Here is a 57,671-nt window from a genome sequence, read left to right on the forward strand (position 1 = left end):
TTTCAATTAAGAAATGGTATTAGAAGTTGAAAACGATATTTCAGAAACTCACTCAATATTTAATAACAATGTTATAAGATATTTGATTTCTAAATCTAAAAATATAACATATTATGAAAAAAAATACATTTTTTCACGAACACATAATCTATAAATGCATTGTGAGTAAAACAAATTTACTTTACTTATTTATATTTACCATAAGTTTATCTTATGCACAAATACCAACAGCAAATCTAGTTGCCAGATATGATTTTAGTGGTGGGTCACTTAATGATGCTACTGCTAACCCAGCGCATTTTGTACCAACGGGAAGTGCTAGAACAAATATTAATGACAGATTTGGCAATGCCAATGGAGCTATTTCCTTAAATGGTGATGATTTAAGGAGGGGAGATATAGAGTTTAATACGACATCTTCTAGTCCATATTTACCACGAACCATTAGTTTTTGGCTAAATACCACTACTAATGATAGTAATGTTAGAATTCTTTATAATGATAACAATCAAACTAGTATGGGTGATACAGACTTTATTGGGTTAACAGCTTATTTACAAAATGGAAAAATAAATGCAGCAAACAGAGTCGGAACAAACGGTAATATATTTACGCATCCAATAGATATATCTGATGGTAATTGGCACCATATAGTAATCCAAGGATTTACAACAATAACAGGGTCAACAACATCTGGTCAAAAATCTTTTTCCACATTTATACATGTAGATGGTGTAAAACATGGAGCTTCTGGTTACAATGTTACTGGTGGAAATATTAGTCCAATAGTTAATAGACATTCTGGTAATATCTCTTTTTCACGTTTAAAAACCACCTCACTTCCTGCTAATAATAAATACCTAGATGGCATAGATGAAGTATTGTTTTATTCACGAGTATTAACGGATTTAGAAATTGTAACAATGGCTGCGGATAATGGAGGTGGTTCTGGTAATAGTACTGTCTATTATGTTAACTCTAACGCAACAGGAAATAACGATGGTACGAGCTGGACAGATGCGTATACAGATTTACAAGATGCTCTAATTAACGTTACATCTAATGGTCATCAAATATGGGTTACCTCAGGGACTTATAAACCAGATGTTTCAGATAGAGATGCTAGTTTTAAAGTCTACACTAATGTGTATGGAGGTTTTGATGGTACAGAAACTAATTTGTCTGATAGAGATATGAGTCTTATACATACAACTAATGCCACTATTTTAAGTGGAGATTTATTAAACGATGACGACACTACTGTAGATTTTAACGATTCAACTAGAGATGACAACAGTAAACATGTGGTTGAAATCTACTCAAACAATATTGAAATTAACGGTTTAACAATTAAAGATGGCTATGCTGATGATACAGGTGGTGATGATAGATTTGGTGCAGGTATTTTTAAAAGTACATCGGTACACTCTACGACAATAAAAAACTGTATAATAAAAAACAATGTAGCCTTTACAGGCGCAGGTTTATCATTGACAACCTTAACCACTTCAAATATTATTATAGACGCTTCTATTATAGAAAATAATTTAGCAAATACAGCCTCTGGTTTAGATTTTCATTTGTCTGGAACAAACGCTAGTATGAATATTTCTATAACTAATTCATTATTTAGTAATAATCAAACAGATGATGATTCCTCAAAGGGCAGAAAAGGTTCAGGAGCATCTGCGGGAAGGTTACGCGCATTTTTTAGCAATGTAGTTTTAAATGCAACACTAGTAAATAATACATTTGCTAACAATAGTAGTTTAGGAACATCAAATAGTCCTACAGATTATCCTACTCTAGATATTACACGAGCCTCGGGCGATTTTGGTGACATAATTGTTTCAAATAATATTTTTTGGGGCAACACAGAAAATGGAGGTGTAACAGCAAAGGCAATCGGAAGATCTAGTAGTAATTCTTTGATTACAACAAATGCTAATCAAGGCTACATTCATAATATATTTAATAATATAGATGAAGATGATTTTTCTCTTATTACAGGAACAACTGGTACTATTAATGCAAATCCAAATTTTAATTCAAGTTTTGAGTTAACTTCTAGTTCACCAGCAATAGATTCTGGTGATAATACTTTTATAACAACAACTTCAGATTTATTAGGTAACCAACGTATTTTTAATACTACTGTAGATAGAGGTGCTTACGAGTTTGGATCTACACCTTTAGGAGTGTCAGATTTCGAAACAAGTTTAGACAAAATTCAATTGTATCCAAATCCAACTTCGGGTATTTTGAATATTCAAATGAAATCACCTTTAAAAAACGCGACCGTGTTTAATATTCAAGGTCAAAAAGTAATAGAAAGCTCTTCATTACAATTGGATGTTTCAAATCTATCATCTGGAATGTATGTAATTAAAATTGAAGATGAAAACGGTTTGGTTTCAACAAAACGATTTGTAAAAAATAATTAACCCTAATGGTTAGTAGTAAGAAGAGGCTGTGCTAGAAATAGTGCAGTCTTTTTTAAAAAACATGAAATATCTAAAACAATATAAATTAGAGTTCTTTCTGTTTGTATTCTATGCAATAATGGCACTTTTAATATATAAGATTTAGAAATAAATATAGTCAACCATTTTTAGAACATGAAATACCTAAGACAAAATAAATGAATAAAACTATTTTGCTAATTCTACTTTTAGCTTCATTAAAAAGTATCGGACAAAAACGGGAATTAAACATTACAATTGACGAAAGGATAGAGACCATCTATTCAATAGCATTTTTAGATAATTATTTTCTAGTCAGTAATCACGATAATCTTTACAAATCAAAGTTAAAAAATAATTTTAAAGATCTGAGGAATCATAAGGCAGTAGCTTTGTTTGATACATTATCTAAAAAACACGGTTTTAATTTTAATAATGTTACAGATTGGATGCTTCAGTTTGATAAATTTCCTGAACTGAATACAGTAAGAGAAGTCATAAATCCTGATTCTTTTGATGAAAGCAAAGGAGATTATCTAATAAAAAAATTCAAAAAAGAATTAATTTCCTTTAATCAAGATTCTTTATTTCAAGCCTATTTAATCGAAGTAAAAGAATTAAATGAGAAAGTAATTAATCAAGTTAAACAATCTAAATCTATTCAACATCTTCCAGCTTATTTAGAAAATTATTACGGAAGCGAATTGGGTTCTTATAATTTAATTCTTTCACCATTAGTTCATTCAGGAGGTTTTAATTCAAAATTTATAACAGCTGGAAAAAAAGAAGTTTATGCTATAATTGGACCCAATGGAGAAATTGAACACATCCCATATTTTGAAAAAGAATACCTTGAAATGGATATGATTTTACACGAATTTGGTCATTCTTTCGTAAATCCTTTAACAGATAAATTTCAAAATGAAATAGAAACGATTAAAGAAAAATATTATACTGAAAGTTTAAAAAAAGATGGCAAAGCCCAAGCTTATGGAGAATGGAAATATCTATATAACGAACTTGTAATAAGAGCAATAACAATAAGAATAGCAAATAAATATTTTGGTAAAGAAAAAGCTAAAGAACTTTTAAATTACGAAAAATCTATTGGATTTTCATTAGTAGGTAATATTGTAGAAATTTTAAAAGAATATGAGAACAACAGGGGAGAATATTTGAAATTAAGTGATTTTTATCCAATTTTAATTGAACGAATAAAATAAAAAACTTCTGTCTAGAACATCGTGTACAATTAATTGCTGTGTGGTTGCTTACTTACGAAAGTCCTCGCGACCTTTCTATTCAGTTTTAATTTGCTAACTTTAGTGTTTAGCCATGCAACTAAACATAAACAAGACGTTACCATACATACAAGTGAACATGGCTGTACTCAATATTTTAACGAAACAAATAAAATTGGGTATCGAATTAAACAAAACAAGTTCATAATAGTCAAAGAGATTAAAGGATACAGAAAATGAAATTATTTTTTTACACGACAGTTTTGGTAATGTTTATAAAACTGACCGCATTTGGTCAAACATACACAGGACCAATACCAAAACCTTCAAGTGGTTATGGTTCAGATGGTAGTTATTCTGTTGCAACTCAATCATTCGTAAACCCCAATTATCCAACAGAGAACGTTGTAATTTATTACCCATTAGGCATCACTTCACCTGTTCCTACAATATTTTATAGTCATGCTTTTGGTGGCAATGACCCAAATAATATTTCAGAATTTCTAAATTTTGTCGCTCAAAAAGGTTATGCCATTGTTTTTGTTCCTTATCAAACCATTGGAGTAACAATTACTGACAGATATGATAATCTGCTAAATGGATTTATTAAAGCAGCACAAGATTATCCAAGTATCATAGACACAACAAAAGTTGGTTTTGTTGGCCATTCCTTTGGTGGAGGAGCAGCTTTTGCTAATTCTTATCATTGCTTCAATACATTACAATGGGGACAATCTGGAAGGTTCATTTTTTCAATGGCGCAATGGTACACTTACAATATTTCGCAAACAGAGTTAAAGTCATTTCCTAATGATGTTAAACTTTTATCCATTGTATATGAGGATGATGTTACAAATGACCTAAGAATGACAAATGATATTTTCAACACAATTAATATTCCTACCTCAGAAAAAGACTATCTAAGAGTAAAGTCAAACACCATTGGTGAATATATTTATACAGCAAACCATGCTGTACCAAATAATGCTGCTTTTAACGCTTTAGATTATTATGCTTATTACAGATTGTTTGATGCCATGTGTGATTATACATTCAATGGTAACGAAACAGGTAAAGACGTTGCTTTGGGAAATGGAAGTATAAATCAAATTTCCATGCCTGGCGGACTAAGTAGTTTAATACAAAGTGATGCACCAACTTTTGCAAATGCAGAAAGCACTTACCTGTTTCAGTGTAATTCTACCCAAAATCCTAGATTAAGCCATTGTGATGAAATTCTTTCAGTTTCTGAAGAAGCAAAGCTTGAACAAATTGTAATCTTCCCCAATCCTACAAGTACTATACTTTATGTTGAATCGGAAAAACCTATTTCGAATATTGAAATATTCAATCAACAAGGACAACTTGTAACAACAGCATCAACAAAAAGTGTTTCAATTAATGAGTTACCTAGTGGCCTTTATATTGTAAAAATTAGATTGATAGACAAAAGTTATAGAATACAAAAATTAATAAAAAAATAACAGCAACTAATAATATTAATACTTAATTTCTTGGTAATAAATTAAATCAAGGACAAGAAGCTACAGAGTAAATACTTTTATTTGGTGCTAAAAAATTATGGCATTATTACTTATATTAAAGTAGTAATGCCATTTTTTATACATTCAAAATATTAAATTACAAAAGCACCCAAATACCTACTTGTTGCTGTAAGTGCTAAGTTGCTATTGGTAAAAGTTGCCCATACGTGTACAGTTTCTCCATAAAAAGAATCTTGAAAATCGAGTAAACAATTTTCGGTTTCACGCAAACTGTCCGTTATAAAATAAGCAAAATTATGTAATAGAGGCGCATACACCACCACCAAAAAGGTATCAGTAGAATAAGCTAGTCCTTGTGTACTATTATTTTTCCAAGTTATATTTAAATACCGAAAGTAAAAAAGATGCAAAAACACCTTTAAAAATAACCTTTACAAGAAACAGTAATATTTCTTTGCCTGTTTGGAACTTTTTAAAATAAGTTTCATCTTATTCTAAAATTATTGGGTCTCTTAACATCGCATTACATCTAAAAGAGATATAAAATAACAGTAAAAAGGTTCGGATTTATAATATAGAACTATTTATACTTTATACTGATATACATTTGTCAAATAATTGATAAACAAATGTTTTTTAATTTCTTTTTGGTCTATAAGATTTTAACTCTTTTATGGCAATAATTAAAAAGAACTTTTAATGATTTGTAACAATTTCAATTAAAAAAAGTCTATCAATACATACTAAAAAATATCATGAAAACCATTTTACAAAAAACACGCTACACATTTTTACTTTTAACATTGCTTGCCTTAACAGCTTGTAATAATAATTACTACGAATTATGCGAAACAGATGAAGCCTACATTCATATTCCAGATCAATATTTTGAAATAGAACTAATAGAACAAGGCATAGATTCTGATGGTATAATAAATCAACAAATACTAAAATCTGATGCAGAAAAAGTAACACGTTTAGATTTAAATCTTATTGCTAATTTTGGTGATATTAGTGATTTAACAGGCCTAGAGGGCTTTACAAATATTACTTATTTATCGGCTGCTAATCAAGAAATAGAAACTGTAGATCTAAGCTTTAACACCCAATTAGATACCATTTACTTGCTTGGTAATAAGTTAAAAAACATAGATTTAAGTAAAAACACCAATCTTATTTTTGCAGACCTACAAGCAAATAGATTTGAGGATAATAACTTAATTACAGGGCTATCTAATACAACCAATCTAAAAGATTTAGATTTGTCTTGGAACTACTTAACAGAGTTTAGTATCCATAACCAATCCTTAGAAGTTTTACACATTAGTCATAACGATTTGGTTACTATTAATACAGATGGTGCTACAAATTTAGCACATGTATTACTAAGCTCTAATCAATTAGAATCTGCAGATTTTACAACCAATATTTCTATAGAAACCTTACTAATTTCAGGCAATAAATTAGCAACCTTAAATTTAGAGAATAATACCAATTTAACCCATTTATATATTTCAAGTAATGCACTTACTAGTTTTGATGTTAGTAATAATAACAAATTAATAGATTTAAGAATAGATAGAAACCCGAATCTAACATGCATTAAGATTTATGATGGGCAATACATTCCTATAGTACAAAAGGCAGAAACTCAACAATTATCTGTAGAATGTAATTCATAATAAAACTTACTAAAAGTATATTATTTTAGTTTACATATACGAATACGTTGTTTTTATCATTTTGAGATGTTGGCTGTATGCAATAACTTTTTAGGCAGAAGTATATTAAACTACAACAAGCACATATTAATAATTTAAAATGAACAAAAAAAGTACTGCAATTTTAACTGGACTATCAATAATTATCATCGCTATTATTACAGCTTTTTCTATAGGATATGCTCTTACAGCCTTATATCAAAATAATCAAGACATATCCTTAAAAGTTCATATTAGAAATAATCACGAATTATATATACAGATGCTCTTTGGGTTATATATAATCCTTCTTTTAGATGTTGTAGTTTCATACAGTTTGTATAGGTATTTTAAAAATATCAATAAAAAAATAGCACTATGGGCTAGCTCAATACGATTAATTTATACGTTAACATTTGGGTTTTCAATTATATTTTTGATACAAAATGAACAAGTAAATGAATTGACAAACAGTAGTATTAACACAAACTATCATCAATTTATAAGCATCTGGAATGTAGGATTGATTATTTTTGGTGTACATATACTAATGATAGGTAAGCTAATGAAACAACACAAAAGTATTCCTAAAATATTAAGCTATATCACATTATTAGCAGGGCTATCCTATATTTTGGTACATGTTTTAAAATTAACGAATCCTACAGCAGAAATTGTTTTACATATAGAAATGGTATTAATAATACCCATGGCTTTAGGAGAACTTGGTTTGGCTATTTGGTTACTTTGTAAAGGAGCTTTAGAAACTACAAGAATAACATACCAAGAATAAACTAGTTAAATAACCCATTAACATTGGTCTTATACATTTTACCAATAGGCACAACAAAATCTTGAATATAAATACGATTGCCCTCAATACTACTAATATGTTTTTTTGCCACTGCAAATGATTTATGCACTTGCATAAAGTCATTTTTTGAAAGCAAAGCTAAAGTATCAGATATTTTTTCTCGAATAGAAATAGTATTTGTTTCTGTAAATACTTTGGTATAATTCCCAGAAGCCTCAATAAATAAAATTGAAGATAATTCCACTTGAATATAGCTATTGTTTTGTTTTAGAAAAATATGTTTTACAGTGGATTTACTAATGTCATTACTTTCTATAACTTGCTGTTTATTTTCAGTAGTTTTTATTTTATTTATCGCACTTAAAAAACGTTGGAAACTAAAGGGCTTTAATAAATAATCTAACACATTAAGTTCAAAACCTTGTATTGCAAACTCACTATAAGCAGTAGTTACTATCACTTTAGGCGGATTAGATAGTGTTTTTAAAAATTCAAAACCTTTTAATTTAGGCATGTTTAAGTCTAAAAATATAAGGTCTATTTCTTCAGTATTTAAAAAATTAATGGCTTCAATTGCATCATAGCAATCTCCTTTAAATTCTAAATTGGGTAGCATTTCACAATATCCTTTTATAATATCGTGAGCCATATGTTCATCATCAATAATTAGATATTTTATCATAATGTAATATTTAATTGGGCCTTATAAATATTGTCTTTTTTTGATGTAGATAATATATGCTTTTTAGGGTAAACAAGTTCTAATCTTCTTTTTAAATTATGCAATCCTATTCCTTTTTCTTCATTTTCTTCTGAATTGTCAAAATTATTTACAATTTCAAAATTTACCTTCTTATTTTTTTCAATTAAATTGATATGTAGAAAAGCATGATCTCTTAAATTTTCTACACCATGTTTAAAAGCATTTTCTAATAGAATAATAAAAAGCAGAGGCATTATTTCTATTTCATTATTATCTACATCAACCTTAAATTGAACATCAATATTTTTATGATAGCGCATTTTATGAAGCTCAATATAGTTTTCTAAATAGGATATTTCTTGAGACAGCAATACAGTTTCATTATCACCTTCATAAATACTATAACGCATCATATCAGAGAGTTTTAAAATAAGTTCTTGTGCTTTTTTAGCATCTTTAGCCACTAAACCATATAAATTATTGAGCATATTAAAAAAGAAATGAGGATTTACCTGACTTTTTAAATGCATTAATTCTGTTTTCTCCTTTTCACTTTTTAATTTTATAATAGATTTTATTTGTTTAAAAATCCAATAAAAAACTGTAATTATAACTACAATAAAATACAAGACAATAAACTCGACAAACCCTTCTTTTTTTCCAAAAAAATCATTAAATATTACAATAATCACCCCTATTAAAACAAGTAGTATTCTATAAGTTTTTAGGATTAATTTCTTATTCTGTTCTGATATTTTCAACTTCATAGGTCAATATTAATTAAATAAAAGACATCAAACAAATTAGTTGACAAACAGTCTTTGATTAGGGATAAACAATCTAAAAGATACTATTAATACCCTATATAACAGATATTAATACATATATCACTGATAAACCTACTTGTATCCCAACTATTTTTTAAAGGCTTAAAACACAGCTATGTTTGCCCTAATAAATCAAAAAACCAAGCATTATGGAACTTATAATAGACAATCTATCCAAGACTTATTCAAATGGCATTCAGGCATTACAAAACATCTCATTAGAAATACCAACAGGTATGTTCGGACTGTTAGGTCCAAATGGAGCAGGAAAATCTACACTAATGAGAACTATTGCAACATTACAAGATGCAGATTCAGGATCTGTCTTTTTGGGTGATATAGATGTATTAAAAGATAAAAACGAATTGCGTAAAACCTTAGGCTATTTGCCACAACAATTTGGTTTGTATCCTAAAATATCTGCAGAAGTATTGTTGAATCATTTTGCAGTTTTAAAAGGAATTTCTAATAAAGGGGAGCGAAATGATTTGGTAAAAGCATTGTTGCAAAAAACCAATTTATACGAAGTAAGAAAACAAAACTTAAAAGGTTTTTCTGGAGGGATGAAACAACGTTTTGGAATTGCTCAAGCTTTATTAAGCAACCCTAAACTTTTAATTGTAGATGAACCCACTGCAGGTTTAGATCCTTTAGAAAGAAACCGTTTTTATAATGTTTTAAGCGAATTAGGAGAACATACTGTGGTTATTTTATCTACTCATATTGTGGATGATGTAAAAGAACTTTGTACAGATATGGCAATCATAAATAAAGGCCAAGTTTGTTTAAAAGGAAATCCGATTCAGATACTAGAAAGTTTAAAAGACAGGGTTTATAAAAAAACAATTGAAAAATCAGAATTAAACGCTTATAAACAAAATTATAAAGTTATCAGTGAAAAACTGTTTTTAGGAAAACCAACCATTCATGTTTTAAGTGATGTGCATCCAGGTGATGGGTTTTCTCTTATAAATGCAGAACTAGAGGATGTTTATTTCTCTGAATTATTTAAAAACACAAACTTAAAAAGGAATTAATTATGTGGTATCAAATTTTTAAATTCGAAATACAATATCGTATCAAACGTCCTGATACTTATGTTTTCTTCCTGTTTTTATTCTTATTTTCTTTAGTTGGTGTCGATTTTATATTTCAAGGAACTGATTTTGGTATATTGAAAAAAAACTCACCAATTGTCATTGCAAAAACAATGGGAGCCATCACTGGGTTTTCTATGATTTTAGCGTCAATGATTATGGGTGTTTCTGTATTAAGAGACTTTGAGTATGAAATAGAATCATTGTTGTTTACAACTCCAATCAAAAAGAAAGATTATTTATTAGGACGTTTTTTAGGTTCTTTTACCATTCTCTTTTTCATTTTTTTAGGTGTTTTATTTGGGATGATTATAGGCGAATTTATGCCTTGGCACAATCCAGATAAACTATTAGATTTTAATGCTTTTGTGTATATAAAGACGTTTCTAATGATAACGTTACCCACCTTGTTTTTTGGAGCATCTTTGTTTTTTGTTACAGGTGCTTTAAGTAGAAACCTGGTAGTTGTTTACACACAAGGGATATTTATGTTTGTTATTTTTATGCTAACAAAAGCCATTACAAATGATTTTTGGCAAGCTATTCTAGATCCATTTTCATTAACAACCACATCTTTTGTTACAAATACGTGGACTCCTTTAGAAAAAAGCACACAGAGTATTCCATTTTTTGGAGCATTGTTCTTCAACAAATTATTTTGGATTGGTTTAGGGATTATAGCCTTGATCTATGGTTACAAAAAATTCGATTTTAATGTGGTTAAAGAAAAACGTACAAAAAGAAAACAAAAAAAGATAACAATTATCAACAAAGCCAATAATATTGGTGATATTATCATACCAAATGCAGTAAAACAATATGGTTTATTATCCAAATTTACACAACTAAAAGAGTTTTCTTGGTTTTATTTTATCAGCATTTGCAAACAAGCATCCTTTTGGGGAATTGTAATCTGTGGAATGCTAATTATATTAATTAACTCAGTAAACCTAGGTACAGTGTATGGCGTAGATAGTTATCCTGCAACCTATTTTATTGTTGAAGAATTGCAAGAAACTTCCATATTTTTCTTTATTGTGATTTTAGTATTCTATTCAGGTGAATTAATTTGGAAAGAAAGAGGAGCAAAGTTAGATCTCATCTATGATGCCTCTCCCATGTCTAGTTTTACAAAGTTGCTTGGTAAATTTATAGGATTGAACTTCATTTATATAGTATTAATGCTTTGTTTGATAGGTTCTGGTATTGTATTTCAAACAGTAAGTGGCTATTATAAATACGAATTTCAAGTATATTTTTATGGTTTCTTTCTTGAAATATTACCGTTTTTAGCTTTATATACTTTTATCGCATTTTTTATTCAATCTGTAGTAAATCATAAGTTTGTGGGTATTATGTTGGTGCTGGTATTTTTCATTATCAACATAACATTAGGTACCATTGGTTTTGAACATGATTTATTTGTTTTTGGTGGAAATTCTTTAGGAACGTACTCTGATATGAATGGATATGGGCATTTTATGAAGCGCTATCTATTTATTAAATGGTATTGGTTTTTATTTGGAATGCTACTTTTGGTTATTGGGTCTTTGGTGCATGTAAGAGGTACTGAAACCAATTTGATAAAACGAATTAAAGCTATGAAATATAGAGCAAGTAAGCCTCTTTTAAAATTTACAAGTTTGCTGTTGATCGTTTTTTTGGGTGTTGGAAGCTATATCTTTTACAATACTAATATTTTAAATGAATATTGGACCAATTCTGAAGCTACCGCTTTTAGAGTTGCTTACGAAAAAGAACTCAAACATTTTGAATACATACCACAACCAAAAATCGTAGATGTTAACTTACAATTAGAATTGTATCCAGCAGAAAGAAATTATACTGTAGAAGGATATTATATGCTCAAAAACACAAATACAACAGCTATACAAAACATTCACATTCAGAAGTTAATTGAAGAGAATGTAAAATTAGATAGCATTTCTTTTGATAAAAAATATGCAATTGATAATTCATATAAAAAGTTTGATTATTCAATCTTTACATTAAACAAAGCTTTAAAACCTGGAGATTCTATTAAAATGTACTTCAAGCAAAGTTTTACTACAAAAGGCTTTGAATTGGGTAATTCTAATGTAAAAATCAATAAAAACGGAACATTTTTTAACAACTCTGACTTACCAACAATAGGTTATAATAAAAAATACGAGCTTAGAGATCTTGAAGAGCGTAAGGAATTTGATTTACCAATTCGTACTGATAGAGCAGAACAAAAAGATAACAAAGAATTGGTAAATGCTAGAAATGGTAGTGATTCTGATGGTATTCGATTTGAAATGGTTATGGGTACTTCTGGAGATCAAACAGCTTTAGTTCCTGGAAAATTATTAAAAAAGTGGACTGAAAATAATCGGAACTATTTTCATTATAAAACAGAGAAACCAATCATTAACTTTTATGCTATAGTTTCTGCAACTTATGAAATTAAAAAAGAGCAATGGATATCTAGTTTAGATGGTATAAAAAAACCTGTGAATCTAGAAATTTATTATCACAAAGCACATACTTATAATATTGATAGAATGATGAATTCTATGAAGACTTCATTAGCGTATTATAGTCAAAATTTTAGTCCTTATCAATACAATCAATTACGTATTATGGAGTTTCCACGTTATCAAAAAATAGCACAATCCTTTCCAGGAACAATTCCTTTTTCAGAATCCATAGGTTTTATTTTAGATATTGATGATAAAAAAGATGTAGATATGGCATTTTATGTAACTGCTCATGAAATTGCACATCAATGGTTTGGTATGCAAGTAGAAGCAGCCAATGTAAAAGGACAATATTTTGTTTTAGAAACCTTGTCACAGTATGCAGCTGTAATGGTTCTTAAAGAAAAATATGGCGCTAAAAAAGTGCAACAATTCTTAGAACTACAAAAAGAAGAGTATAATACAGAACGTGTTAGAGCAACTTCTGAGCAATCATTGGCTTTGGTAGAAAATCAAGATTTTGTCTATTATGCCAAAGGAGCCATTGCCATGTATCAACTGCAAAAAGAAATAGGAGAGGAGCAAGTAAACAAAGCTTTAAGGCGTTTTCTAGAAGATTGGAATACAATAAATGGAAAACTAAAAACTAAAACAAAAAGATATGCAACTTCTCAAGATTTACTGAGCTATTTTAGAGCGGTTACACCAAAAGATAAACAATATTTAATTACGGATTTGTTTGAGAAAGTTACCCTTTTAGAATTAAAATAAAAACAACAAAAATGAAAACAATTGTATACAATTTTTTAAACAAACCCTATACAGTAATTCTAATAATGCTTATTGCGCCATTATTTGGATTTATTGACCGAAATTTCACTTTTTTCTTCCCTCTAGGTATTGTTTTTCTCCTTTTAAAAGGAAGTAAATTTGATTGGTCAAAATTTGGAATAGGACAGAAAATCACTAAAAAAACTGTTTTAAAGAGTCTACTATTTGCTAGTATTCTTTTTTCAATATTCACTTTTCTAATAGACCCAATACTAATAAATTGGTTTGGTAATTACGACCTTTCATCTATAAATGACATAAGAGGTGACTTCTTGGGGTATAGTATTTTATTATTGATTGTATGGGTGTTTGCCGCTTTTGGCGAAGAATTATTATTTCGTGGATACTATATGAAAGGATTAGCTAGGTTATTAGGAAATAACAATAAAGCATGGATATTCTCATCTTTTATAACTTCACTTTATTTTGGAATATCGCATGCATATCAAGGGTTAATAGGAGTTGTATCTGTGTTTCTATGGTCATTTGCAATTTCTTTACTCTTCAATAAAAACAGAAATAATTTATTGCTACTTGTATTAATTCATGGAATTTATGACACTATAGGAGTCACTTTTATTTATTTGAATATAGATCGTTTAATTTCTGAATGGGTAACACAGCTACTATTTTAAGTAAAATGCCATCAGCCCTAAAATATTGAAAGAAATTTAGGCTCTTATTAAAAAAAGAATTTAAAATACCCAAACAACATTGTATGAAACTTAACAGTATAAAAAGATTAAATTTAATTAAAAATGAAATAAATATGAGAAAGTTTACATTATCACGGAATAGATTATTTGTTTTATTTATTGCGATTACATTATTTAATTGCTCCTCTAATAATAACGATATTATAGAACATAATAATGACTCCAATAAAATTGAATTTGATGGTTTAACGTATCAAATAAGTAATGGCCTTATAGAGAAAACTGGTAGTAATAATGAATACTCTATAGCTAGAGATATACCTTTTTCTGTTTATTGTTTATTATAAAGTTCCTCTTACAGAAATTAACTAAAAACACAACTTCTCAAGATTTTCTACGTTATTTTAAATAGGTTACTCCAACTAACAAACAGTCAATGATTTTAGATCTGTTTGAAAAAGTCACCTCTTTAGAATTGTAAATGTTTACTTGGTTTTTAGAACATTAGTAGAAGTTTAGGTTTAGAATTTTAAAATAATAACTATTTAAAAATCTTCCTAAATTATTTCAATTCAACTCATAAATTAAGTTATTTATTGGCTAACTGTGTATTAACTGCCCATTTATGAGTTGAATTATATAATAGTAAACGATTCAAATAAGCTGATAAACAAAAGAAAAATGATGTTTATCTCTGTTTTAAATTAAAGACTAAAATCAGAATATTGCTTTAAAGGGTTATTAAATACAATTTTCAAACTTTATTAAGCATTCATTTTAGCCCAAGAATAATCTGCTAAATCTCTTAATTCTTCAGGTTTTTTAACCCATTGTCTTTTTGCATCAATAATTCCAAAAAACATTCTTGTAAAAAAGTAAAGTTTACCATCTCTAACTTCCCATGATTTAGGATTAGGGTTTGCTTCAGCACCTTCAGACATTGCAATAGCACAATATCCTCCATATTGTGGAGCGAATTTTTCTGGAGATTTTTCAAATTTTGATTTATTTGCTTCAGACGCAAAGTAAAAAGTACCATTTTCAAAACTTGCTGTTATTGATGCATTTCCTTTTTGTGGTTTTCCATCAAAAAATGATACAACATCATATTCTTGTGCTGCAATTCCTTCTTTTAAATTATGTTTCATTTTAATTTGTATTAGTTTTAATTGTTTTAAAGTTGTTTCTTAATGATTATTCTTATTTTAATCTACTTGCTTTTTTTTCTCCCCAATTGATTAACTTTCTGTAGGTATTGCTAAGTTTTAGAAGTTTCTTTTCCAAGCACTTCCATAACTTTATAGCGTTTACTTCGTAATTTTTTTTGTAAATTGATCTTGCCTAATACTTACTGCTTTGTATGAATATTTTATTAAAGAAAAAATTCCTGAAAGCATCATTATAATACCTATAACAGCTATATAAACAAGACTATTTTTTATAGAAGCTATTTGTAAACCAGCAAGCACCCCTGTTATTGCTAAAAAGGCTACAGCTATATAAAAGAATACCATTGCTCTATTTAAGGTTTTTAACTGTACTAATTTTCTAGAAATAATAGATTCTGGCATTTCTTGTTCTTTAATTAAAGAAGCTACCTCATTACTCAAGGTAATCATTAAGTTTGATGTTGATAGAATTAATAAACCTATACCAGGTAATATTGTCATAGGTAAATACCAATTGTCCATACGTATTAATTGAAGTTAATATTTTAAAAATCTAGTTTTTATTATAAAAATTGTAAATAAAACCAATGGTAATAAATTCATCATTTAGATTACCAGCTATTCCTTTAAACTCAGAAAAAATAAACAGATCTTTTAGTTTATAATGGATTCCAATACCATAATTAATACCAAAATCATTTTCTTTTTTATGTTCGTCGTTTTCTTCAACAAACCTTTCATTTTCTATGGTATAATTAATTCCTGATAAAGGGTAAACTCCTAAACTTTCATTTAACTCAAATATATAGTGTGCATTAATATTTAAATCAATAATCGATTTTTCGTATCCCTTATCAGTATTTTGATAAGGGAAATATGAAATTTCAGGACCAAAACAAAAAGATTCATTAACTCCGTAATAAAATCGGCCATTTATACCTGCCAAACTATGGCTTAATTCGAGTGTTGGTCCAAAACCAACAATAAAACTTTGCTCACTTTCATTATGTTCTGTTTCTTGAGAAACTGTTATTAGAGAAGATAAACCAAAGCCTATTATAAGCAAGTATTTATATACCTGCATAATTAATACCAGATAAGAGATTCATTTCTCTATTATATGTAGAAAGATCATCATGATTAAACTTAGTAATATCATCATAACCACAAGAACGTGCAACCACTCTAATTAAATCGTTTGTTGCTTCAAAATAATTTTGCAGTTGTTTGGCAGAAGAATCTATCATAATTCTACTACGCAATGACTCTTTTTGAGTAGCAATTCCTACAGGGCAGTTATTACTTCCACAAGCACGCATACCTAAACAACCAATAGCTTGTAATGCAGAGTTTGATACTGCTATAGCATCAGCGCCCAACATCATTGCTTTTGCAAAATCTTCGGCAACACGCAAACCACCAGTAATTATTAAAGTAACATCTGTAGCACCAACTTTGTCTAAATATTTTCTTGCTCTTGCTAATGCAGGAATGGTTGGTACATTAATATGATCTCTTAAAATAGTAGGAGCAGAGCCTGTTCCTCCACCACGACCATCTAGAATAATATAATCTACACCCACATCTAAAGCAAACTGAATGTCTTTTTCTATATGACTAGCTGCTAATTTAAAACCAATAGGAATTCCTCCTGTATGTTTACGTACTTTATCAGCAAATATTTTAAAATCTTCTACAGTATGAAAATTAGGGTTTGCTGCAGGTGAAATCGCTGTTTCTCCTTCTTTTAAACCTCTAACATCAGCAATTTCTTTACTTACTTTATTACCTGGTAAATGTCCTCCAGTACCTGTTTTTGCTCCTTGACCTGCTTTAAAATGGAATGCTTGTACATTATCTAATTTATCCCAAGTAAACCCAAATTGTGCAGAAGCTAATTCATAAAAGTATTTAGAATTATTTGCTTGTTCTTCTGGCAACATACCACCTTCACCAGAACAGATTCCTGTACCTGCTAATTGTGCACCTTTAGATAAAGCTATTTTTGCTTCTCTAGATAGAGCTCCAAAACTCATATCACTCACAAACAAAGGTATATCTAATTCTAATGGTTTTTTTGCTTTTGGTCCAATCGTAATTTTAGTTGCAACAGCTTCATGATCTAATAATGGTCTAGATGCTAATTGTGCTGGCAAAAACTGGATATCATTCCATTGTGGAAGCGTAGTTCTGTCAACACCCATAGAAGCAGAAAAACCATGATGCCCAATATTTTTTAATCCGTTTTGAGCTAACTCTTTTATATAACCTGTATAAGGTTCTGTTTCTTCTGGATGTGTATCTGCATAAGCTCCTAAATACTGATCACGATTAAATGGTTGTGGGTAATTTGTTAAATAGGAATCAATTTCAAACTCATCAACAAATAAATTATCTCCTTCAATTTCAGTAGAAAATTTATGAAGTACTTCTTTGTTATTGTATTCAGAAACACCAGAATCTACACGATAATCCCAACCATGAACACCACAAATAAGATTATCTCCATCTACATAACCATCAGACATTAAGGCTCCTCTATGCAAGCATCTTCCGTAAAGTACAGAAATTGCATCATCAAATTTAACGATTACTAAATCTAAGCCATTTATAAGTGCGTGCTTAGGTTCTTTATTAATTAACTCACTTAGTTTTGCAATAATTACTGGTTTTTTCATAAAATATTGGTTGTTTATTAGTTTAATAGTCTTGATGTTGTCGATAACGTTTTTAATTACTTACAATATACATTTCACTTACTAACATGTATTTAAACAAACTGGTCGTTTATCAACTATAATAACATCTCTAAACCAAGATACCCCATGCAAACACAAAATTTGGCTATTTAGTAGATTTTGCTCAGTATAGATTCAAGATTTACCCAGTAAGTGCAAGTTATTATTTTCTAAAAATGGGCTTTTTAGAGGTTAACACGAGGAAGACTTATAGAAATAGAGTAGTAGGTTGTAATTTCTATAAACCGATTAATTTCTGGGTTTCAATTAAAAGAGTATTTCATTTTATCTACTTGTAATGATAAGTGTAAAAAAGTCTCGGAATGATTTTATAGTATGTTCTAGCATACATTTAAAAAAAAATAAAATATTTATTAGGATTTATTTGAAAACTTAGTATATTCGCGCACCTTTAATAGAAAAGGTAGTTATTTATAACAAAAGCCGATGTAGCTCAGCTGGCTAGAGCAGCTGATTTGTAATCAGCAGGTCGTGGGTTCGAGTCCCTCCATTGGCTCAAATAACAATTACATTTTATATGTAATTGTTATTTTATTTAAAACAGTAAATAACTAGGGGAGATACTCAAGCGGCCAACGAGGACGGACTGTAACTCCGTTGACTACGTCTTCGCAGGTTCGAATCCTGCTCTCCCCACACTTTTTTCTTTTCTTTACTATAGATTTAATATTCAAGGTTTTTTATTTAATGTTCAAGGTTTTGGATTTTAGGTTTTGGATTCAAGATTCATGAGCCAAGATTGGTTTGGTGTTAGAAGTGACCAAATGAAAGCGCTTAAAGTACATTGAGTAAGTATTGTAATTTAGAATTAAGTTGTTAACTGATCTTATTATTAAAACCAAACGTCATTGCGAACGAAATGATAGTGCAGTAAAGCAATCTTTAAATTAAAACTAACAAATAAATTACAATTAACATTCAATTACTGTCATTCCTGCGAAGGCAGGAATCTCCTCATTAACTAAATCCAAATCACACTGTCAGTTCGAGTGATTTTGAGGTACGAAAAATTGTATCGAGAACTCATAGTTTACATTAAAAAAAGCTACTTACATAATATAATACTAAATTCTATCCTCACTGTCAGTACGAATGATTTTGAGGTACGAAAAATTGTATCAAGTACACATAAAGTTAGCATAAAAAACCTACAACACATGTTGCCACCATTTGACCATTTGTGAACCTTTCTGACACTAAATGACACTCTCTGACATTGAATGACCCACTTTTCTAGATTTTAAGGGGTTTTGTTCGAGTCTTGTTCGGGTTTTGTTCGGGTGAGCTAGGGGTGTATTTTTTAAAAATTGACGTTTTAGGGAAGAGACCCGAAGCAAACTCGAAGGAAGCCCTAGAAAGGACACAAAAATGCTGGTATTTTGAGGTAGAGAGCCCGTTTTTAGTGTTTTGTTCATTTAAAATAAATGTCATTTCGACTGTAATGGAGAAACCTTTTTCTAAATACTAGATTTCTCAACTAAACTGCGTTTACTTCGAAATGATAGTATAAAGCTACAGTATTTATATAAATGTTTATAAAATGGTTGAAAAACAATAATATAAATAAGCTAATACAATCGTCCTATAATGTTCTGCGTTATGTTATGTTATGTTATGTTATGTTATGTTACTTTGCTTTGGGTTAAAGCGAGATTAAATCTTCAATTTTTCTTTTATTTTTTTCTTCTCAAATCTTTCTTTAAAAATGTAATGGAATGCGCTTTTTACGAAACGAAGATAGGAGTGTAGTGAAATGTGTATGGAATGGCATAATATTAACGAAAAATATATCAATAAGTCATTAAATCCTCATAAATATTATCAATTTGTTATAATATTGAAGTTTGTCCTGACAATATTCTATTGGCATAAAATTTGACTTTAAATTAACTTAAATAATTAAAATGTTATAATATGAATGATTTAAAAGTTGGAGATGTAGTTGTATTAAAATCTGGCGGACCAAGTATGTCAATATATCAAATTGGTAATGATGTTAGCTGTAAATGGTTTGATGGTAATGAACTAAAATACGGTGGTTTTGTAAAAGAAGAATTAGAACTAGAACAATAAATTCTACTTTTTAAAAAAAATTATGCGGAGATTTTCCCTCTACATTTCCGAAAAGAATAATAATCTTTTCGGAGTTGGCAGAGCGGTCTAATGCAGCTGATTTATAACCAGTCGAACTCTCACAGGTTCCATGGGTTCGAATCCCATACTCTCCGCAAGAAAGACTCTCGAAAGGGAGTCTTTCCCATTTATAATAGTTCTTTAAAGTATTAATGTTAATAAACACTATCATTTTGTTAATAGTTTATATCTCATTAAATGAGATACTAAAACACTATTGTTTAATTTTGTATCTGTAAATCAATACTTTATAATGAATCGTATAAAAGAAGTTTTAGAAAGTAAAGGTATTAAGCAAACTTGGTTAGCTGAAAAATTAGATAAGAGCTACAATATGGTTAACTCATATGTGCAAAATAGGAGACAACCGAGTCTTGAAGATTTATTCAAGATTGCAAAAATATTAGATGTTGCAGTTGCTGAATTACTAGAAACTCATACTTCTAAAAAAACTTATAATTCTATACAATCAGCAAATTTTAATGTTGCTGAAGGTGAAGAAGAGTATGAAAAAATGATAAGTATACCAATATTAGGAAATGTTGCATGTGGATATCCGCTTTTTGCTGAAGAAAATATTGAAACAGAAATTTCTATTTCAACAAAGCTCATTAAAAATGATAAAAAGTATTTTATTCTTCGTGCATCTGGTGACTCAATGAACAAAGCTAATATTGATGATGGAGATTTAGTTTTAATAAGAAAAGAACAAACCGCTGAAGATGGAGATAGAGTAGTGGCTTTAATTGATGATGAAGCTACAATTAAGGAGTTTAAAAATAATACAGACCATATTGTTTTGTTGCCAAAATCAACATCTAAAGAGCATCAGCCAATTATATTAACAAGAGATTTTAAAATACAAGGCATTGTAGAAAGTATAATAAAAATATAAAATGTAAATAATGAAAAAGAATCAACACGTAGTTCCACATAATAGTGGTTGGGCAGTTAAAGGAGCAGGGAATCAAAAGGCAACAAAAGTCACTTCTACTCAAAAAGAGGCAATTAATGTAGCTAGAAATATTGCGAAAAATCAAAAATCTGAACTTTTAGTTCATAACCAAAAAGGACAAATTCGACAGAAAGATAGTTTTGGTAACGATAATTTTCCACCAAAAGGTTAATACTAAATATATATGATGAGATTCATTTTAAAAATATTAGTTGCATTAATTCTAATTATCATTGGTTATAATATAGATGAATCGCTTCGTCCCGAATTCATTGGAGGCGGCTATATTTTACTTATCACTGTTTTGACAATTGATAGTTTTAATTTCTTTTACAAAAACAGAAAAAGGTTAAAATTAACCTTGCATTGTTATTGGATTAGCCTATTTGGAAAATACATAAGATTTTCCATGTCATATCAGTATGTAATTAAGGTTAATGATAAATACCTATTAGTACAAAATGCAAATCCAAATTGGAATTGGTATCAACACGTAGGAGGGAAGTATAAAAGATTGCCTGAAACACAAAGTGTTTTGAAGGAAATGAATGCAACTGATGATTTAAAAATGAAAACAGCTGGATTAAAAAAAGGTGATTTAGCGGTTTTTGTCCCTGCTAGAAATGCAATGAAGTTTCTTGATTGGTTTAATAGTGAAAAGAACCGTGAAATTTCTCATTGGAGAGAATTTTACGAAGAATTATTGGGTGGAAAAGCAGATAATCGAATCCTTAAAAAAAAGAATTTCCCATACGTTAATTACAGATTTATAAAATCAGTACAAACGCCATTAAAAAGAGCTCCTATTGAATCGGGTTGGGATTGTTGGGAGATTTTGCAATATGATGTTTTAGAATTGATACCAAATGAATCACAAAAAAAGGAATTGGAAGAATTATTATCTAAAGGAGATAGTGAGTATATCAAATGGGCTAGTGCCCAAATGATTAATAAACTAGGTTATGATGAGGGAGAGTTAAACACTAAATACAATATTGGTCCGCACACAAAGTGGGTTTTAAATTTAAAATGGAGTAAAGCATGATATTATTTAAAAATAAAAATACGCAGTTAGACGATTTATTAGCCAGAATCGCTGAACAAATTCAATTAGATGATACGCGTAAAGAAAGAATGGAAACAGCTTATAGAGCAATCGAGAGTTTACTTAATGAAGATACGGGCTTTTTTAAAGACGCCGTTTTTGAAATATACCCTCAAGGTTCAGTTCGAATTGGGACTACTGTCAAACCTACTGGAAAGAATGAATTCGATTTAGATATAGTAGTACATATTATTATGGATTGGGAGAAATATTCTCCACAATATATTTACAATCAATTAAAAAGAGTTCTGCAAAATAGTGATAGATATAAAGATAAAGTTGAATTAAAGAATAGATGTATTCGCCTAAACTACGCTGGTGATTTTCATATGGATATTTTACCTGGTTGTCAAGAAACAAGCTATGACGAAGATAAATTAGTTATACCAGATAGGGAATTAGGAGATTGGACGTCGAGTAATCCAAGAGGTTATGGAAATTGGTTTGTAGACAAATCAAATTTGGCAAAAATGACCTTACTAGAAAAGGCGTATGCAATGGAAAATTTACCAGCTGATGAGTTTTCTAAAAAGAAACCTTTACAAAGAGCGGTTCAGCTAATCAAGATGTATCGTGATGAGTACTTTAAGTCGAACCCTAAAATGGCAACATCCAGCATAATTTTAACAACTATTGCAGGTGAGTTTTATGAAGGTGAAGAATCAATTTTTGATACTATTGAAAATATCATAAATAAAATAAAGCAAAATTTTAACATCGTAGGTCTAGTTGGAAATCGCTTGAAAATATTAAATCCTGTAAACTCTGAAGAGGATTTTAGTGATAAGTGGGATGATGATAAAGAACCTGAATTGTATGAACATTTTAAGAAATTCGTACTTCATTTAGATAAGCAATGGAAAATTTTGAAAGATGAAAATGGTGTTATTGAGGAAGCAAATACAATAAAGGGATTATTTGGTGAAAAAGCATTCTTAAAAGCACAAGAATCACAAGTAAACCAGCTTGAAAAAGCTAGGAAGATGAATAGTATTGGTATCAACACTTCGACTGGTATTTTAGCCGAATCACTTGTTGATAGTACGAAACCAATAAAAAACAATACTTTTTTCGGAAGTGAATAAGCAAAAAACATATAATTTATCAGAGCAATTTATTGCTCTAAAAAGAAGCTATCCCGAATTCAGCGTTAAGCTCTTAAAAGATTGTGTTATATGTTCTGGATTAATAAGGCCTACTTCAAGAAGTATTAATTACTCTTTTAAGTTAAAATATAGAATAGGTAAGCGACCGAAAGTGAATATTTTGAACCCAGAATTAAAGAGGAATTTTAAGAATGATAAAATCCCTCATGTTTATCCATTGAATGAATTATGCTTGTATTATCCTAAATACCAAGAATTTAATTCAAAAATGTTACTTTCTGACTGTATTATTCCATGGACAAGTTTATGGTTATATCATTATGAAAATTGGCATATTACTGGTGAATGGAAAGGTGGTGGAATTCATACTGTACCTAAAAAGAAAAAAAATGAGAAGAAAAAGTAAGTATATTATTAAAGGGGCATTATTAGGAAGTGGAATTATTGCTATAAGTGATATACTTTCTCAATGGTTTGATCATGATAAAAGAGGCGAAAAATTCACATGGGAGAATTATGATGGGAAAAGGACTTTAAAAAACAGCTTAATTGGTGCCAGTGTAGGAGGTGGGGTTGGTTATTTGACAAATGAATTAAAACGTAATAAAGAGAATAAAAATCCTTTTCGTTCGAGTGAGTACCTAAAAGACATATTGAAAAATGAACATTTGAAAGCAGATTCAAAATTCTACAATGATGTACTCAAATATAGAAAGAATGTAAAAGAAAAATTATCGAAAAAATTTAAAGCAGGGTTAGTGGCTTCTCCTGAAGATGCTGGATCATTTCATAAAAGAACAGCGATTGGGTCAAATTATGATCTGGATATAATTTTGCCTTTTCAGAGAAATTATTATCCTACATTAGAAAAGATGTATAATGATGTTTTTGAAACCATAGAAGAATCTTTTTCGTCGAAAGCCAAAATCACTAAGCAAAAGAAGTCCATTGGTTTGACTTTCCATAGCCAAGATGAAGAAGTAATTCATTTTGATATAGTACCTGGTAGGGAAATTAACAATTATGATTTAGATAAAAAACTTAATTTGTATGTTCATCCAAATTGGGCATGGCAAAAAGGAAGCTCAGTAAAATCTAATGTTGGAATTGACAAGGATTTAATGGTTAACAAACCAAAAACTAGAAGGATTGTAAAACTGTTAAAGGTATATAGAGACAGGAATGAATTAGAGTTGCCAACAACAATTATTGATCAATGTGTTGTTGCTGCATTATCAGATGAAAATTATGGCATCAACAAATCTGATAAAAATAACCTGTTGAATAGTATGTTATTCATTGCTAAAAACCTTAGAAATGAAAGAATTATTGATTTGTCTAACTCAAATAATAATTTATCTGACAAACTTACGGATACACAGAAATCTGATATTGCTAGTTTTCTTATAAAAGATGTTAACCGTATTAAACAAGAACCACACTACCTAAAGGAAATATTCGAATTATAAATTATTATGGAGGCTGACTATTGTTAAAAAAAAGGTAGAATACATCAAATAATTATGGCAGTAGATTTTCTAAAATCGGAACTCAAAACCTTTAGTTTAGAATTAACACCCAAAATAAATGGGAGGGAAGACGTTGATTTTTTAATTAGAGATAATCAATTATATCTACAATCAATAAATTTAGACACCATACAATGCAGTATTAAAATATCCAAACAAGAATTAGGAGAACTAAAAGATAACTTGTTTATCACTCTAGTATTAATAATTGATAAAGAACCTAAGGTTGTTTATTTAATTCCTTCAAAAGATTTAACGCAATCTAACAGCAACATATTTATAGAGAACGAAGTAAGTTTAATGCCTAGTTTATCAAATTGGGAGATTAAAGTCTCTTCAAATACAATTCCAGAATTTGCGAAATACGATTTAGAAAATATGATTAGTAAACTTAAAAGTTAGTTTATTATGTTAAATAGCTAACACGTTTTTACCCAGATGAAGCGTTGGCAAATGGCCTAATATAAATTTGTTAAAACAATAGGAGAAGGAGCGTAATATTTTAGAGAGTTAACAATAAATAGTATTGATTATCAAAATGTTAAAACCTTTTCAAAGTGAAGTTAATAATTACAATTTATTCTAAAATATAGCGATTGAGCCGTGATTGTTTCCAAAATTATATGTGAGCCTTGATTTTTTTGTTTCTTTTTTTATCAAGAAAAAAAGATAATAATTAACCCTTACAACTAACAATTTTAAAATCTAATTCTAAATTTAATTAAATTCTAAAAGCTAAAAAATGTTATACAAATGCTTGATTAGAACAAGTGCATAGAATTTTATTTTTTTAAAATTTATGCTCTTGTGGTAAGTTTACGAAAATGGTATTAGAAAAAAATATTAACGGATTATTATAGAATAATAAATTTTTGAACAAACTAAAAATGTTAGCTTTTGTGCGGCTGCAAGCGTTGGAAAATTGTGTTTAAAAAAATTACTGCGTAGCATAATTATTTTTAATAAAACAATATGACCGATTTTGGCAAGAGGCAATTTTACATAATGTCGAATTATAGCTACAAATGTGTAACGAGAAGTTTCTTGAGAATCGCGTATACGAATATAAACTAGAACTTCATAAGCCGTAATTTCTTTTAACATAATTATTAACGATATAGACCTAAAGGCACTATATCGATAATTATGTGTAAATAGCCTGAAATACGGCTATACAGCAATTACTATATATTTGTGCTATAATTTATATTATGTAAAATAGAATATTTTGCAACACACCTATTAGCCCAGATTTAACAAAAATATCAAATTACATGTTTTGTGTGTAATAATTGTAATCCTTTAAAATAGCATCAATAAATTCCGTATCACTTTTGTGTACAGATTTAATATCGGTTACTTCTAAAATTTTGGAACGCAATTTAATTAAGGTTTTATAATCACTGGTTTTAATTGCAGTTTTGTATGTTTCTTTAATAATGCGTGCATCATTATCAGAAAGTTTAATTACACTTGCATACGTTGGTACATAATCCTCTTTAATATTTTCAAGTATGGTTTGCGAGAATTGTACATCATCCTTTAAATAAATTACAATGGTATTGGCAATAATATCACCAAAACGTTGACTATGATTGGTAAATAAAATTAAAAGAAAACCAACTAATTTACCGAAAAAAAACAACGTAAGTAATAAACCTGCTTGGTCACCTAAACCTAAAGAAGCTGCATAAATAAACAATAAAATAAATAGATTAAAGTCAACAATACGTAAAAACCAACGAATTATATAATCTGTAATACTGGGTTTAAAACCATCAATATTAATTACTTTAATCTTTAACAAACGTTTGCCTAGGGTTTGCCCATCCAATAAAATTTCAGAATACAAAGTATAAAATGTTATCGGCAATAAAAAAAGTACTTCCATGGCTTTTATGGTCCAACCATCACCATTAAAAGTATCATCTATAAGGTTAAAATCAAATAGTTTAGCTGCAAAATAAAAGTACGCAAACTTAATAACGTTATCTACAGAAAAAGCCAAAAGACGTTGAAATACATTCGCTGCTGTAAATTTTATATTTACATTTTGTGCTGTTTTTATTTGGAGTGTTTTCATGCAATGATTAAATTCGCTCTAATGAGAGAGGTGGCTTTTATAAAGCAAAATAAAGAAAAATGGCTTGAATTTGAACAAGGATTTCAAAATAAAGATAAAAAAAGTCCTGATGACATTGCCAACTTGCATATAAAAATCATGAACGATTTGGTATATGCACAAACCTATTACCCTAAAAGTAAGGTTACTGTATACTTAAACAAGCTAGCAAAATCTAGTTTCGATCACGTTTACGATTCTAAAAGAACAAATCAAAATCCGTTTATTTACTTCTTTTTAGACAAGGTACCACTACTCTGCTATCAATACAGAAAATACTTTTACCTTTCATTTATCGTCTTTTTTGTCTGCTTTTTTGTGGGTTTACTTTCTACTTTTAATGATGAAACTTTTGCAAGACAAATTCTTGGCAACAATTATGTAGACCTAACTATAGAGAATATAGAAAGCGGAGATGCAATGGCTATTTACAAAGGGGGTAGCAATTGGGGTACATTTATTGGCATTTACGACAATAACCAAAGAGTGGGTTTATACATGTTTTTATCAGGCATATTCTTAGGAATTGGTACTGCTTTTTACGTGGTAAAGAATGCAATTATGGTGGCAGTTTTTCAGGCTTTCTTCTATCAATACAACAGTTTATTCGATAGTTTAAAAGGAATTTGGATTCACGGTACTTACGAAATCTTTGGAATTATCATAGAAGCAGCAGCTGGTTATATTATTGGCGCAAGTATATTATTTCCAGGTACTTTAAAACGTTTTGAGTCTTTTAAAAAAGGAATTAGAGATGCCTTTTACATTTTTATAAGTACCATTCCGTTTACTATAATTGCTGCATTTTTAGAAGGTTATGTTACTCGCTATTCCAACAAAATGCCAGCCGTATTTTGTTTCTTAATCATAGGGTTTAGTTTGGTGAGCATTAGTTATTATTATTTGATTTTGCCTTTTAAAGTGGCACGTAAACACAGTTTAAGGTAAATGAAAACACTATTAGCTTCCCTCCTTTTTTGGTGTACATTTTTGTTACAAGCACAAGAAAATTCGGTTGTAGATTCCGTTTATTTTCAAGGTGACAGTATACTACAGGTTGCATTAGATTCTACAGCGTTTCAAAAAGACAGCATTGTATACCTTAAAAATACCCAAATAAGCACAGAAAGAGACTTTAATACAGACCTTAAAGAAAAGTATAAAGGCGATGATTTTGAGTACAAAGAAGAAGAAGAAACTAAAAAGGAAGAGCCAGAGCCAGAAACAGACAGTAATTCCAGTAGTGCATTTTTAGGTCTCTTTAGTTTTTTTATGTCGTCTATTTTTCCTTTTCTTTTAGGCGGATTTGTAATATTTGTGATTTTAAAATCCGTATTAGGTTTCGACGCTCGTTTTTGGAAACCTACGAACAAGGCCAAAACTTCTTCGGGTAAATTAATTTATGAAGATGAAGACATTCACGAACTCAATTTAGAAGCTCTATTGCAACAAGCCATTACCAACAAAGATTTTAGACTAGCCATAAGATATTATTACTTATCTACGTTAAAAGGCCTATCAAACAAGAAAATTATTGATTATCATAAAGATAAAACCAATTCAGAATATCTTTTTGAGATAGAAAATACACAAACCAGAACTGAATTCTCTTACCTTTCTTATGTATATTCTTACGTATGGTATGGCGAATTCCCTGTGGATGAAAATAGCTTTCAAATAGCCCAAAACAAGTATCAATCTTTTTTAAAATCTATAGTTTGATGCTGATAAGGAAAACATTAAAAATACCATTGTTCATCATAGCAACTTTAGTACTACTTACAAGTTGTAATAAAACCAATTGGGTAGAAAACTATAGAGAAAAGGAAAAAAGTCCTTTTGGTACCTATATCATTTACAATGAAGTTAATGATCTTTTTCCTAATCAAGAAATTGTACAATTAAAAGAGAACTTTTACGATTACCTATTTTTAAATTACGATACCACTAAAGCTGATTTTGGCAACTATATTTGTATTAAGAATACTGCCAATAAATTACCAGAAGAGGGTATAAAAGATTTATTATCTTTTGTTTATGATGGTAATAATGCCTTTTTATCTTTAAATTATTTTAGTGATAATTTATTAGAACAGTTAGACATCACCACAAATAATCTAGATAAACTTGTATATGATAATGTAGATTTAAAAGCCTTAAAAGGGGAATTCTCTCTAGTTGATAAAAGCTTTAAAGACGAAACTTTTACTTTTGATAGAAATATACAAAGACACTATTTTGTAACCTATAACGAAAACAAAAGCATTGTTTTAGGTAATGCCAAAATAGATGGAGAATTAGTACCTAACTTTTTAAAGATTTATCATGGTAAAGGTGCTATTTATGTACACAGCAATCCTATTGTGTTTACTAATTACAACCTATTAAAGGGGAAAGAAGTTTATGCAGAGCACCTACTCTCCTATTTGCCTTCTAATACTGTTTTTTGGGACCCTCAAATAAAATGGAGTAAATACGCTAATGATAGAAATGAAGATCATGAGTCCGTATTTAAGTTCTTTTTACAGCATAGCACTTTAACTTGGTTTTTATGCATAACCTTGGCAGGCGTTTTATTATTTATGCTTTTTAATTTTAGAAGAAAACAACGTGCCATTCCTGTAATACACCCTTTACAAAATACCACTGTTGCTTTTACACAAACCATTGCAAGTTTGTACTTAAAAGAGCAAAATCATAAGAATTTAGTCGATAAAAAGATTGCTTATTTCTTAGAAAAAGTACGCACAAAATACTTGCTAAATACAACCAATTTAAACAAAGATTTTATTAGAGATTTAGCAGCGAAGTCAGATAATGATATCAGAAATACAAAATACTTAATCAACACAATCATCACTTTAAATAAGAAGTCAAAATGCACTCAAGAAGAGTTACTTGTACTACATAAAATGATTGTAAAATTCTTAAAAAAATAAGTTTATGGAAACACCAAATGAACCATTACAACAACCAGAACATATAGAGACACCAAACAACCTTGCTTTTGAGAGTAGAATCGATTTGTCTGAATTACAAGAAAGTGTTTTTCAAATAAAAAAGCAATTGCAGAAGGTAATTGTAGGCCAAAAAGAAATGATGGATTTACTGCTAGTTTCGTTATTAGCAAACGGACACGTTTTAATAGAAGGTGTACCAGGAGTTGCCAAAACCATTACAGCAAAGTTGTTGTCTAAAACCCTAAATATAGGCTTTAGTAGAATTCAGTTTACACCAGATTTAATGCCTTCGGATATATTAGGGACTTCTGTATTTAATGTAAAAAGTTCGGAATTTGAGTTTAAAAAAGGACCTATATTCTCTAATATGATTTTAATTGATGAGATAAACAGAGCACCTGCCAAAACACAAGCAGCAATGTTTGAGGTTATGGAAGAAAAGCAAGTAACTATGGATGGAACCACATACACAATGCAAGAGCCATTTATAGTGTTAGCAACTCAAAACCCTATAGAACAGGAAGGTACTTACAGGTTGCCAGAAGCGCAATTAGATCGTTTTCTATTTAAAGTTATTATAGAATACCCAAATGCAGAAGAGGAATTAGAAATCATAATGAGAGAGCAAGCTTTAGAGAACACTACTAAAGTTGGCAAAATAGAGACAATTATTGAGGGCGATAAAATATTAGAATACAGAAGTTTAGTGAATCAAATAAAAATAGAAGAAAACTTGTTAAAATACATCGCAAACATTGTGGTAAATACAAGAACCAATTCCTTTTTATATTTAGGAGCTTCACCAAGAGCAAGTATTGCTATTTTAGCTGCATCTAAAGCATTTGCAGCCATAGAAGGTCGTGATTTTGTTACACCAGAAGATATTAAAAGAGCAACCATTCCTGTTTTACAACACAGAGTAATTGTTACTCCAGAAAGAGAAATGGAAGGTTTAACCAGTAAACAAATTATAGAACAAATCATTGAAGCTGTAGAAATACCAAGATAAATATAGTCCTTGCGAAGAAGTTACGACTGAAGCAACCTTATCATTAACCACAAACTTACTTCATCCATAACAAAGACTAAAAAAAGTAAAACATAAACCATTACATCATTTGTGAAAAACCTATTCAACACACTCTTTTTAAACAATCGATTCTACTATGCTTTAGGTAGTATTGCTACCTTATTTGTAGTTGGTTTCTTTGCACCTATCTTTTTCGAAATCGCTAAAGTGTTGTTTTTCATCTTAATTGTCTTAACTTTTATTGATATTCTTATTTTATATCAAACTAAAAATGGGATTGAAGTACATCGAAATTTACCAGAAAGATTATCTAATGGTGATGAAAATAAGGTTTCTTTAATTATTAAAAACAATTATCCTTTTGTTGCACATTTGTCGCTTATAGAAGAATTGCCTTATCAATTTCAGAAAAGAGATTTTATTTTTGAACAAATCATCCAAAAGAAAACAGACCAAACCATTCATTATAAATTAACACCAAAAGAAAGAGGAGTTTATCTTTTTGGACATATTAATGTATTTGCAAATTCAGGTTTACAATTGGCAACTAAAAAATATGTTTTAGCAGATGAAAAAGAACTTAAATGTTACCCATCTTTCTTAAGACTAAAAGAGTTTGATATTAAAAACTTTAACAGCTCTACCACTTCTTATGGATCTAAAAAAGTAAGAAGAATAGGGCATTCTTTAGAGTTTGAACAAATTAAGGAATATGTTTCTGGTGATGATATTAGAACCTTAAACTGGAAAGCCACTGCAAAAAGAAACCAATTAATGGTGAATCAATTTGTAGAGGAAAGATCGCAATCTGTCTATGCCATTATTGATAAAGGTAGAGCTATGCAAATGACTTTTGATGGATTAAGTCTGTTAGATTATGCTGTGAATGCAACTTTAGCCATCAGCAATGTCATCCTTAGAAAACAAGATAAAGCAGGTATGTTATCTTTTGCAACAAAGCTAGAAGATTGGGTAGTTGCAGAAAGAAGAAACTCGCAAATGAGTTTAATTTCTGAAGCCTTACACAATATTAAAACCAATTTCGAAGAACCTGATTTTAGTACTTTATATTCCGTAGTAAAAAGAAAAATAACACACAGAAGTTTATTAATTCTTTTCACCAACTTCGAAACAATTGATGGGTTAAACAGACAACTCCCCTATTTAAGAGCTTTGGCTAAAAATCATCTGGTATTAGTGGTGTTCTTTAAAAACACAGAATTAGATGCTTTGATTGATTCAGAATCAGATGATATTCAAGGTGTTTATGACAGCATTATAGCAGAGAAGTTTATGTACGAGAAGAAACGCATTGTAAACGAATTAAAAAAGTACGGAATACAGTCTGTATTGACAAAACCACAAGATTTAACAGGTGCAAGTATCAACAAATATTTAGAATTAAAATCGAGAGGTTTGTTCTAAATTATTAAATTTAAAAAAAAATAAACTATGAATTGGTATTTAAAAGTATTGCAACAATACTCAGATTTTAAAGGCAGAGCAAGACGAAAAGAATATTGGATGTTTGTTTTAATTAATGCAATCATTTCTATTTTAATGAAGGTTTTAGATAATGTTTTTGGAACAACTTATGGTTTTTTAAATGAAGATGGCTATTTAGAGACTATTTATAGTTTAGCCACATTAGTCCCTACCTTGGCTGTAAGTGCTAGAAGAATGCACGATGTTGGTAAAAGTGGTTGGTATATGCTAATACCAATTTACAATTTAATTCTTTTTTGCACTGATGGTGAATATGACGTTAATAAATGGGGAGCAAATCCAAAGCACGATCAGCAAGAATTAATGATAAATGAAATAGGAAAAGAATAAAAAACAAACTATGAATTGGTATTTAAAAGTATTACAACAATATGCAGATTTTAAAGGCAGAGCAAGACGAAAAGAATATTGGATGTTCTTTCTTTTTCAAATACTAATCATAGTATTACTTTCACTAATAATAATATTTTCTTCTGGCGGATTTGATAGTAATGAAGAACCTAGTGATATAGGATTAATTATACTAGGATTTTACTTTTTGGCTACATTAATACCAACAATTGCTGTATCAGTAAGGCGTTTACACGATACAAACAGAAGTGGCTGGTGGTATTTACTAGTTATTATACCATATATAGGGCGTTTTGTATTGCTTATTTTTAATTGTATGGATAGTTACAATGGATCAAATAAATGGGGAGAAAACCCAAAAGGTGTTGGTAATGATACTTTAATCAATCAAATTGGTACAGAATAGTAAAACACACGAATTATTAGTTAAAATTACAACCAGTTTACACAAAATTTTAAGGACAGAGTAAGTTTTAAAGTTTTTTAATGTTGAGATTATTCAATTTTATTATCACTTCTAGCAAATCCTTTTTTACATTTCTTTAAGACTTATAAATATTGGATGCAAGTTATATAGACTACTTTTGCAGGCTATGGCAATTAAGCAAAAATCTGAGTTAGAGTTTATTATTATAATGGCATCACTAATGTCTTTAGTTGCCTTGTCTATAGATGCATTATTGCCAGCAATTGAAAGTATTAGTACTTCTTTAAATGTTGTAGATCAGCATAATAATCAATTGTTAATTACAATGATTTTTTTAGGCTTAGGAGTTGGCCAACTAATTTCTGGGCCATTGTCAGATAGTTTTGGTAGAAAACCCGTTATTTATGTAGGTTTTATCATATTTGCTTTAGCCAGTTTAATTTGCATTTTTTCTACAAGTTTAGAAATGATGATTTTTGGAAGAATTTTACAAGGTATGGGGCTTTCTGCACCAAGAACTATAAGTATTGCTATGGTTAGAGATCGTTTTAGTGGTAATTATATGGCTAAAGTAATGTCTTTTGTTGTAGCCTTATTTATTCTTGTACCTGTAATAGCACCTGCCATTGGTAAAATATTATTAGACGCTTATGGTTGGAAAGCAATTTTCTACAGTCAGTTAGTATTGGGTACTTTTTTTATGATTTGGTTCTGGAAAAGACAACCAGAAACCTTAAAACCAGAAAATAAAAAGAAGTTTAAATTCACTCTATTTATTGAAGGCAGCAAAGCGTTTCTAAAAGATAAAAACGCTGTAATTTTTACTATTTTCTCTGGATTTATAACAGGTTCTTTTATGGTATATTTAAGTGCTAGCCAACAAATATTTGAAAATCAATACAACTTAAAAGAAGAGTTTCCTTTTATTTTTGCAGGTTTAGCTTTTGGTATCGGATTTTCTACTTTTTTAAATGGAACTTTGGTTGTAAAATTCGGAATGCTGAAATTGGTAAAAATGTTTGCTATCATTTTTACTATCATTCCTTTAATTTATACGATTTTGTTTTATGGAGAGCCTAACCCAAGTGTTTCTATCTTAATTGTCTTTTTCTGGTTTCAATTTTTTGCTTTGGGATTTTTGTTTGGTAACACTAGAGCATTAGCCATGAACAATATTGGGCATATTGCAGGAATTGGAGCTGCTTTAAATGGATTTGTTTCTACAATTATGGCTGTACCTATTGCTACATTTATTGGTAGTTATATCAGTACTTCTGCTTTACCTCTATTTTTAGGTTTTCTTGTATGTGGTACAATTTCTTTAGCATTAATTCAGTATTTAGAATTTTCGAAGAGAAAAAGCATTAAAGTAAATACTATTTAGAATTTATAGATTCTTGCCAAGTACCATTATAATTAATATTACTTCTATGACTGCTGTTAATTGATAAAGTAGCTTTGTTATTTACAAACAAGATTAAATTAATATTTAGGGTTTCATCTTTAGTTTTTACAACGTACTTTAGAGAATACCTTTTTTTCTTTTTATTATAGGTAGTTGTTCCTTTTTCAGGATTGCCTTCAAATTTTAAGCCAACATCAGAGCCATAAGTACTACCAATTTGTCTTACGCCATAATAAGGTAATTCAAAAAAAATAGAATCATTTTTCACTCTAAAATAATTAGCATTCCCAATTAAATTTATGTTAGACATATTACTACCTACAGGCAATAACTTTTCTAAACCTCTAACATTAGCCATTGGCATTGGGTTTGCAGAACCAGCAGTAAACTCAAAATGATTGTTAGCAACCATTTTTTGTAAAGCCTCAAGTTCTGGTACTGTAACTGTACTTTTACAAGCTGTAAATAACAGTACAGGAATTACTAAAAATAAATATTGAAATTTAAAATTCATAAAATATTGATATATAGTGTTTTAAATTTACTAAAAAAGAATTAAAAATCAATTAAAATAATCTTAAAAATTTAAATCGAAAATATAGTATTTTTATCCCCTTAAATCGAAAAATGAGTTTAGAAATTATTTTTGAAGACGATTATTTACTTTGTGTAAGTAAACCTAATAATGTTTTAGTACATCATGCCTATCATTCTAGAAATGTTGCAGATGAAGATTCTTTGTTACAAATTATAAAAAATGAAATAGGTTTAAAAGTGTATCCTATTCATAGATTAGATCGTAAAACATCAGGAATTATTCTGTTAGCAAAAGAGAAAGAATATGTTTCTAAATTTCAAGAATTGTTTACGAATAGCGAGATTCAAAAAACTTATTTTGGAATAGTACGTGGTTTTTCTCCTGATGTAAAAACAATAGATTCTCCTGTAAAAGGTAGAGATGCTAATGTGCACAAAGACGCCTTAACTGAATTGAAAACTTTAGCAAATATCACTTTAGATATTCCTGTAAAACCTTATGATTCTTCACGTTACAGTTTGGTTCAATTATCACCTAAAACAGGAAGAATGCATCAATTAAGAGTGCATATGAATAAAATTAGTCATCCTTTAATTGGTGATGCAAAATATGGTGATAAAAATCATGATGTAATGTATGCTGAAAACTTTGGCTGGCAAAACTTGTTTTTACATGCAGGTAAATTAGAGTTTATACATCCTTTTACATCAGAAAAACTAATTCTAAAAGCTACCTTTCCAGGAGATTGGCTTTCCTTATTTGATAAATTTGATTGGAGAAATCCGTTATTATAAAGAAACCTACAAGGGATTCAAAACCTTACAGGTTGTTTTTTACTGTTCAATAGATTGTGCATAAAAACCAATCAATTCTCCATTATCAAAGCTTGGTGTTATTTCTATAGGATTGCAACAAACCTCACAATCTTCTATATAGGTTTGTTGCTGAACACTGCTATCTAATAACATTGAAATTTCTTCCCAACAATAAGGACATTGAAAAAAATGTTCCACTATTCTTCTATTACTTTTAAAATTAATTTTCCTTTTTTATCCCCAGAAAATAATCTATTATAAGTTTCTTGAAAATTTTCAATACCAACATAAATATCTTCTTTAGATTTTAATTTACCTTCTTGCATCCAAATTCCCATTTGTTGGGCAGCTTCACCAAATTTAGTTGCATAATCCATAACTACCATTCCTTGCATAGTAGACCTTGTAACTAAAAGAGATAGGTAATTGCTTGGTCCATTTATTTTAGATTTGTTATTGTATTGAGAAATTGCCCCACAAATTACAACTCTAGCATGCATTCTTAATTTACTTAAAGCTGCATCTAATATAATACCACCAACATTATCAAAATAAACATCAATTCCTTTTGGGCATTTTTTCTTTAATGCAGAATATATATTTTCTGATTTATAATCTATAGCATCATCAAAACCCAATTCATTTATAATGTAATCGCATTTTTCTTTTCCACCAGCAATACCAATTACTGTGCAGCCTTTAATTTTAGCTATTTGACCAACAATACTACCAACTGCACCTGCAGCTCCAGAAACTAAAACTATATCTCCTTCTTTAATTTTACCAACTTCAGTAATTCCGAAATAAGCTGTCATTCCAGGCATACCTAATGTACCAATATAAACAGGCATTGGCGCTAAATTTGTATCAACTTTATACCAATTATCACTATTAGAAATTACATATTGCTGTACACCACCCCAACCAGAAACTACATCACCTATATTAAATTTTGGGTTTCCATTATTTTTGATAATTGTACCAATAGAACCAGCTCTCATAACATCATCTAGAGCAATAGGTGGAATGTAAGATTTAGAATCGTTCATCCAACCACGCATTGCAGGATCTAATGAAATATAATGCTGTTGAATCAAAATTTCATCTTCTTGTAATTCAGAAATTTCATTGCTTTCTAATTCCCAAGTATCTGTATCTGGCATACCTACAGGACGTTTCTTAAATATAACTTGTTTATTTTTCATGTGTATTTTAATTAATATTGATGTAAAGATTGTATTCTTTCTCTCAATTTATTTTTTGATAAATATTGTTGTTCTAAATCAGTTTGAAAAGGAATTGGTGTATCTAAACTTGCAACACGTTGCACAGGTGCATCTAAAAACTCAAAACAATTCTCATTAATTAATGCTGATATTTCACTTGCAATTCCGCCAAAAAGAGAATCTTCTTGTATAATTATTGCTTTTCCTGTTTTTTTAACGGATGTATAAATAATTTCAACATCTAAAGGTTGTAAAGTTCTTAAATCTATTACATCTGCAGAAATTTCTGATAGACTTCCTAAGACTTCTAAAACCCAATGAATAGCAGCTCCATAACTAATAATTGTAAGATGATTTCCAGTTTTAATAAGATTTGCTTTCCCTATTTCTGTAGTAAAAAAACCATCAGAAACATCTTGATAAACAGACCTATACAATGCTTTATGCTCAAAAAACAAAACAGGATTTGGATCTTGAATTGCACTAATTAATAATCCTTTTACATCTTGAGGAAAAGCAGGATAAACGACCTTTAATCCAGGAGTTTTTGTAAACCAAGCCTCATTAGTTTGACTATGAAAAGGTCCAGCTCCTACTCCTGCTCCACAAGGCATTCTAACAACTATATCTGCTTTTTGAGACCACCTATAATGAGATTTTGCCAATAAATTTACAATCGGATTAAATCCTGAAGAAACAAAATCAGCAAACTGCATTTCAACAATTGATTTTACTCCATTTATGGATAAACCATAAGCAGTACTTACAATAGCAGACTCGCAAATTGGCGTATTCCTAACGCGTTTTTCACCAAATTTATCTACAAAACCATCAGTAATTTTAAAAACACCACCATATTCAGCAATATCTTGTCCCATAATTACCAAATCATTATGTTTTTCCATTGATAATTTTAATCCATCAGAAATCGCATCAACAAAACGAATATTTTTTTTATTTGATGAAGGTTTGATTGGCTGATAATTAAAAGGTTTAAAAACATCTTTAAGCTCTGTTTTTAAATCTGGAATAATTTTTTCTTCATTAAAAGCAACTTGTAAATGCTCATTAATTTCTGCTGTAATTTCTTTTTTATATTGATCAATTAAAGAGCTGGTTAAAATCCCTTTATTCAATAAATAGCTTTCAAAATTATCAATTGGGTCTCTGGCTCTCCAAAACTCTAACACATCTTCAGGAACATATTTTGTTCCACTTGCTTCTTCATGACCTCGAATTCTAAAAGTTTTAAATTCAATTAAAATAGGTCTCGGATTTTTACGAATACTTTTCGCAAGTTCATCCACTTTAGTGTAAACTTCTAGTATATTATTACCATCTATAATATGGCTTTCCATTCCATAACCAATGCCTTTATCTGCAATATTATTACAATTAAATTGCTCTAAATTAGGTGTAGATAAACCATAGCCATTATTCTCTACACAAAATAAAACAGGTAAACTCCAAACTGAAGCTACATTTAAAGCCTCATGAAAATCTCCTTCGCTTGTACCACCTTCACCTGTAAAAACAGCACAGATTTTATTGTTATTTTTTAATTTGTTGGCTAAGGCAATTCCGTCTGCAACTCCCAATTGCGGACCTAAATGAGAAATCATTCCAACAATATTGTATTCTTGCGTACCAAAATGAAAACTTCTATCTCTACCTTTTGTAAATCCGTTTGCTTTTCCTTGCCATTGAGAAAATAATCGATATAAAGGAATGCCTCTAGTTGTAAAAACACCTAAATTTCTGTGCATTGGTAAAATATACTCGTCTTTTTCTAAAGCTAGGGTTACACCAACAGAAATTGCTTCTTGACCTATACCAGAAAACCATTTCGTTATTTTACCTTGACGTAAAAGAATAAGCATCTTTTCTTCTATTAAACGAGGTTTTAGTAAAGTTTTGTATAAATGCAATAATGTAGCATTATTTAAGCTTGAATTTAAAGAATAATTAATATTTAAAGACATTAAATCTGTTTTTGGCAACTCTAACAAATATAAATAACTTTATTCCATAAAAAAATCCTTATCATTTTTAGTGATAAGGATTAATATATTGATGTATAATTTCGTTATAATTCAGCAAAAATTGCGTGCATCATACGTTTTTTATCATTGATACTTTCTTCTAAAGCAATCATTGTTTCTGTTCTGTTTACACCAGGAACATCATCAATTTGATAAATAATGTCTTTTGCATCATTAGTACCTTTAGCTCTTACTTTACAAAAGATATTGTATTTGCCAGCAGTTACATAAGCAACAGTTACGTTTGGTATTTTTCTTAAGTTCTCAATAACACTCTGAGTCATAGACGTTTTTTCTAAATAAACACCAACATGAGCAATAAAAGAATAGCCCATTTTCTCGTAGTTTAATGTTAAGGTAGAACCTTGAATAATACCTTCATCTTCCATTTTTTTAACACGTACGTGAATTGTACCTGCAGATACTAATAATTGCTTTGCAATGTCTGTAAAAGGCGTTCTTGCATTCTCTATTAAAATATCTAAAATTTGATGATCAATTTCGTCTAAGATAAATTTTTTCATTTTTATATATAATTCAATTTATAAAGCAAATTTATGAATTTAATTTAACTAAACAAGTACTATTTTGATAAATACTTAAACTATATTAACCCCGAAAACGATTTCGCTATGTCCGAATTTACCATTTAGACCCTGTTCATCTACAGCATTTAATTCAGATACTAACTTATTATCTACAATTTTATCTGTGTATTGATAGGCTTTATTCTGCTCATTATCAGGGTATTTATGAATTACATCATAGAATATTTTAGCATTATTTGGAATTTCAAAATAAGGTAAATAACTAGAAAAATCTTCTGAAATTGCGATGTGATAAATTCCTTGTAAAATTGAATAAAAAGTATATTCTCTAGAAATTTCTCTTGGATAATCTTCTGGGTAATGACCAGATTCAATTAAAATTGTATTGTAACCTAGCTTTTGAAAGTTATCACCAGTTGCTGTTGGGTAAAACTCATCTGTATATCTACCCACAAAATTAGGAATCATCTGTTGTAACATCAAATTCATTGCTACTATAACATTCATAGTTTCCTTTCTGCCTTCTGTAATTGCTCTTGTTACTTCTTCTGATGGAGCTAAAAAAGATATTGTTGCTGGGTTTTTAGTGCCTTCTACACCAAAAATGGTTCTTTGGTCGTGTAAATTGAAACAAAATTGCGGATTAAATTGCTCTAAAGTGTTTCTTAACAACAAGCTTTCTTTTGCAAGTCGATCTACAGCATCTCTGTTTAAATCTATTTCATTTGCGTTAATTCTTGTATAGGCTTGGGCACCATCAGGATTTAACATCGGAATAAATAACAAAGTACATTCCTTTAATATGGTTTCTAAAATTTCATCAGAAGTATTAGAGAAATAATTAAACAAATCAAAAAGTGCTTTTGTACCTGTACTTTCGTTTCCATGCATTTGCGACCAAAGTAAAATCTTCTTTTTACCAGTACCAATTTGTAAGGTATAAATTGACCTTTCTTGTTCAGAAGTTCCTAGTTCATGAATTTTAAAAACAGCAAGATGTTTTTTTAATAATTTTTCAATGTCTTTAAAAGTAATCCATTTGCCAAAAAGAGCGGTTTCTTTTTGTTGATTAAATATAGCCTTTAAAATTTCGGGTGATAAAATATTCACAGAGTTCTATTTAGAAAGGCAAATTTAATCTATTGTAAATTAGTATACAATTCTATATTTACAAATGTAAATTGCTTTAATGTTACAATTGTAAATCAGAAAACATAGGATCTTTGTTACCTTTGTAAACTAGATGTTAAAATAAAAATTTCAAGCTAACACAAAATACAAAAACAATCAGTACTTAATTTTAAAATATTAACAAAAGGCTATTTACTAACCATATAACAACCTTAATTAAAGTATAAGTTTAAGTAAAACACTATAAGTTAAAAGAATAAGTATTAAATAATTGGATGCTATTTTATATTGATTTACATTTGTAATAAACAAACTATTTACAATGCTAAACAGTTTAGAATTTACAACTCGTATTAAAAAAATAATGGATTATCATCAACTAACAGCATCTTTATTTGCTGATAAAATTGGTGTTCAACGTTCTAGTATTTCTCATATTTTATCAGGCAGAAACAAACCGAGTTTAGATTTTATCCTAAAAATTACTTCTCAATTTAGTGATGTAGAAATAGATTGGTTGTTAAAAGGCGAAGGTTCTTTTCCTAAAAAAGCAACAAATAAAGAGGTTACTTCTACTCCAACATTATTTTCAAATCCATCTAAAAATGATGAAAAGAAGATTCAAAGAATTGTTGTTTTTTATTCTGATGGAACTTTTGATGAATATCACAAATAACATATCTTAGTTTTATGAAAACAATTGATATTAGAACTGTAAATGTGGTGCAGTATTTACAACCTTTAAGAGAAGGTGGTTCTTTGCCTGCTATTGTAAAAGCAGATGACGGATTTTTATATGTTTTAAAATTTAGAGGTGCAGGACAAGGAAAAAAGGCATTAATTTCTGAATTTATTGGTGGCGAATTGGCAAGAGCAATAGGTTTAAATGTTCCTGAATTAGTTTTTATGAATTTAGATGATTCTTTTAGTAAAACTGAACCTGATGAAGAAATTCAAGATTTACTAAAATTTAGTGTTGGCCTTAATTTAGGCTTACATTTTTTATCGAGTGCAATTACTTATGATCCTTTGGTTTCTATTGCAGATGAATTTACAGCATCTAAAGTTGTGATTTTAGATAGTTTAATTAGTAATATTGATAGAACTGCAAAAAACACCAATCTTTTAAATTGGAACAAAGAACTTTGGATTATTGATAATGGAGCAAGTTTCTATTTTCATCATAATTGGGAAACTTGGGAAAACCATTTAACTAGAACTTTTCCTTTAATTAAAGATCACGTTTTATTACCTAAAGCCACAAAATTACAAGAAGCTTCTACAGAAATTCAGCAATTAATTAATAATGATGTAATTGAAGAAATTGTTTCTAATATTCCTGAAGATTGGTTGATTAACGAAGGAGAAACTTTAACAACAGGCGAAATGAGAGCTGCTTACATTCAGTTTTTATGTGCAAAACTTACAATGGTTGATAAATTGGTAAAAGAAGCTGAAGATGCAAGATAAAGTTACTTTTGAATATGCCATTATTAGAATTGTACCTAAAGTTGAGCGTGAAGAATTCTTTAATATCGGCGTTATTCTTTTCTCTAAAAGAAAGAAATTCTTAGATATTAAATACCATATTAATCCTAATAAATTACAAGCTTTAGCACCAGAATTAGAAATTGATTTTTTAAATGATTATCTAAAAGCTTGGAAATTAATTTGCGATGGAAAATCTACAGGAGGAAAAATAGCTGAGTTTGAAATCTCTGATCGTTTTAGATGGCTTGCAGCTTGTAGAAGTACTATTATTCAGAGTTCTAAAACACATCCAGGAATGTGTAATGATCCTAAAAAAGAGATAAATGCAATTTTTGATGAGTTTGTTTTGTAAGATAATATCAATTTAAAAAACCCGAAATTAAACCATTTTTTACAGTTTTACTTGGTACTTTAAAATCAAAATAATCATCTAAAGGAATCTCAAAACCTTTGTAATTCAAGTAATTATTTAAAGCAACATTTAAACCTTGACTATATAAATGATGTTCTGCTCCTTTTGGATCTTCGTGAAATAAATCGTTTTCTGCAAAACCTTCAAATTTTGGACCAGTAATTTTAATTTCAAATTCATCTGGATTTTTACCAACAGGACTATGACTAGTGCAAGCAAATTGATGCCAAAAAGCAGACTGAATACAATTATTCTGAAATAACTGACGCACAACCTCTAAAGAATCTATGGTTTCTTGCGCTGTTTCAGTGGGGAAACCAAACATTAAATACGCATGCACCATAATATTTTGATCAGAAAAAGCTTTGGTAACTCTAGCAACTTGAGCAATATCAACACCTTTTTTCATCTTTGCCAACAATCTGTCTGAAGCCACTTCTAAACCACCAGTAACAGCAATACAACCCGATTTTGATAATAAAGCGCATAATTCTGCTGTAAATGTTTTTTCAAAACGGATGTTTGTCCACCAAGTAATATAAATTTTACGATCAATTAAAGCATTTGCTAATGCTTTTAGCATTTTTGGAGGAGCAGCTTCATCCACAAAATGAAAACCAGTTACACCTGTTTCAGCAATAATTTTCTCAATTTTATTGACCAAATCATCAGCTGTCGTGTTTTGGTAATTGCCAATATAATCTAAAGTAACATCGCAAAAAGAACATTGTTTCCAATAACAACCGTGAGAAATGGTGAGTTTATTCCATTTTCCATCAGACCACATTCTGTGCATAGGGTTCATCACATCTAAAAAAGACAAATACTTTGCTGTTGGCAAACCAACATAACTTGGTGCAGGTAAATTTTTATGATGAAAAATGGTATTTGGCTTTTTATCAACATAAACAACCTCGTTATTCTTACAGATAAAAGTTCTTTCTAATTGCTCCTCACCTATTTTTCGGTTTAAAAATTCAGTAATTTTTAATAAAGGTCCTTCTCCATCATCTAAAGTGATAAAATCGATATAATTAAAAATTCTTGGATCTGATAATCGTCTTAATTCTGTGTTGCAATAACCACCACCAAATGCAATTTTTATATTTGGATAGTTTTCCTTTAGAAATTGCGCACATCTTAAAGCCGAAAATAAATTACCTGGAAAAGGAATGGTAAAACAAACTAAATCGTAATTATCTTGTTTAATTTGCTCTTCTAATAAATACAACATTTCATCTTCTATCAGCGTAGTTTCATATTGTAAATACTCCTCAATTTGATTAAAACTAGAAGCTGCTCTACCCAATTGCTCTGCATATCTTGTAAATGAGAAAAATTCATCGATATTAGTATTTATAAAATCGCCTAATTCTTCTACAAACAAAGTAGCAATGTGTTTGGCTTTGTCTAAAATGCCTAATTTTCCAAATTCTGTTGATAAATCTTTGTCTAATTTTATGCGTCTATGTCCATGAGGTAAAAAATCTTTATGTACTATTTGATACGCAGCTGTAACTTCTTGAACTCGCAAATACTGCATTACAGTGTCTACTTTATTGATATAATCTTCTCTTTGATTATACACCAAAGGCAATTCTTTATTACCTAATAAATCAGCTTGTTTAAATATTGCGTCTATAAATTCTTTGGTAAAAACCGCAGTAAACAACTCAATACTTAAATCCATTTGAGTTGCTTTTACACTTTTAGAATCTAAAAAACCTTTAATATAAGCGGTTGCAGGATATGCAGTATTTAACTGCGTAAATGGTGGAGTTATTAAAAGTGTATTTAAAGACATATAAAATTGTGAAGTGCAAAGATACTATCTGATTTGTAAATGATAATTAAAATTGTATTTGGTTTTTAAACGAACCTTTTTTTTTGTGAATAAATTCACCTAAAATAAGATGTTTTTCCTGTTGATTTTTTAAATAAAAACTTAGAACTTAGCTAACTCTGATGTGACGAATTAAAACTTGGAATATCAATAAGAGTTTGCAAAATATCGCAAAGCCAACCTTAATCTTTTAAAATTTTCCCAATTATAGAATATTTAACGCTTTCTACAATTAAATATATGTTGATTTATATTCTATAAAATCTAAAACTTATATGAGAAATAAAATACTTCTATTATTATTTTTATCTGTTTATTGGAATTCAATAAGTGCTCAAATTGAGCTTACAGAAACTGAAAAACTAGCTTCATTTGGAAAAATTTATGGATTTCTAAAATATTATCATCCAGAAGTTGCAAAAGGAAATTTTGATTGGGACAAAGAACTTATAGAGCATCTTCCTGAAGTTTTAAAAGCGACAGATAGAAACTCACTTTCTCAAGTTTATATTACTTGGATTGAAAGTTTAGGTAAGATTAAAAATTGTAAAAAATGTAATACTAAAGAAATCTATTTTGACAAAAATTTTGATTTGTCTTGGACACAAAACACAACGCTTTTTAGCAATGAACTTTCATTAAAACTAAAATTTATTGAGAAGAACAGAAATCAAAGAGAAAATTTTTATGCAACCACAGAACCAATTGGAAATATAAAAATAATTAACGAACCCGCTTACAAAGATTTTGAATTCCCAAAAGTTGAATACCGATTATTAGGACTTTTTAAATACTGGAACATAATAGAATATTTTTATCCATATAAATATCTAACTAACCAAGATTGGGATTTGGTATTAAGTGAAATGATTGATAAAATTTTAATTGTTAAAAATAAGATTGAATATCAGGCAGTACTTAGGGAACTTGTCGCAAAGTTAGACGATTCGCACGCTAGGATAAGTTTTAATGATACATCAAAATATAAATTACTTCCAGTAATTATATCTAATGTAGAAAACCAAGCAGTAGTCTCTAAAATCTTGAATGACTCTCTTGCAAAAATTAATGATTTAAAAAGAGGTGATATCATTGTAAAAATTAATAACAAGAGTATTAAAACAGAATTGAAAAATACATTGAAATATGTTTCAGGCTCTAATCTTAACTTTAAAATAAATCGGACTTATAGTACAATTTTCAAGGATACATTGGACTCTATGCACTTAACTATAATAAGAGATGGTGAAATTCGAAATATTTATACAAAACTTTATAACTTTAATGATTTTGGATATTTTAAAAATATACGCAGTTTAAAATCAAAATCAATTACTGAATCTATTGGTTATATAAATATGGCTTCCAAATTTAAACCTAAAGAATTTGAAGAAATATTTGAAACGTTCAATAAAAAAAAATCAATCATTATTGACCTTAGAGGATATCCAGAACTTAGGTATAAAATGTTTACTCGATATTTTAATACCGAAAACAAAGTTTTTGCTTTGAAATACAATCCTGATATTTCTTATCCAGGAAGATTTTTTTTTGATAAAAGTGCAAAAACAGGTAGTAGTCGAAAAGTTTTTAAAGGAAAATTTATTCTTCTTGTTAATGACAATTCTTTGAGCTTATCAGAATTTACGGCTATGGCTTTTCAGACAGCAGACAACATTGTTACAATTGGAAATCAAACTGCTGGTGCAGATGGAGTTAATATGCCTATTACATATTTAGGTGGTTATACAACAAGATTTTCGGGTTATGGCATAATGTATCCAGATGGAACTGAATCGCAAAGAAAAGGTGTTAAAATTGATATTGAAATAAAACCAACAATAGACGGATTAAGGCAAGGTCTTGATGAAATTTTAGAGAAAGCAATTGAGATTGCAAATGAATAAAAAACTATTGCTTTATTAATAAATCATTTCACAAAACAAACTTCCAACATATCATACAATTCAGAATGTTCTCCTGTTAATAATTAAGTTATTTCAAAAAAAAAAAAATACTCATCAACAACAGTTAAAAGTTCAATTTACGAAGCACCTTTTTTTATTTGTGAATAATCAGAAATAAAAATTGCCTCTTTTTTCTATTGATTTTTGAACAAAAAAACCGAACTTCGTTTACTTTCAATATAACGAATCAAAACGCGGCATTTCTCAATAGTGTTTAGTGCAATCAAAATAAACAAAAATGAAACCAAATTTAGCTTTAGTATCTATTCTTTGCCTTTTTCTATTGATTATAGGATGTTCTCAGCCAGAAAAAACTGAAATAGTAGCAACTAAAACCAATATTGAACTAAAAGATAATTGGTATTATCTTAATGGAGAAAAGTTTTTTATTAAAGCCATTGGTTATGAAATAGGTGCACGACCAGGACAACATCCTTATGAAGATGAAAAGAAAGATCATTTAGAGTTAATGAAATTTGATCTTGAAAACATTAAAAAAGGCGGTTATAATACCATAAGAACTTGGAGTCAGTTTTCTGAAGCGCAATTAAATCTGGTACAAGAATCTGGTTTAAAGTTAATTATGGGTTTAGAAGTGAATCCTGAAGAAGATTATAGTGATCCTAAATTTATCAATCATTGTAAAACTCAACTTGAAAACATCTTAAAATATGCACCAAAATATGATTGCATTATAACGTATTTGGTTATTAATGAACCACAAACAGATCACATTCATAAAGTTTCTGCTAAAGCTTTTAAAGATTTGATGCAAATGATGGTAGATATGATTCACAAGGATCATCCAAATGTACCTGTAACCCTTTCTGCAAATGCAATGATTAGTGATTGGATGGATCAATCCATGTTTGATGTATATGCTTACAACTGTTATGGCTATAATGAAGGCCAAACAGCAACTATAGGTTTTAGCGATTATATTGAAGGTTTAAATGCCTTAAATGGTGTAGACAAACCTTTTATCATTACTGAATTCGGACATTCAGTATCTCCAAAAGGTGGTTTTGGTAGTTTTGGTTCACGAACTTTAAAAGAACAAAGTGAAGGACTTGTGGCTAATTACAGAGAATTGATGGATGCTGGAGCTTTAGGAATGTGCCCATTTTATTATGCTGATGGTTGGTGGAAAGGTGGTGAAAAAAGCAAACACAATAAAGAGCAACCAGAAGAATGGTTTGGTTTCTGGGGATACAAAGATGTAAATGATAAATATGGTGCTCCAAGACCTGTTTGGTTTGCAATGAAAGAGTATATGCAAGGATTGATTATAAGTCCGAAAAACAAAACAATTCATACAAATACAACTATACCTATAGCTCTTTACAATAATAAGGATGTAAAAAAAGTAGTGGTAAAATTGAGTGATGAAATTATTTATTCTAAAAACATAGCAAAAGAGGGTTATTTTGAGGATGAGTTAACTATAAACCCAGAAGGTATTGAAGCATTAGAGCTTGCATTCGAGTTTTACAATTCTGAAAATAAAGTGATTAAAAATGAATCTATTGTTATTTTAGCTTCTAAAACAGAAATTAAATTACCTACATTAGAGATTGAAGTTACACCAGGAAAAGATTTAAACGAAAGTAAAAACGCGACTATAAAAACCAAAATTATAACCAATGAAAACTTTAAATTAATAAGCGATTTGATAGTGAGTTATAATACCCATTTGGGTTGGGATGTTGGTCAACAAGTTTCGGTTCCAATCAAAAATCGATTAGATGAAAAGGTAATTACTTCGAAAAATTCATTTTTTATTCCAGACAATAGCTGGGTTGTAAATGCTTCTGCAGGAGTATCTGTTAGATATGGAAAGTTTACTTTTAAAATTCACGATCAAAAAATAATTTTCAGAGGAGATTGGGCAAAAGAAATAAGTAGATAGTATAAAAATATTAATATTTATTGATAAATATTTCTTTGTTGTTTTATTATGTGGATTTTGAGTTACCTCAAAAAACAACTTTCCAAAATCTCACACAATTCTAGGTGTTTATTTTTAGCAATTTAAGTCTTTCAAAAAAGTATTCGCCAGCAATTGCTAAAAACTTAATTTTCAGTTTTAATACTAATTTTATACAAAAAAGCATTATAAATTTTTATATTTGAGATAAAACAAAAAAAAATATGAAAAATAAAATTATATTACTATTTATAACGGCTTTTTTAACTCTTAATTGCCAAGTTTCAGCGCAAGAAAGTACAGATATGCTAATAAAAAACGCACAAGAAATAGCAAAAAAGGACGGAAAATCCATTTTTATTAAATTTGAAGCTTCTTGGTGTGGATGGTGTCATAAAATGACCAAAGACATGAAATCTGAGAAAACAAAACAGTTTTTTGAAGATAACTACATTACTGTGCCTATTGTCGTAAAGGAAACTAAAGGAAAAGAAAATTTGGAAAACCCAGGTTCTTTAGATTTATTAAAAAAATATGAAGGAGATAAAGCAGGTTTACCTTTTTGGGTAATTTTAGATGCAGATTTAAAAGTAATTACAAATTCTTTTGATACGAATGGTCAAAATTTAGGCGGTCCTGCAAGTCCAGCAGAAGTAAAAGAGTTTATAAAAAAAATAAAGAAAACTGCCAAAAAAGTTACAATTCAAGATATAGAAAACATTACCAATCAATTTGTTGCGCAATAATTAAAGTAAAACAACTACCCTTAAGACTTGATAAAACAAGCATCCAGCATTTCATACAATGCTGGATGTTTTCTTTTTAGTAATTTAGGTCTTTCAAAAAAATATTCTCCTACAACTGCTAAAAACTCAATCTCTGATGTACCTCCATAATTTCTAATATCAGATGTATCATTATTAATTTCTTCCATTTTTTTATGGACTAATTGTAAATACGGAATTGTATATTGCTTATCTAACAACGCATTCGGAATTCCGTCAATAACACCATCTGCCTTGTCTATTAAATGGATAAACTCGTGAATTGCTGTATTGCCTTTATCAGATTTATTGTTAAACCCAAGGTGTAAAGCTTTTCGAGATAAAATCATATGGTTTTCGAACCTGCCTGTACCTACTAAACCTGCAATATTTCTTCCTTTTGTATTGCTACTGAATTGCAAATCTTCATCAAAGTAATCAGGATAAATTAAAACGGTTGATAGATTATTGTAATTCCAATTTGGGAATCTAAAAACAGGAATTATAGCACTTGCAGCAATTAATAAACTGTCTAATTCTTCTAATTCGAAATGGATAGCCTCAATAGTAGTTGTTTCTAGAAAACGAACCATTTTAGCGCAAAATAATTTCTGTTCAGTTTTAGTTAATTTTTTGTAAAATAAAATATTTTCTAATAAAATTGGATGCCAATGTTCAGGGACTTCAACGTTTTCTAATGGAATTATTTTTACTTTTTTCTTAGGTTTTAAACTTATAAATAAAACAACAAGAAGAATAGCAATAATTATTATATAGCTCATTATATCTTAAATTAAATCTTTAATATTTAAACTGTATTAGTACTGAAAATAAAGTATTTACAAAGTATATTGATTTATTAATTCTTCAAAAATATCAGAAAAAATTGGGCGTTTATCAACTTCAGGTTGTAAACAAAGTTCTGTTAAGTTTTTTAATTTAGGATATAAATTTTGATCAATTTCTGATTTATCAACTAAATTTAATAAATCTTCTAACAAGCAACCAAAAGCCCTAACTTCTACCCTTTCAATTTTTTTTGAAATTTGAGAATTTCTATTATAAAAAGAAGCAGCTCCAAAATCACCAAAGAGAATTTCTGATTTCTGGTTGATTAAAATATTATGCGCATACAAATCTCCGTGATTAATTCCTTTATTGTGTAAATGCAAAGACACAGAAGCCATACTTTTAGCTATTTTAATAACTTCTTTTAGTGAGAAATTTTTATCAATAAAAACATCTCTAGTACAAGTTTCTAAATTGGGCGGATTTCCCAGATTGATAAAATTCGAAGAAATTAAATCCATTAATAAACCATTTTTATCTTCTAGATGTTCTTTAATTTTTCCTAAAATCGGAATTAAATTTTTATGATTTCCTGCAGCAATAGAAGCTTTCATTTCGTCTTCTGGCAAACCATCACTCGTAACACTTCCTTTAAAAACTTTAACTGCAACTTCTTTATTTTCAGTAAGCCAATTAGCTTTAGAAATTATTCCAGAAGCACCTTGACCTAATAATTCTTTAATTTTAAAATTTTTCCAAGAATAAGATTTTATTGTAGTTTCAACTTTTATAGAATTTGTGATTGGATTTCCGCCAAAAGCAATCCAAGATAATTTTGGCAAAGTAAACAACCAATCTGGAATTGTTTTTAATTGGTTTGATGAAATTCTAAGCAACTCTAAATTATGGCAATTAGCCATTTCTTTAGGTAGTTCTTCAATTAAATTACCAGCCACAGGAAATTTCTGTAAAAACTGACAATCACCCATACTTTTAGGTAGTTTTTTAATTTTATTGTTGGTTAAAATCAACCATCTTAATAAAGGCGGAAAAGAGTTTTCTGGAACTGTATGAATTTGATTGGATTTAAAACCAATCATGCTTAATAAAGGCAATTGTGCTAAAACACTAGGAAACTCAGTAAACTTATTATTCTCAAAGAAAACAATTTTTAGTTTTTTTAGAATAATAATATCATTTGGTAACACAGATAAATTATTATCAGATAAATCTAAAATCTCTAAAGAATCAGCTAAATCATAAATTTCTATTGGAAATTCAGTTAAACCTTCTGCTAATTTTAACTTTTTTAAACCTTTTAATTTATCAGCTTTTAAATCCTTTAAAGTATGTATCATATTCGACAAATTTAAATCAAATAAAACAACCTTAAAAGTGTATTCAAATTAAAAACTACAACAATTTAGCCATTGCAGTTTTAATAATTTCTATGTTTCTTAATCTGTTTGGTTTGTCTGCTTTTTTCTGATCTTCAACCATAGTTCGCATATAGTTAATCATTACTTTATCAAAATTAAACCCTTTGTATTGGTTTCCTTTAACAACCATATCTTCCACAAGGTTTTGAATAGCAACAGTATTATTACTTTCAGAAATTTGTTTAAATGCTTTTTGATAAATTACTTTAACAGTATCATCATTGGCTAAAAACATTCCAGAAACTACAGCTTTTGCAATAAAAGGTAATTCAGATTCGTCTTTTTCTTCAATAAAAATTTGCGTTAATGGTGTTGCTAAAATCTTACGAACTTCATCTGGCAATGCTTTCGATTTTTTTATAGCCAAATCTTTATCTACATAATACATAGAAACCAAAGCTTTACCCAAAACTGAGTACGATTTACTTTCTAAACCTTTTTCGAAAATTGATTTTAATTCAGGATCTGTTAGTTTACCCAAAGTATTTATAGCTTCTGCTTGTACTAAAGTTTTAGCATCGTTATTTGCGATTTGCATAATTTTTCTGATGGCATCTTTTTTAGAAAATTTATTGATTAAATCAATATTCTGTAATGCTAAAATTCTGATTTTATAAGATTCATCATCTAAAGCACCAACAACAGCATTAAATGCATCTTTCTCAACTTGTTTTTTAACAACTTCTAACAAAGCTGCTCTTCTGTGCGCAAAATTATCAGCATTTTTTAATTGAAAAATATAATCGCTCAATACTTTATTTTCGTTGATGTTACTCACTAAAATATTATCTGCATTTACCTGAATTAAATCTGGTTGTTTTGTATAAGGAAATGTAAAAGAAGCATCGTTAGCTTCTACAAAAACGTTGTGTCTTGTTCTTTTAGTTCCTTCAAAAACATCAATTGCAAAAGGAAATTTAAAGGTTTCTGCTTGTAATTGTATAATATTTACAGTAACCGTTTTTCTTAAGGTATTGTAATCGTAAGAAACCTCAATATTTGGATGATTTGCGCCAAAATACCATTGATTAAAAAACCAGTTTAAGTCTTTACCCGTTAATTCTTCGAATATTAACCTTAGTTGATGTACTTCTGCAGTTTTGTATTTATAAGTAGTTAAATATTTGTTTAAACCTTTAAAAAAAGCCTCATCACCCAAATAATTACGCAACATGTGTAAAATAGCTCCACCTTTGTTATAGCTAACTAAATCGAACATATCTTCTTTGTCATCATACTGAAAACGGACTAAACTTTTGCTTTCATTTTGCCCAATTTTATAAGCTTCTACCTGCTCATAATAATGCATTTCTGCAGCAACTTTTCCGTATTTATGTTCTCTCCACAAATACTCTCCATAGTTGGCAAAAGACTCATTTAAAGTTAAATTAGACCAACTTTCTGAGGTTACTAAATCTCCAAACCAATGATGAAAAATTTCGTGCGCAATTGTGTTTTCTTGCACATTATTATCAATTAATTGTCCTGGTTGTTGGTAGGCTTGTTCTCCATGAACAACAGCAGTTGTGTTTTCCATAGCACCAGAAACATAATCTCTTACCACAATTTGGCTGTATTTGTTAAAAGGATATTCAACACCTAATTTATCTGCAAAAAAACCAATCATTTCTGGAGTTAAACCAAAAATATCTTTAGCATAAGATGCGTATTCTTTTTCTACATAATAGTTTACAGGGATGTTTTTATAAAAATCTTTAATGATTTCAAATTCACCAATTCCCATAAAAAACAAATAAGGAGCGTGTTTTTGATCGAATTTCCAATAATCTGTTCTGTTGTTCCCTGATTTTGTTTGACTGACTAATTCTCCATTAGAAAGTGTTTGATATTGATTAGGAACTGTAATATAAATTTCTTGTGATGTTTTCTGATTAGGACTATCAATTGTTGGAAACCATGCTGAATTTGCTTCCGTTTCACCTTGTGTCCAGATTTGAGTAGGTTTATTTTTATCTACGCCATCAGCATTTATAAAATACAATCCTTTTGCATCTGTAATTGCTTGACTTCCTTGATCTTTTACCTTTTCTGGTCTTGCAGTATATTTTATATAAAGTGTAAATTCTTCGTTTTTCTGATAAGTTTTTGGTAAATCAATAATTAAATCGTAATCATCATAATTGTAATCTAACTTACTATTATTAAGTTTAATACTATGAATTATCATAGATTTTGCATCCAAAGAAATTTTATCTGAAGCATAAAAATGTGGTTTTGCTGTAATCCATGCTTCACCATTCATAGTTTTATCAGAAAAATTAAAATCGACTTTTAATTTTGTATGTACTAAATCATGGATTTTTTCTCTTTCTGCTCTATAAACTGCACTTTGTGCAAAATTGGTGTAACTTATTAATAAAAAACAAAAAGCTACTATTCTCTGAAACTTCATAAATATCATATTCTTCAAGTATCAAAAATACTAAATATGATTATAGTAGCTGTTAATGAGCAGTTAAAAAAGTTTTGATAATTTGTAAAGTTGTATTAATGAATTGATGTTGAGTGTTTGGTCTTGAAAAGTTGCTAAAAACAAAAATTGGAAATACAAAGTTGCTAAAACTTTATATTTCCAATTTTTAAAGTAAACTGATTTGTTCTTATTTTCCTTTAAAAATAGCGCTAAAACTTTCTAGATTTCCACTATCCATTTTTACACTATTCATCATTTCAATTACTTTTGCAGGGTTCATGTTTTCTCCCAGCAATCTTGCAACTCCTACTCCATTTTTATCTCCATAACCAAAGGCTACTACTTCATCAATTGCATCTGTATCTCCAGAATAATAAACTTTTACATTCATCCCTTGGGCTTTCATAACCATTAGACTTTTGTATTCGTCATTATCTTTAAAGATATTTTTAAGTTTGGCTTTTTCAGTTTCGTAAGTAGCTGTGTTATCTTCAGTTTTTGGTAAAAAAGCAATGTTTATTTTCTTAATACTTTTTATGGTTTCTTTTACATCATCAGAAACATCAGCTTTAGCAGATAAAACAGAGCTTACAGGTAAATCTCCTGTATAAAAACCTTCTTTACCACTTGTATCTACTAAATAACTTTGTAAAGATTTTTCATTTTTACAAGAACTAGCAAAAAGCACTAAAAATACTAAAGCACAAATTTGGGTTAATTTTTTCATTTTTAATGTTTTATTTAAAAGTCAGGCTTAAGAAATTAAACCCGACTTTTTAAAGTTAATTACTTGTTTTCTTTAACAATCTTGTCTGTATATTCAGACATTTTGTTAATATCTATGTTACCAGTTAAAGAGAATACCATAGCTTCTGATACACCTTTGGTATGTTTATCTATGCCTTTTACAAACATTAAAACTTCGCTAACATAATCTTTATTATTTGTTGCTTTTACATAAATTTTAACTCTAGAACCATCTTCTTTAATTCTCATTAACTGAGTTAATTTCTTAGATTTAATTGATGTATTTACCATACTTTCCATTTTAGAAGCTATATCTAAATCTTTAGTAGAAAACATTTTAAATTCTTTTAAATCACCAACCATTTCAAAGGCTTGTATTACTTCATTGTCATCTGATTTGACATCTTTAGGCTGGAACTTTTTTAATAATTGAAAAGCATCTTTGGTAACTACTACCATATCTACACCATCCATATCTTCTAAACTATCAAAAAGTGATTGTGCACTTGCAACCATTGGTGCTACAATAAATGCCATTAATAATATTATTTTTTTCATAATTTCTGTGTTTACTTGGTTTTACTAATTTTTACTTGGTTTTTATTTTAAAGCTTTATTGGCTTTGTCTTCTTGTTTGTACAATTGTGCTACTGCTTGTTCTCCTTTCTTTAAGTTATTAGACAACAATTGTAATCCTTCATTTACTTGTGCGTAAATTCTTTCTGCTTCTTTTCTATCTTGATAATCCTTAATTAAAGGTTTACCTATAAAAACACTAAACAGAAGTGCTATTGATGCTGCTACAGATAACCATTTAAAGTTTATCTTATTCGATTTTTTAGGTTCTAACTTTATGGTTTTTGTGTAAGTTTCATCTTTTACAGCAGTAAAATAGTTAAACATATAACTGTACTCTTGCAAGTGTGGTGCAACATCCTCTTTTGTAAAATAGTCTTTTAGGATTGCCTCTTCTTGTAGCGTAGTTTCTGCGTTTTCGTATTTTTCTACTAATTTTTCTATGTTAGCTAACTCCATAGTTGTGTCTTTTAATTAATTCTTGTCTTATTGTTTTTCTTGCTCTAGATAATGCTACTCTTACTGCAGTCGGTTTCATATCAACCATTTTACAGATTTCTTCAAAATCATACTGTTCAACATCTCTTAATTGAATAATTATTTTTTGTTGCTCAGGTAAATTTTCTATCAATTTGTGTACTTGGTTTACACTGTCTTGATATTCCATTTTCTTATCTAAAGACGTTTCTTTCTCTTTATAATTACTGTGTACTAATGTTAAATTACTTGCTTGTTTAGATTTTAATCGATCATAACAATAATTTTTTGTCATTGTCATTGCAAATGCTTCTACATTTTTATAATCAGCAATTTTCTTTCTGTTTCGCCATAATTTAAAGTAAAGCTCTTGTGTAGCGTCTTCAGCTTCTTCTGTAGAAACTAAAAGTCTTTTAGCTAGTCTAAAAACTTTGTCTTTAAAGGGTAAAACAACTTTTAAAAAGTCTGATTGGTTCATTGGTTTTGGTTAATTTTCTGATATTTTTTCATCTCTTATATCAGGTTTACATAATTACGACGAACAACAATTTATTTTGTTACATCTTATTTCAAAATAATACTAAAAAAGTTTAAATTGCGTTAAAATTACTACAATATCTATATATTATTTTATGAGGTTTTATTTAAAAGCTATTTATTTTTCGATACTAATGGCAACAATTGTAAGTTGTACTAAAGAATATGAGATTCCTCAAGAATTGGTAGTTCACGATTTCGTTTGGAAAGGTTTAAATGCATATTATTTGTATCAAGATCAAATTGAAGATTTATCTGACAGAAGATTTAGTTCTGATCAAGAGCTGAATACTTATTTAAGTTCTTTTACAGATTATAATTCTTTATTTTCTAGTTTATTAATTCCAGAGGATGTAAAATCAACTTTAGTTGAAGATTATAATACCATCACAGAACCAGAATTAAGAACTTCTTTTACCAATGGTTTAGAATTCGGAATTATAGCAGACCCAAATAGTACAACAAATGTCTTGGGTTATGTAACTCATGTTTTACCAAATTCTGATGCATCAACAAAAAACTTAATAAGAGGCGAATATTTTTATGCGGTTAATGGTGTACAACTAACCAGAACTAATTATGAAAGTTTACTTTTAGTTGGCTTTGATAGTTTTACTTTAAATATGGCAGATTTTGATGGAACTACAATTACACCAAATACAAAAACAGTACTTTTAGAAAAACTAGATTATACATATCCTGCTAGTTTTTTAGAAAAATTGATACCTGTAAATGCTGATAATATTGGTTATTTAATGTACAATAATGATTTTTCTAATAATTATATTAATGATTTAAATAATAGTTTCTTAAATTTTAAAAATCAATCAGTTAACGAATTAGTTTTAGACTTAAGATATAGTTCTGGTAGTGATGGGTTCGCAAAAAATATTTCTAAAATTGCAAGCATGATTACTGGTCAGTTTTCAGATGAAGTTTTAATTAAAGAAGAATGGAATACAAAGGCGCAATCTTGGTTTTTAGAAAATGAACCAGATTCATTATTAACTAAGTTTCCATCAGAAATTAGCCAAACATCAATCATAAATAGCTTAAACTTAACAGACGTTTATATCATTTTAAACGGAGAAAATTTTACAGGTTCTTCTGCTA

The 57,671-nt window shown here is 29.1% G+C and carries 55 protein-coding genes and 3 tRNA genes (1 of these 58 only partly in view); 36 read left to right on the forward strand and 22 right to left on the reverse strand.

Translation table 11 applies throughout. The features are described 5' to 3' along the window. Positions 1-113: 113 nt before the first annotated feature. The 3 genes from KO506_RS13060 to KO506_RS13070 all read left to right on the forward strand — a co-directional run bounded on the left by KO506_RS13060 (position 114) and on the right by KO506_RS13070 (position 5,187). Positions 114-2,444: a T9SS type A sorting domain-containing protein gene (locus KO506_RS13060; protein WP_215995367.1), complete on the forward strand. Its 2,331-nt coding sequence runs from the start codon at positions 114-116 to the stop codon at positions 2,442-2,444. Positions 2,445-2,641: 197 nt separating this feature from the next. Next, the gene (locus KO506_RS13065; RefSeq protein ID WP_215995368.1) at positions 2,642-3,685 is read left to right on the forward strand and encodes a DUF4932 domain-containing protein; all 1,044 of its coding nucleotides are present in this window, start codon (positions 2,642-2,644) and stop codon (positions 3,683-3,685) included. Between the two features lie 254 nt (positions 3,686-3,939). Continuing rightward, complete coding sequence (locus KO506_RS13070) at positions 3,940-5,187, forward strand: T9SS type A sorting domain-containing protein (RefSeq protein ID WP_215995369.1); 1,248 nt, start codon at positions 3,940-3,942, stop codon at positions 5,185-5,187. Positions 5,188-5,339: 152 nt separating this feature from the next. Here KO506_RS13070 and KO506_RS13075 read toward each other — a convergent pair whose 3' ends face one another. Continuing rightward, entirely contained in the window at positions 5,340-5,618 is a 279-nt protein-coding gene (locus tag KO506_RS13075; protein ID WP_215995370.1) for a DUF6266 family protein, read from the reverse strand. Between the two features lie 345 nt (positions 5,619-5,963). On the opposite strand from KO506_RS13075, the gene KO506_RS13080 reads away from it, so the two are divergent. Beyond that, entirely contained in the window at positions 5,964-6,890 is a 927-nt protein-coding gene (locus tag KO506_RS13080; RefSeq protein ID WP_215995371.1) for a hypothetical protein, read from the forward strand. 139 nt (positions 6,891-7,029) lie between these two features. Then, complete coding sequence (locus KO506_RS13085; protein ID WP_215995372.1) at positions 7,030-7,701, forward strand: DUF4386 domain-containing protein; 672 nt, start codon at positions 7,030-7,032, stop codon at positions 7,699-7,701. A 1-nt stretch (position 7,702) separates the two neighbouring features. On the opposite strand, the gene KO506_RS13090 is transcribed toward KO506_RS13085, so the two are convergent. Then, complete coding sequence (locus tag KO506_RS13090) at positions 7,703-8,404, reverse strand: LytR/AlgR family response regulator transcription factor (protein WP_215995373.1); 702 nt, start codon at positions 8,402-8,404, stop codon at positions 7,703-7,705. After that, complete coding sequence (locus KO506_RS13095) at positions 8,401-9,192, reverse strand: sensor histidine kinase (protein WP_215995374.1); 792 nt, start codon at positions 9,190-9,192, stop codon at positions 8,401-8,403. The genes KO506_RS13090 and KO506_RS13095 overlap by 4 nt, the downstream gene beginning before the upstream one ends. 209 nt (positions 9,193-9,401) lie before the next feature. On the opposite strand from KO506_RS13095, the gene KO506_RS13100 reads away from it, so the two are divergent. The 4 genes from KO506_RS13100 to KO506_RS13115 all read left to right on the forward strand — a co-directional run bounded on the left by KO506_RS13100 (position 9,402) and on the right by KO506_RS13115 (position 14,645). Further along, a complete protein-coding gene (locus tag KO506_RS13100; protein ID WP_215995375.1) occupies positions 9,402-10,289 on the forward strand; it encodes an ABC transporter ATP-binding protein in 888 nt (295 codons plus the stop codon). A gap of 2 nt (positions 10,290-10,291) precedes the next feature. After that, positions 10,292-13,582, forward strand: a complete 3,291-nt coding sequence (locus KO506_RS13105) for an ABC transporter permease/M1 family aminopeptidase (protein WP_215995376.1) — start codon at positions 10,292-10,294, stop codon at positions 13,580-13,582. Between the two features lie 11 nt (positions 13,583-13,593). Continuing rightward, positions 13,594-14,277, forward strand: coding sequence for a CPBP family intramembrane glutamic endopeptidase (locus tag KO506_RS13110; protein WP_215995377.1), 684 nt, complete (start codon positions 13,594-13,596; stop codon positions 14,275-14,277). A 134-nt stretch (positions 14,278-14,411) separates the two neighbouring features. Beyond that, positions 14,412-14,645 carry a hypothetical protein gene (locus KO506_RS13115; RefSeq protein WP_215995378.1) on the forward strand — a complete coding sequence of 78 codons (234 nt, stop codon included), beginning with the start codon at positions 14,412-14,414 and terminating at the stop codon, positions 14,643-14,645. Positions 14,646-15,062: 417 nt separating this feature from the next. Here the strand turns inward: KO506_RS13115 and KO506_RS13120 are convergent, their stop codons facing one another. The 4 genes from KO506_RS13120 to KO506_RS13135 form a co-directional block, all read right to left on the reverse strand. Further along, the gene (locus KO506_RS13120; protein WP_215995379.1) at positions 15,063-15,446 is read right to left on the reverse strand and encodes a YHS domain-containing (seleno)protein; all 384 of its coding nucleotides are present in this window, start codon (positions 15,444-15,446) and stop codon (positions 15,063-15,065) included. 159 nt (positions 15,447-15,605) lie between these two features. After that, positions 15,606-15,989, reverse strand: a complete 384-nt coding sequence (locus KO506_RS13125) for a hypothetical protein (protein WP_215995380.1) — start codon at positions 15,987-15,989, stop codon at positions 15,606-15,608. A gap of 31 nt (positions 15,990-16,020) precedes the next feature. Continuing rightward, complete coding sequence (locus tag KO506_RS13130) at positions 16,021-16,551, reverse strand: outer membrane beta-barrel protein (RefSeq protein WP_215995381.1); 531 nt, start codon at positions 16,549-16,551, stop codon at positions 16,021-16,023. Further along, a complete protein-coding gene (locus KO506_RS13135) occupies positions 16,538-18,145 on the reverse strand; it encodes a glutamate synthase-related protein (RefSeq protein ID WP_215995382.1) in 1,608 nt (535 codons plus the stop codon). Before KO506_RS13135 ends, KO506_RS13130 begins: the two co-directional genes overlap by 14 nt. 503 nt (positions 18,146-18,648) lie before the next feature. Between KO506_RS13135 and KO506_RS13140 the strand changes: the two genes are divergently transcribed. From KO506_RS13140 to KO506_RS13190, 11 genes are all read left to right on the forward strand, one after another. Next, positions 18,649-18,722 (forward strand) — tRNA-Thr (locus KO506_RS13140). Positions 18,723-18,780: 58 nt separating this feature from the next. Further along, positions 18,781-18,862 (forward strand) — tRNA-Tyr (locus KO506_RS13145). A 1,278-nt stretch (positions 18,863-20,140) separates the two neighbouring features. Beyond that, a complete protein-coding gene (locus tag KO506_RS13150; protein WP_215995383.1) occupies positions 20,141-20,299 on the forward strand; it encodes a DUF2158 domain-containing protein in 159 nt (52 codons plus the stop codon). A 70-nt stretch (positions 20,300-20,369) separates the two neighbouring features. After that, positions 20,370-20,454: transfer RNA gene (locus KO506_RS13155), tRNA-Ile, on the forward strand. A gap of 158 nt (positions 20,455-20,612) precedes the next feature. Next, positions 20,613-21,254, forward strand: coding sequence for a transcriptional repressor LexA (lexA, locus tag KO506_RS13160; RefSeq protein WP_215995384.1), 642 nt, complete (start codon positions 20,613-20,615; stop codon positions 21,252-21,254). A 10-nt stretch (positions 21,255-21,264) separates the two neighbouring features. Beyond that, a complete protein-coding gene (locus KO506_RS13165) occupies positions 21,265-21,486 on the forward strand; it encodes a DUF2188 domain-containing protein (protein ID WP_215995385.1) in 222 nt (73 codons plus the stop codon). Positions 21,487-21,723: 237 nt separating this feature from the next. Next, positions 21,724-22,359 carry a hypothetical protein gene (locus KO506_RS13170; RefSeq protein WP_215995386.1) on the forward strand — a complete coding sequence of 212 codons (636 nt, stop codon included), beginning with the start codon at positions 21,724-21,726 and terminating at the stop codon, positions 22,357-22,359. Beyond that, on the forward strand, positions 22,356-23,504 hold the full coding sequence (locus tag KO506_RS13175; protein WP_215995387.1) for a nucleotidyltransferase domain-containing protein: 1,149 nt from the start codon (positions 22,356-22,358) through the stop codon (positions 23,502-23,504). Before KO506_RS13170 ends, KO506_RS13175 begins: the two co-directional genes overlap by 4 nt. Positions 23,505-23,685: 181 nt before the next feature. Beyond that, positions 23,686-23,931: a hypothetical protein gene (locus KO506_RS13180; protein ID WP_215995388.1), complete on the forward strand. Its 246-nt coding sequence runs from the start codon at positions 23,686-23,688 to the stop codon at positions 23,929-23,931. Beyond that, positions 23,915-24,994, forward strand: coding sequence for a hypothetical protein (locus KO506_RS13185; protein WP_215995389.1), 1,080 nt, complete (start codon positions 23,915-23,917; stop codon positions 24,992-24,994). The genes KO506_RS13180 and KO506_RS13185 overlap by 17 nt, the downstream gene beginning before the upstream one ends. Positions 24,995-25,048: 54 nt before the next feature. Next, positions 25,049-25,456 (forward strand): hypothetical protein, encoded by a 408-nt coding sequence (locus KO506_RS13190; protein WP_215995390.1) that lies wholly within the window; start codon positions 25,049-25,051, stop codon positions 25,454-25,456. Positions 25,457-26,324: 868 nt separating this feature from the next. Here KO506_RS13190 and KO506_RS13195 read toward each other — a convergent pair. After that, positions 26,325-27,137, reverse strand: coding sequence for an RDD family protein (locus tag KO506_RS13195; protein WP_215995391.1), 813 nt, complete (start codon positions 27,135-27,137; stop codon positions 26,325-26,327). A 21-nt stretch (positions 27,138-27,158) separates the two neighbouring features. Here KO506_RS13195 and KO506_RS13200 point away from each other — a divergent pair, with 21 nt between their 5' ends. From KO506_RS13200 to KO506_RS13235, 8 genes are all read left to right on the forward strand, one after another. After that, positions 27,159-28,124, forward strand: a complete 966-nt coding sequence (locus tag KO506_RS13200; protein WP_215995392.1) for a stage II sporulation protein M — start codon at positions 27,159-27,161, stop codon at positions 28,122-28,124. Beyond that, positions 28,125-28,898 (forward strand): DUF4129 domain-containing protein, encoded by a 774-nt coding sequence (locus KO506_RS13205; protein WP_215995393.1) that lies wholly within the window; start codon positions 28,125-28,127, stop codon positions 28,896-28,898. It begins immediately after the preceding gene. Beyond that, entirely contained in the window at positions 28,898-30,115 is a 1,218-nt protein-coding gene (locus KO506_RS13210) for a DUF4350 domain-containing protein (RefSeq protein WP_215995394.1), read from the forward strand. Before KO506_RS13205 ends, KO506_RS13210 begins: the two co-directional genes overlap by 1 nt. Before the next feature lie 4 nt (positions 30,116-30,119). Further along, positions 30,120-31,145, forward strand: a complete 1,026-nt coding sequence (locus tag KO506_RS13215) for an AAA family ATPase (protein ID WP_215995395.1) — start codon at positions 30,120-30,122, stop codon at positions 31,143-31,145. Between the two features lie 111 nt (positions 31,146-31,256). Continuing rightward, on the forward strand, positions 31,257-32,591 hold the full coding sequence (locus KO506_RS13220; protein WP_215995396.1) for a DUF58 domain-containing protein: 1,335 nt from the start codon (positions 31,257-31,259) through the stop codon (positions 32,589-32,591). 27 nt (positions 32,592-32,618) lie between these two features. Then, a complete protein-coding gene (locus KO506_RS13225; RefSeq protein WP_215995397.1) occupies positions 32,619-33,002 on the forward strand; it encodes a DUF805 domain-containing protein in 384 nt (127 codons plus the stop codon). A gap of 10 nt (positions 33,003-33,012) precedes the next feature. Beyond that, positions 33,013-33,429, forward strand: a complete 417-nt coding sequence (locus KO506_RS13230; protein WP_215995398.1) for a DUF805 domain-containing protein — start codon at positions 33,013-33,015, stop codon at positions 33,427-33,429. A 187-nt stretch (positions 33,430-33,616) separates the two neighbouring features. Then, positions 33,617-34,834: a multidrug effflux MFS transporter gene (locus KO506_RS13235; protein ID WP_215995399.1), complete on the forward strand. Its 1,218-nt coding sequence runs from the start codon at positions 33,617-33,619 to the stop codon at positions 34,832-34,834. Here KO506_RS13235 and KO506_RS13240 read toward each other — a convergent pair. Next, positions 34,827-35,369, reverse strand: a complete 543-nt coding sequence (locus KO506_RS13240) for a DUF4251 domain-containing protein (protein WP_215995400.1) — start codon at positions 35,367-35,369, stop codon at positions 34,827-34,829. The genes KO506_RS13235 and KO506_RS13240 overlap by 8 nt on opposite strands. A 113-nt stretch (positions 35,370-35,482) precedes the next feature. Here KO506_RS13240 and KO506_RS13245 point away from each other — a divergent pair, with 113 nt between their 5' ends. Next, the gene (locus KO506_RS13245) at positions 35,483-36,187 is read left to right on the forward strand and encodes a pseudouridine synthase (RefSeq protein ID WP_215995401.1); all 705 of its coding nucleotides are present in this window, start codon (positions 35,483-35,485) and stop codon (positions 36,185-36,187) included. 39 nt (positions 36,188-36,226) lie between these two features. Here KO506_RS13245 and KO506_RS13250 read toward each other — a convergent pair whose 3' ends face one another. The 5 genes from KO506_RS13250 to KO506_RS13270 form a co-directional block, all read right to left on the reverse strand. Next, the gene (locus KO506_RS13250) at positions 36,227-36,409 is read right to left on the reverse strand and encodes a CPXCG motif-containing cysteine-rich protein (RefSeq protein WP_215995685.1); all 183 of its coding nucleotides are present in this window, start codon (positions 36,407-36,409) and stop codon (positions 36,227-36,229) included. Beyond that, complete coding sequence (locus tag KO506_RS13255; RefSeq protein WP_215995402.1) at positions 36,406-37,413, reverse strand: NADP-dependent oxidoreductase; 1,008 nt, start codon at positions 37,411-37,413, stop codon at positions 36,406-36,408. The genes KO506_RS13250 and KO506_RS13255 overlap by 4 nt, the downstream gene beginning before the upstream one ends. An 11-nt stretch (positions 37,414-37,424) precedes the next feature. Further along, positions 37,425-39,416, reverse strand: coding sequence for an alpha-ketoacid dehydrogenase subunit alpha/beta (locus tag KO506_RS13260; protein WP_215995403.1), 1,992 nt, complete (start codon positions 39,414-39,416; stop codon positions 37,425-37,427). A gap of 104 nt (positions 39,417-39,520) precedes the next feature. Next, a complete protein-coding gene (locus tag KO506_RS13265; protein WP_068359914.1) occupies positions 39,521-40,000 on the reverse strand; it encodes an Lrp/AsnC family transcriptional regulator in 480 nt (159 codons plus the stop codon). A 75-nt stretch (positions 40,001-40,075) separates the two neighbouring features. After that, positions 40,076-41,134 (reverse strand): M14 family zinc carboxypeptidase, encoded by a 1,059-nt coding sequence (locus KO506_RS13270; protein ID WP_215995404.1) that lies wholly within the window; start codon positions 41,132-41,134, stop codon positions 40,076-40,078. Positions 41,135-41,477: 343 nt separating this feature from the next. Between KO506_RS13270 and KO506_RS13275 the strand changes: the two genes are divergently transcribed. From KO506_RS13275 to KO506_RS13285, 3 genes are read left to right on the forward strand one after another with little or no spacing between them, the layout of a single operon-like run. Beyond that, positions 41,478-41,831, forward strand: coding sequence for a helix-turn-helix domain-containing protein (locus KO506_RS13275; protein ID WP_215995405.1), 354 nt, complete (start codon positions 41,478-41,480; stop codon positions 41,829-41,831). A 14-nt stretch (positions 41,832-41,845) separates the two neighbouring features. Next, entirely contained in the window at positions 41,846-42,625 is a 780-nt protein-coding gene (locus tag KO506_RS13280) for a HipA family kinase (RefSeq protein ID WP_215995406.1), read from the forward strand. Further along, positions 42,615-42,998 carry a DUF3037 domain-containing protein gene (locus KO506_RS13285; protein WP_215995407.1) on the forward strand — a complete coding sequence of 128 codons (384 nt, stop codon included), beginning with the start codon at positions 42,615-42,617 and terminating at the stop codon, positions 42,996-42,998. Before KO506_RS13280 ends, KO506_RS13285 begins: the two co-directional genes overlap by 11 nt. 7 nt (positions 42,999-43,005) lie before the next feature. On the opposite strand, the gene KO506_RS13290 is transcribed toward KO506_RS13285, so the two are convergent. Continuing rightward, positions 43,006-44,862, reverse strand: coding sequence for a B12-binding domain-containing radical SAM protein (locus KO506_RS13290; protein WP_215995408.1), 1,857 nt, complete (start codon positions 44,860-44,862; stop codon positions 43,006-43,008). 314 nt (positions 44,863-45,176) lie between these two features. On the opposite strand from KO506_RS13290, the gene KO506_RS13295 reads away from it, so the two are divergent. The 3 genes from KO506_RS13295 (at position 45,177) to KO506_RS13305 (ending at position 49,541) form a co-directional block, all read left to right on the forward strand. Then, positions 45,177-46,808 (forward strand): S41 family peptidase, encoded by a 1,632-nt coding sequence (locus KO506_RS13295; protein WP_215995409.1) that lies wholly within the window; start codon positions 45,177-45,179, stop codon positions 46,806-46,808. 298 nt (positions 46,809-47,106) lie between these two features. After that, positions 47,107-48,777: a glycoside hydrolase family 2 TIM barrel-domain containing protein gene (locus KO506_RS13300; protein ID WP_215995410.1), complete on the forward strand. Its 1,671-nt coding sequence runs from the start codon at positions 47,107-47,109 to the stop codon at positions 48,775-48,777. Between the two features lie 242 nt (positions 48,778-49,019). Beyond that, positions 49,020-49,541: a thioredoxin family protein gene (locus tag KO506_RS13305; RefSeq protein WP_215995411.1), complete on the forward strand. Its 522-nt coding sequence runs from the start codon at positions 49,020-49,022 to the stop codon at positions 49,539-49,541. A gap of 20 nt (positions 49,542-49,561) precedes the next feature. Here KO506_RS13305 and KO506_RS13310 read toward each other — a convergent pair whose 3' ends face one another. The 7 genes from KO506_RS13310 to KO506_RS13340 all read right to left on the reverse strand — a co-directional run bounded on the left by KO506_RS13310 (position 49,562) and on the right by KO506_RS13340 (position 56,499). Continuing rightward, positions 49,562-50,341, reverse strand: coding sequence for a zinc-dependent peptidase (locus tag KO506_RS13310; protein WP_215995412.1), 780 nt, complete (start codon positions 50,339-50,341; stop codon positions 49,562-49,564). 57 nt (positions 50,342-50,398) lie between these two features. Further along, positions 50,399-51,706 carry a leucine-rich repeat-containing protein kinase family protein gene (locus tag KO506_RS13315; protein ID WP_215995413.1) on the reverse strand — a complete coding sequence of 436 codons (1,308 nt, stop codon included), beginning with the start codon at positions 51,704-51,706 and terminating at the stop codon, positions 50,399-50,401. 55 nt (positions 51,707-51,761) lie between these two features. Further along, positions 51,762-54,200 carry a M1 family metallopeptidase gene (locus KO506_RS13320; protein ID WP_215995414.1) on the reverse strand — a complete coding sequence of 813 codons (2,439 nt, stop codon included), beginning with the start codon at positions 54,198-54,200 and terminating at the stop codon, positions 51,762-51,764. Positions 54,201-54,408: 208 nt separating this feature from the next. Continuing rightward, a complete protein-coding gene (locus tag KO506_RS13325; protein WP_215995415.1) occupies positions 54,409-54,948 on the reverse strand; it encodes a DUF4252 domain-containing protein in 540 nt (179 codons plus the stop codon). A 59-nt stretch (positions 54,949-55,007) separates the two neighbouring features. Beyond that, entirely contained in the window at positions 55,008-55,526 is a 519-nt protein-coding gene (locus KO506_RS13330; protein WP_215995416.1) for a DUF4252 domain-containing protein, read from the reverse strand. Between the two features lie 42 nt (positions 55,527-55,568). Further along, the gene (locus tag KO506_RS13335) at positions 55,569-56,003 is read right to left on the reverse strand and encodes a hypothetical protein (RefSeq protein ID WP_215995417.1); all 435 of its coding nucleotides are present in this window, start codon (positions 56,001-56,003) and stop codon (positions 55,569-55,571) included. After that, entirely contained in the window at positions 55,990-56,499 is a 510-nt protein-coding gene (locus tag KO506_RS13340) for an RNA polymerase sigma factor (RefSeq protein WP_215995418.1), read from the reverse strand. Before KO506_RS13340 ends, KO506_RS13335 begins: the two co-directional genes overlap by 14 nt. A gap of 193 nt (positions 56,500-56,692) precedes the next feature. On the opposite strand from KO506_RS13340, the gene KO506_RS13345 reads away from it, so the two are divergent. Then, positions 56,693-57,671, forward strand: the 5' portion of a protein-coding gene (locus KO506_RS13345; protein WP_252726865.1) for a S41 family peptidase. It continues 437 nt past the right edge of the window; 979 of the gene's 1,416 nt are visible here — the first part of the coding sequence; its start codon is at positions 56,693-56,695; its stop codon lies beyond the right edge, outside the window.

The organism is Polaribacter vadi (assembly GCF_018861005.1).
In the GTDB taxonomy this organism is placed as follows: Bacteria; Bacteroidota; Bacteroidia; order Flavobacteriales; family Flavobacteriaceae; genus Polaribacter; species Polaribacter vadi_A.

Bases quoted from the DNA above. Each gene is read 5' to 3' on its own strand.
- KO506_RS13230 (WP_215995398.1), top strand. From the start codon at position 33,013: ATGAATTGGTATTTAAAAGTATTACAACAATATGCAGATTTTAAAGGC.
- KO506_RS13240 (WP_215995400.1), bottom strand. From the start codon at position 35,369: ATGAATTTTAAATTTCAATATTTATTTTTAGTAATTCCTGTACTGTTA.
- KO506_RS13115 (WP_215995378.1), top strand. From the start codon at position 14,412: ATGAGAAAGTTTACATTATCACGGAATAGATTATTTGTTTTATTTATT.
- KO506_RS13090 (WP_215995373.1), bottom strand. From the start codon at position 8,404: ATGATAAAATATCTAATTATTGATGATGAACATATGGCTCACGATATT.
- KO506_RS13150 (WP_215995383.1), top strand. From the start codon at position 20,141: ATGAATGATTTAAAAGTTGGAGATGTAGTTGTATTAAAATCTGGCGGA.
- KO506_RS13275 (WP_215995405.1), top strand. From the start codon at position 41,478: ATGCTAAACAGTTTAGAATTTACAACTCGTATTAAAAAAATAATGGAT.
- KO506_RS13235 (WP_215995399.1), top strand. From the start codon at position 33,617: ATGGCAATTAAGCAAAAATCTGAGTTAGAGTTTATTATTATAATGGCA.
- KO506_RS13315 (WP_215995413.1), bottom strand. From the start codon at position 51,706: ATGATACATACTTTAAAGGATTTAAAAGCTGATAAATTAAAAGGTTTA.
- KO506_RS13165 (WP_215995385.1), top strand. From the start codon at position 21,265: ATGAAAAAGAATCAACACGTAGTTCCACATAATAGTGGTTGGGCAGTT.
- KO506_RS13105 (WP_215995376.1), top strand. From the start codon at position 10,292: ATGTGGTATCAAATTTTTAAATTCGAAATACAATATCGTATCAAACGT.
- KO506_RS13080 (WP_215995371.1), top strand. From the start codon at position 5,964: ATGAAAACCATTTTACAAAAAACACGCTACACATTTTTACTTTTAACA.
- KO506_RS13255 (WP_215995402.1), bottom strand. From the start codon at position 37,413: ATGAAAAATAAACAAGTTATATTTAAGAAACGTCCTGTAGGTATGCCA.
- KO506_RS13200 (WP_215995392.1), top strand. From the start codon at position 27,159: ATGAGAGAGGTGGCTTTTATAAAGCAAAATAAAGAAAAATGGCTTGAA.
- KO506_RS13265 (WP_068359914.1), bottom strand. From the start codon at position 40,000: ATGAAAAAATTTATCTTAGACGAAATTGATCATCAAATTTTAGATATT.
- KO506_RS13175 (WP_215995387.1), top strand. From the start codon at position 22,356: ATGATATTATTTAAAAATAAAAATACGCAGTTAGACGATTTATTAGCC.
- KO506_RS13215 (WP_215995395.1), top strand. From the start codon at position 30,120: ATGGAAACACCAAATGAACCATTACAACAACCAGAACATATAGAGACA.
- KO506_RS13335 (WP_215995417.1), bottom strand. From the start codon at position 56,003: ATGGAGTTAGCTAACATAGAAAAATTAGTAGAAAAATACGAAAACGCA.
- KO506_RS13340 (WP_215995418.1), bottom strand. From the start codon at position 56,499: ATGAACCAATCAGACTTTTTAAAAGTTGTTTTACCCTTTAAAGACAAA.
- KO506_RS13330 (WP_215995416.1), bottom strand. From the start codon at position 55,526: ATGAAAAAAATAATATTATTAATGGCATTTATTGTAGCACCAATGGTT.
- KO506_RS13285 (WP_215995407.1), top strand. From the start codon at position 42,615: ATGCAAGATAAAGTTACTTTTGAATATGCCATTATTAGAATTGTACCT.
- KO506_RS13290 (WP_215995408.1), bottom strand. From the start codon at position 44,862: ATGTCTTTAAATACACTTTTAATAACTCCACCATTTACGCAGTTAAAT.
- KO506_RS13125 (WP_215995380.1), bottom strand. From the start codon at position 15,989: ATGGACAATTGGTATTTACCTATGACAATATTACCTGGTATAGGTTTA.
- KO506_RS13190 (WP_215995390.1), top strand. From the start codon at position 25,049: ATGGCAGTAGATTTTCTAAAATCGGAACTCAAAACCTTTAGTTTAGAA.
- KO506_RS13280 (WP_215995406.1), top strand. From the start codon at position 41,846: ATGAAAACAATTGATATTAGAACTGTAAATGTGGTGCAGTATTTACAA.
- KO506_RS13320 (WP_215995414.1), bottom strand. From the start codon at position 54,200: ATGAAGTTTCAGAGAATAGTAGCTTTTTGTTTTTTATTAATAAGTTAC.
- KO506_RS13205 (WP_215995393.1), top strand. From the start codon at position 28,125: ATGAAAACACTATTAGCTTCCCTCCTTTTTTGGTGTACATTTTTGTTA.
- KO506_RS13310 (WP_215995412.1), bottom strand. From the start codon at position 50,341: ATGAGCTATATAATAATTATTGCTATTCTTCTTGTTGTTTTATTTATA.
- KO506_RS13260 (WP_215995403.1), bottom strand. From the start codon at position 39,416: ATGTCTTTAAATATTAATTATTCTTTAAATTCAAGCTTAAATAATGCT.
- KO506_RS13070 (WP_215995369.1), top strand. From the start codon at position 3,940: ATGAAATTATTTTTTTACACGACAGTTTTGGTAATGTTTATAAAACTG.
- KO506_RS13085 (WP_215995372.1), top strand. From the start codon at position 7,030: ATGAACAAAAAAAGTACTGCAATTTTAACTGGACTATCAATAATTATC.
- KO506_RS13120 (WP_215995379.1), bottom strand. From the start codon at position 15,446: ATGAAACATAATTTAAAAGAAGGAATTGCAGCACAAGAATATGATGTT.
- KO506_RS13295 (WP_215995409.1), top strand. From the start codon at position 45,177: ATGAGAAATAAAATACTTCTATTATTATTTTTATCTGTTTATTGGAAT.
- KO506_RS13130 (WP_215995381.1), bottom strand. From the start codon at position 16,551: ATGCAGGTATATAAATACTTGCTTATAATAGGCTTTGGTTTATCTTCT.
- KO506_RS13325 (WP_215995415.1), bottom strand. From the start codon at position 54,948: ATGAAAAAATTAACCCAAATTTGTGCTTTAGTATTTTTAGTGCTTTTT.
- KO506_RS13065 (WP_215995368.1), top strand. From the start codon at position 2,642: ATGAATAAAACTATTTTGCTAATTCTACTTTTAGCTTCATTAAAAAGT.
- KO506_RS13185 (WP_215995389.1), top strand. From the start codon at position 23,915: ATGAGAAGAAAAAGTAAGTATATTATTAAAGGGGCATTATTAGGAAGT.
- KO506_RS13135 (WP_215995382.1), bottom strand. From the start codon at position 18,145: ATGAAAAAACCAGTAATTATTGCAAAACTAAGTGAGTTAATTAATAAA.
- KO506_RS13100 (WP_215995375.1), top strand. From the start codon at position 9,402: ATGGAACTTATAATAGACAATCTATCCAAGACTTATTCAAATGGCATT.
- KO506_RS13305 (WP_215995411.1), top strand. From the start codon at position 49,020: ATGAAAAATAAAATTATATTACTATTTATAACGGCTTTTTTAACTCTT.
- KO506_RS13095 (WP_215995374.1), bottom strand. From the start codon at position 9,192: ATGAAGTTGAAAATATCAGAACAGAATAAGAAATTAATCCTAAAAACT.
- lexA (WP_215995384.1), top strand. From the start codon at position 20,613: ATGAATCGTATAAAAGAAGTTTTAGAAAGTAAAGGTATTAAGCAAACT.
- KO506_RS13110 (WP_215995377.1), top strand. From the start codon at position 13,594: ATGAAAACAATTGTATACAATTTTTTAAACAAACCCTATACAGTAATT.
- KO506_RS13210 (WP_215995394.1), top strand. From the start codon at position 28,898: ATGCTGATAAGGAAAACATTAAAAATACCATTGTTCATCATAGCAACT.
- KO506_RS13195 (WP_215995391.1), bottom strand. From the start codon at position 27,137: ATGAAAACACTCCAAATAAAAACAGCACAAAATGTAAATATAAAATTT.
- KO506_RS13060 (WP_215995367.1), top strand. From the start codon at position 114: ATGAAAAAAAATACATTTTTTCACGAACACATAATCTATAAATGCATT.
- KO506_RS13225 (WP_215995397.1), top strand. From the start codon at position 32,619: ATGAATTGGTATTTAAAAGTATTGCAACAATACTCAGATTTTAAAGGC.
- KO506_RS13245 (WP_215995401.1), top strand. From the start codon at position 35,483: ATGAGTTTAGAAATTATTTTTGAAGACGATTATTTACTTTGTGTAAGT.
- KO506_RS13170 (WP_215995386.1), top strand. From the start codon at position 21,724: ATGTCATATCAGTATGTAATTAAGGTTAATGATAAATACCTATTAGTA.
- KO506_RS13300 (WP_215995410.1), top strand. From the start codon at position 47,107: ATGAAACCAAATTTAGCTTTAGTATCTATTCTTTGCCTTTTTCTATTG.